45 protein-coding genes, 1 tRNA gene, 1 rRNA gene and 2 pseudogenes (1 of these 49 running past the window's edge) are annotated in these 57671 nt (G+C 61.1%); 27 read left to right on the top strand and 22 right to left on the bottom strand.

Annotation, left to right across the window (positions count from 1 at the left end):
• Nucleotides 1-210: 210 nt before the first annotated feature.
• The 4 genes from rrf (at nt 211) to AC07W7_RS16105 (ending at nt 4055) form a co-directional block, all read left to right on the top strand.
• Nucleotides 211-326, top strand: a 5S ribosomal RNA gene (gene rrf, locus AC07W7_RS16090).
• Nucleotides 327-489: 163 nt separating this feature from the next.
• Entirely contained in the window at nt 490-1149 is a 660-nt protein-coding gene (locus tag AC07W7_RS16095) for a paraquat-inducible protein A (protein WP_076964057.1), read from the top strand.
• Nucleotides 1136-1759 carry a paraquat-inducible protein A gene (locus AC07W7_RS16100; protein WP_076964058.1) on the top strand — a complete coding sequence of 208 codons (624 nt, stop codon included), beginning with the start codon at nt 1136-1138 and terminating at the stop codon, nt 1757-1759. Before AC07W7_RS16095 ends, AC07W7_RS16100 begins: the two co-directional genes overlap by 14 nt.
• Nucleotides 1752-4055, top strand: a complete 2304-nt coding sequence (locus AC07W7_RS16105; protein ID WP_076964059.1) for a PqiB family protein — start codon at nt 1752-1754, stop codon at nt 4053-4055. Before AC07W7_RS16100 ends, AC07W7_RS16105 begins: the two co-directional genes overlap by 8 nt.
• Nucleotides 4056-4141: 86 nt before the next feature.
• Here the strand turns inward: AC07W7_RS16105 and mksF are convergent, their stop codons facing one another.
• Genes mksF through mksB form a run of 3 tightly spaced genes read right to left on the bottom strand, consistent with a single transcriptional unit; the run spans nt 4142 to nt 8953 of the window.
• Nucleotides 4142-6982 (bottom strand): Mks condensin complex protein MksF, encoded by a 2841-nt coding sequence (gene mksF, locus AC07W7_RS16110; protein WP_076964060.1) that lies wholly within the window; start codon nt 6980-6982, stop codon nt 4142-4144.
• Nucleotides 6979-7686 (bottom strand): Mks condensin complex protein MksE, encoded by a 708-nt coding sequence (mksE, locus tag AC07W7_RS16115; protein ID WP_076964061.1) that lies wholly within the window; start codon nt 7684-7686, stop codon nt 6979-6981. Before mksE ends, mksF begins: the two co-directional genes overlap by 4 nt.
• Nucleotides 7676-8953, bottom strand: a complete 1278-nt coding sequence (mksB, locus tag AC07W7_RS16120; RefSeq protein WP_076964062.1) for an Mks condensin complex protein MksB — start codon at nt 8951-8953, stop codon at nt 7676-7678. Before mksB ends, mksE begins: the two co-directional genes overlap by 11 nt.
• Before the next feature lie 229 nt (nt 8954-9182).
• On the opposite strand from mksB, the gene AC07W7_RS16125 reads away from it, so the two are divergent.
• From AC07W7_RS16125 to can, 3 genes are all read left to right on the top strand, one after another.
• Entirely contained in the window at nt 9183-9935 is a 753-nt protein-coding gene (locus AC07W7_RS16125; protein ID WP_099170700.1) for a flagellar biosynthesis protein FlhF, read from the top strand.
• On the top strand, nt 9928-10380 hold the full coding sequence (rimI, locus tag AC07W7_RS16130) for a ribosomal protein S18-alanine N-acetyltransferase (protein WP_003188286.1): 453 nt from the start codon (nt 9928-9930) through the stop codon (nt 10378-10380). The genes AC07W7_RS16125 and rimI overlap by 8 nt, the downstream gene beginning before the upstream one ends.
• Before the next feature lie 165 nt (nt 10381-10545).
• Nucleotides 10546-11190, top strand: a complete 645-nt coding sequence (can, locus tag AC07W7_RS16135) for a carbonate dehydratase (RefSeq protein ID WP_029295821.1) — start codon at nt 10546-10548, stop codon at nt 11188-11190.
• Here can and AC07W7_RS16140 read toward each other — a convergent pair.
• The 3 genes from AC07W7_RS16140 to AC07W7_RS16150 all read right to left on the bottom strand — a co-directional run bounded on the left by AC07W7_RS16140 (nt 11187) and on the right by AC07W7_RS16150 (nt 14661).
• On the bottom strand, nt 11187-11711 hold the full coding sequence (locus tag AC07W7_RS16140) for an SET domain-containing protein (RefSeq protein ID WP_495039687.1): 525 nt from the start codon (nt 11709-11711) through the stop codon (nt 11187-11189). The genes can and AC07W7_RS16140 overlap by 4 nt on opposite strands.
• Before the next feature lie 169 nt (nt 11712-11880).
• Nucleotides 11881-13050: a hypothetical protein gene (locus AC07W7_RS16145; RefSeq protein WP_495039688.1), complete on the bottom strand. Its 1170-nt coding sequence runs from the start codon at nt 13048-13050 to the stop codon at nt 11881-11883.
• Nucleotides 13051-13242: 192 nt separating this feature from the next.
• On the bottom strand, nt 13243-14661 hold the full coding sequence (locus AC07W7_RS16150; protein ID WP_495039689.1) for a short-chain fatty acid transporter: 1419 nt from the start codon (nt 14659-14661) through the stop codon (nt 13243-13245).
• A 198-nt stretch (nt 14662-14859) separates the two neighbouring features.
• Between AC07W7_RS16150 and AC07W7_RS16155 the strand changes: the two genes are divergently transcribed.
• Nucleotides 14860-16143: an MFS transporter gene (locus tag AC07W7_RS16155; protein WP_495039690.1), complete on the top strand. Its 1284-nt coding sequence runs from the start codon at nt 14860-14862 to the stop codon at nt 16141-16143.
• Between the two features lie 142 nt (nt 16144-16285).
• Nucleotides 16286-17182 (top strand): cation diffusion facilitator family transporter, encoded by an 897-nt coding sequence (locus AC07W7_RS16160; protein ID WP_076964069.1) that lies wholly within the window; start codon nt 16286-16288, stop codon nt 17180-17182.
• Between the two features lie 3 nt (nt 17183-17185).
• Here AC07W7_RS16160 and AC07W7_RS16165 read toward each other — a convergent pair whose 3' ends face one another.
• The gene (locus AC07W7_RS16165; RefSeq protein WP_495039691.1) at nt 17186-17860 is read right to left on the bottom strand and encodes a heavy metal response regulator transcription factor; all 675 of its coding nucleotides are present in this window, start codon (nt 17858-17860) and stop codon (nt 17186-17188) included.
• 183 nt (nt 17861-18043) lie between these two features.
• Between AC07W7_RS16165 and AC07W7_RS16170 the strand changes: the two genes are divergently transcribed.
• Genes AC07W7_RS16170 through AC07W7_RS16180 form a run of 3 tightly spaced genes read left to right on the top strand, consistent with a single transcriptional unit; the run spans nt 18044 to nt 23619 of the window.
• Nucleotides 18044-19267, top strand: coding sequence for a TolC family protein (locus AC07W7_RS16170; protein WP_495039692.1), 1224 nt, complete (start codon nt 18044-18046; stop codon nt 19265-19267).
• 17 nt (nt 19268-19284) lie between these two features.
• Complete coding sequence (locus AC07W7_RS16175; protein WP_495039693.1) at nt 19285-20454, top strand: efflux RND transporter periplasmic adaptor subunit; 1170 nt, start codon at nt 19285-19287, stop codon at nt 20452-20454.
• A gap of 18 nt (nt 20455-20472) precedes the next feature.
• Complete coding sequence (locus tag AC07W7_RS16180) at nt 20473-23619, top strand: CusA/CzcA family heavy metal efflux RND transporter (protein WP_495039694.1); 3147 nt, start codon at nt 20473-20475, stop codon at nt 23617-23619.
• Nucleotides 23620-23664: 45 nt separating this feature from the next.
• On the opposite strand, the gene AC07W7_RS16185 is transcribed toward AC07W7_RS16180, so the two are convergent.
• The 4 genes from AC07W7_RS16185 to AC07W7_RS16200 form a co-directional block, all read right to left on the bottom strand.
• Nucleotides 23665-25080 carry a heavy metal sensor histidine kinase gene (locus tag AC07W7_RS16185; RefSeq protein WP_169866678.1) on the bottom strand — a complete coding sequence of 472 codons (1416 nt, stop codon included), beginning with the start codon at nt 25078-25080 and terminating at the stop codon, nt 23665-23667.
• Nucleotides 25077-25751 carry a heavy metal response regulator transcription factor gene (locus AC07W7_RS16190; RefSeq protein WP_076964075.1) on the bottom strand — a complete coding sequence of 225 codons (675 nt, stop codon included), beginning with the start codon at nt 25749-25751 and terminating at the stop codon, nt 25077-25079. Before AC07W7_RS16190 ends, AC07W7_RS16185 begins: the two co-directional genes overlap by 4 nt.
• A gap of 291 nt (nt 25752-26042) precedes the next feature.
• On the bottom strand, nt 26043-26237 hold the full coding sequence (locus tag AC07W7_RS16195; protein WP_076964076.1) for a hypothetical protein: 195 nt from the start codon (nt 26235-26237) through the stop codon (nt 26043-26045).
• Between the two features lie 185 nt (nt 26238-26422).
• Nucleotides 26423-27751 (bottom strand): OprD family porin, encoded by a 1329-nt coding sequence (locus AC07W7_RS16200; RefSeq protein WP_076964077.1) that lies wholly within the window; start codon nt 27749-27751, stop codon nt 26423-26425.
• 256 nt (nt 27752-28007) lie between these two features.
• Between AC07W7_RS16200 and AC07W7_RS16205 the strand changes: the two genes are divergently transcribed.
• The 3 genes and pseudogenes from AC07W7_RS16205 to AC07W7_RS16215 all read left to right on the top strand — a co-directional run.
• Nucleotides 28008-28340, top strand: a complete 333-nt coding sequence (locus AC07W7_RS16205) for a DUF2790 domain-containing protein (protein WP_076964078.1) — start codon at nt 28008-28010, stop codon at nt 28338-28340.
• Nucleotides 28341-28538: 198 nt separating this feature from the next.
• Nucleotides 28539-29225, top strand: a pseudogene (locus tag AC07W7_RS16210) (PAS domain-containing protein); the annotation flags it as partial.
• Nucleotides 29226-29336: 111 nt separating this feature from the next.
• Nucleotides 29337-29765 (top strand): annotated as a pseudogene (locus AC07W7_RS16215) (methyl-accepting chemotaxis protein); the annotation flags it as partial.
• Nucleotides 29766-29768: 3 nt separating this feature from the next.
• On the opposite strand, the gene AC07W7_RS16220 reads toward AC07W7_RS16215, so the two are convergent.
• Together AC07W7_RS16220 and AC07W7_RS16225 are read right to left on the bottom strand one after the other, a co-directional pair.
• On the bottom strand, nt 29769-30284 hold the full coding sequence (locus AC07W7_RS16220; RefSeq protein WP_495039695.1) for a GNAT family N-acetyltransferase: 516 nt from the start codon (nt 30282-30284) through the stop codon (nt 29769-29771).
• Nucleotides 30285-30310: 26 nt separating this feature from the next.
• Nucleotides 30311-31120: an AraC family transcriptional regulator gene (locus AC07W7_RS16225; RefSeq protein ID WP_076964081.1), complete on the bottom strand. Its 810-nt coding sequence runs from the start codon at nt 31118-31120 to the stop codon at nt 30311-30313.
• 154 nt (nt 31121-31274) lie between these two features.
• On the opposite strand from AC07W7_RS16225, the gene ddlA reads away from it, so the two are divergent.
• Nucleotides 31275-32369: a D-alanine--D-alanine ligase gene (ddlA, locus tag AC07W7_RS16230; RefSeq protein WP_099167943.1), complete on the top strand. Its 1095-nt coding sequence runs from the start codon at nt 31275-31277 to the stop codon at nt 32367-32369.
• A gap of 61 nt (nt 32370-32430) precedes the next feature.
• Here the strand turns inward: ddlA and ggt are convergent, their stop codons facing one another.
• Entirely contained in the window at nt 32431-34275 is a 1845-nt protein-coding gene (gene ggt, locus AC07W7_RS16235; protein ID WP_495039696.1) for a gamma-glutamyltransferase, read from the bottom strand.
• A 302-nt stretch (nt 34276-34577) separates the two neighbouring features.
• Between ggt and AC07W7_RS16240 the strand changes: the two genes are divergently transcribed.
• Nucleotides 34578-36632 (top strand): TonB-dependent receptor domain-containing protein, encoded by a 2055-nt coding sequence (locus AC07W7_RS16240; RefSeq protein WP_495039697.1) that lies wholly within the window; start codon nt 34578-34580, stop codon nt 36630-36632.
• 114 nt (nt 36633-36746) lie between these two features.
• Here the strand turns inward: AC07W7_RS16240 and AC07W7_RS16245 are convergent, their stop codons facing one another.
• From AC07W7_RS16245 to AC07W7_RS16265, 5 genes are all read right to left on the bottom strand, one after another.
• Nucleotides 36747-39893: an efflux RND transporter permease subunit gene (locus AC07W7_RS16245; protein ID WP_495039698.1), complete on the bottom strand. Its 3147-nt coding sequence runs from the start codon at nt 39891-39893 to the stop codon at nt 36747-36749.
• Complete coding sequence (locus tag AC07W7_RS16250) at nt 39890-41347, bottom strand: efflux RND transporter periplasmic adaptor subunit (RefSeq protein ID WP_495039699.1); 1458 nt, start codon at nt 41345-41347, stop codon at nt 39890-39892. The genes AC07W7_RS16245 and AC07W7_RS16250 overlap by 4 nt, the downstream gene beginning before the upstream one ends.
• A complete protein-coding gene (locus AC07W7_RS16255; RefSeq protein ID WP_169898630.1) occupies nt 41344-42600 on the bottom strand; it encodes a TolC family protein in 1257 nt (418 codons plus the stop codon). Before AC07W7_RS16255 ends, AC07W7_RS16250 begins: the two co-directional genes overlap by 4 nt.
• 99 nt (nt 42601-42699) lie before the next feature.
• Nucleotides 42700-43041 carry a hypothetical protein gene (locus AC07W7_RS16260; protein ID WP_076964088.1) on the bottom strand — a complete coding sequence of 114 codons (342 nt, stop codon included), beginning with the start codon at nt 43039-43041 and terminating at the stop codon, nt 42700-42702.
• Between the two features lie 169 nt (nt 43042-43210).
• The gene (locus tag AC07W7_RS16265) at nt 43211-44158 is read right to left on the bottom strand and encodes a LysR family transcriptional regulator (protein ID WP_076964089.1); all 948 of its coding nucleotides are present in this window, start codon (nt 44156-44158) and stop codon (nt 43211-43213) included.
• Nucleotides 44159-44238: 80 nt separating this feature from the next.
• Here AC07W7_RS16265 and AC07W7_RS16270 point away from each other — a divergent pair, with 80 nt between their 5' ends.
• Both AC07W7_RS16270 and AC07W7_RS16275 read left to right on the top strand, forming a co-directional pair.
• The gene (locus AC07W7_RS16270) at nt 44239-45564 is read left to right on the top strand and encodes an MFS transporter (RefSeq protein ID WP_495039700.1); all 1326 of its coding nucleotides are present in this window, start codon (nt 44239-44241) and stop codon (nt 45562-45564) included.
• 33 nt (nt 45565-45597) lie between these two features.
• Nucleotides 45598-46530 carry a carbon-nitrogen hydrolase family protein gene (locus tag AC07W7_RS16275; protein ID WP_076964091.1) on the top strand — a complete coding sequence of 311 codons (933 nt, stop codon included), beginning with the start codon at nt 45598-45600 and terminating at the stop codon, nt 46528-46530.
• A 95-nt stretch (nt 46531-46625) separates the two neighbouring features.
• Here AC07W7_RS16275 and AC07W7_RS16280 read toward each other — a convergent pair whose 3' ends face one another.
• The gene (locus tag AC07W7_RS16280) at nt 46626-47780 is read right to left on the bottom strand and encodes a Fic family protein (protein WP_495039701.1); all 1155 of its coding nucleotides are present in this window, start codon (nt 47778-47780) and stop codon (nt 46626-46628) included.
• 405 nt (nt 47781-48185) lie between these two features.
• A tRNA-Met gene (locus AC07W7_RS16285) sits at nt 48186-48262 on the bottom strand.
• A 533-nt stretch (nt 48263-48795) separates the two neighbouring features.
• On the opposite strand from AC07W7_RS16285, the gene AC07W7_RS16290 reads away from it, so the two are divergent.
• Entirely contained in the window at nt 48796-50013 is a 1218-nt protein-coding gene (locus AC07W7_RS16290) for an MFS transporter (protein WP_076965156.1), read from the top strand.
• Between the two features lie 38 nt (nt 50014-50051).
• Here the strand turns inward: AC07W7_RS16290 and AC07W7_RS16295 are convergent, their stop codons facing one another.
• Nucleotides 50052-50603: an RNA polymerase sigma factor gene (locus AC07W7_RS16295; protein WP_076965157.1), complete on the bottom strand. Its 552-nt coding sequence runs from the start codon at nt 50601-50603 to the stop codon at nt 50052-50054.
• A gap of 261 nt (nt 50604-50864) precedes the next feature.
• Between AC07W7_RS16295 and sctW the strand changes: the two genes are divergently transcribed.
• The 7 genes in view from sctW to AC07W7_RS16330 are tightly spaced (at most 45 nt apart) and all read left to right on the top strand, a layout consistent with a single transcriptional unit that may run on beyond the window.
• Nucleotides 50865-51956 (top strand): type III secretion system gatekeeper subunit SctW, encoded by a 1092-nt coding sequence (gene sctW / locus AC07W7_RS16300; protein WP_169899017.1) that lies wholly within the window; start codon nt 50865-50867, stop codon nt 51954-51956.
• Entirely contained in the window at nt 51953-54049 is a 2097-nt protein-coding gene (sctV, locus tag AC07W7_RS16305) for a type III secretion system export apparatus subunit SctV (protein WP_076965159.1), read from the top strand. The genes sctW and sctV overlap by 4 nt, the downstream gene beginning before the upstream one ends.
• Nucleotides 54050-54094: 45 nt before the next feature.
• The gene (locus AC07W7_RS16310; protein ID WP_495039702.1) at nt 54095-55000 is read left to right on the top strand and encodes an FHA domain-containing protein; all 906 of its coding nucleotides are present in this window, start codon (nt 54095-54097) and stop codon (nt 54998-55000) included.
• Nucleotides 54997-56355, top strand: coding sequence for a FliI/YscN family ATPase (locus AC07W7_RS16315; protein WP_169899013.1), 1359 nt, complete (start codon nt 54997-54999; stop codon nt 56353-56355). The genes AC07W7_RS16310 and AC07W7_RS16315 overlap by 4 nt, the downstream gene beginning before the upstream one ends.
• Nucleotides 56342-56767, top strand: coding sequence for a type III secretion system stalk subunit SctO (gene sctO, locus AC07W7_RS16320; RefSeq protein WP_169899011.1), 426 nt, complete (start codon nt 56342-56344; stop codon nt 56765-56767). The genes AC07W7_RS16315 and sctO overlap by 14 nt, the downstream gene beginning before the upstream one ends.
• The gene (locus AC07W7_RS16325; RefSeq protein WP_090412805.1) at nt 56764-57222 is read left to right on the top strand and encodes a type III secretion system HrpP C-terminal domain-containing protein; all 459 of its coding nucleotides are present in this window, start codon (nt 56764-56766) and stop codon (nt 57220-57222) included. The genes sctO and AC07W7_RS16325 overlap by 4 nt, the downstream gene beginning before the upstream one ends.
• Nucleotides 57219-57671 carry the 5' portion of a FliM/FliN family flagellar motor switch protein gene (locus tag AC07W7_RS16330; protein ID WP_076965164.1) on the top strand. The gene runs 570 nt beyond the window's last position, so only the first 453 of its 1023 coding nucleotides appear in the window; its start codon is at nt 57219-57221; its stop codon lies off the right edge, out of view. The genes AC07W7_RS16325 and AC07W7_RS16330 overlap by 4 nt, the downstream gene beginning before the upstream one ends.

A 57671-nucleotide genomic window follows, 5' to 3' on the forward strand; every position in this document is an offset into this window, starting at 1 on the left:
TGTAAGCGCTGTGAGGCGTTGAGCTAACCAATACTAATTGCCCGTGAGGCTTGACCATATAACACCCAAGCAATTTGCTTCTCGAAAGAGCATCAGATTGCGGTGTGTGAAGACAATGAACCGAAAGTTCGATACTCACAAAACACCGAAAGCTGTCACATACCCAATTTGCTGAAGCGAGGCATTTGCCGCGACTCAGTACCCGAATTTCTTGACGACCATAGAGCATTGGAACCACCTGATCCCATCCCGAACTCAGCAGTGAAACGATGCATCGCCGATGGTAGTGTGGGGTTTCCCCATGTGAGAGTAGGTCATCGTCAAGATTAAATTCCGAAACCCCAATTGCGAAAGCAGTTGGGGTTTTGTTTTGGGCGGTTGAAAAGGTTTTGGCAGATCGCCATCGGTTGATGCCGACAAATTTGCACAGTTATTTCTGAACCAGAACACTAGAATAGACACCTGATCCTTTTAGACTTAGAGCCCTATATGTCCGACCCGGTTGATACCACCCAGGTGTCCGACCTACCGCTGGAGGACCTGGTTGCCTGCCATGAGTGCGACTTGCTGATGCGCAGGCCAGAGCTTGCCCACGGTGAAAAGGCCCTGTGCCCACGCTGTGGTTATGAGATGTACGCCCACCGCTACAATGTCGTCGAACGCAGCCTGGCCTTGGTGATCGCCGCGTTATTGTTGTACGTCCCGGCGAACTTTCTACCCATCATGCAGCTCAATCTACTCGGGCAGTCTTCTGAAGACACGGTCTGGAGCGGTGTAGTCGCCCTGTTCAATACCGGCATGCAAGGTGTCGCAGCGGTGGTGTTCCTGTGCAGCATGGGCATCCCGTTGCTCAAGCTGTTGTGCCAGCTGGCGGTGCTGCTCAGTATTCGCTGGAACATAGGCCGCAGCTACGGCCTGTTGCTATACCGCATTTATCACCATCTGCGCGATTGGGGGATGCTTGAGGTCTACCTGATGGGCGTGCTGGTGGCGATCGTCAAGTTGGCCGACATGGCCGCCCTCAGCGTAGGCCTGGGACTGGCCTGTTTTGTCAGCCTGCTAATGGTCCAGGTGCTGCTGGAGGTGGTCATGTCACCCCATCAGATCTGGCAAGCCTTGTCCGGGGAGGACGAACATGCGGGCGATTGATGCTGGCATTCTGATTTGTACCGAATGCCACGAATTGAACAGGCAGGCTCCGGACACCGACGAGCAAACCTGCACCCGTTGCGGTGCACTGGTCCACGCCCGCCGTCCGAACAGCCTGATGCGCACCTGGGCTTTGTTGATCACTGCGGCGATTTTGTATATCCCAGCTAACCTGTTGCCTATCATGACGGTCAACTCCCTGGGGCAGGGCGCTCCCAGCACCATCATGGCCGGCGTGATTGAACTGGTGCAGCACGGCATGTTCCCGATTGCCGCCGTGGTATTTGTCGCCAGTATCCTGGTGCCGACCTTCAAGCTGGTGGGCATCGCCCTGTTGCTATTCTCGGTGCAACGTCACCAGCCGCTTTCTGCCCGACAACGCATTATCATGTACCGCTTTATCGAGTTCATCGGTCGCTGGTCCATGCTGGATATCTTCGTGATCGCCATTCTAGTGGCGGTCGTAAACTTTGGGCGACTTGCCAGTATCGAGGCCAATCTCGGTGCCGTGGCGTTCGCCAGTGTGGTGATCTTGACGATGCTTGCTGCAGTAACTTTCGATCCCCGACTGATTTGGGATAACACGGAGTCGGACGACGACCATGACTGATTTGCCAAAGGCTAAAACCCGCCCTGCTTCAAACTGGTCGGCCATTTGGGTACTGCCGTTGATCGCCCTGGTGATCGGCGGCTGGCTCGGATGGCGCGCCTACACCCAGACGGGCATCGAGATCCAGGTTCGCTTTGAAAGTGGGGAAGGCATCCAGGTCAACAAGACTGAAGTGGTCTACAAAGGCATGCCGGTGGGCAAGGTCAAGACTCTGGCCCTGGATGACGAGGGCAGTAATCGCGGGGTGATTGCCACCATCGAGATGAACAAGGATGTCGAGCAGTACCTCAAGGCCAATACACGCTTCTGGCTGGTCAAGCCAAGCGTCAGCCTGGCCGGGATTACCGGCCTGGAAACCCTGGTCTCGGGCAACTACATCGCAGCCAGCCCCGGCGACGGCGAGCCCACGCGCAAATTCAAGGCACTCTCCGAAGAACCGCCATTATCCGATATCAAGCCCGGCCTGCACCTGACCGTCAAGGCCGAGCGCCTCGGCTCGCTCGACCGTGGCAGCCCGGTGTTCTACAAGCAGATCCAGGTTGGCCAGGTCAAAAGCTACCTGCTGTCCGCCGATCAGAACACGGTCGAAATAAAAGTCTACATCGAGCCGACCTACGCCAACCTGGTGCGCAAACATACGCGTTTTTGGAATGCCAGTGGCATCAGCATCGATGCCAACCTGTCCGGGGTCAAAGTGCGCAGCGAATCCCTGGCCAGCATCGTCTCCGGTGGTATCGCCTTCGCCACGCCGGAGAATCGCAAGGACAGCCCGCCCACCGACCCAAGCCTGCCGTTTCGCCTATACGAAGACTTCGATGCCGCCGCCGCGGGTATCCGCATCAAGGTCAAGCTCAGTGACTTCGAGGGCCTGCAGGCCGGTCGTACGCCCGTGATGTACAAAGGCATCCAGGTCGGCAGCCTCAAGGCCCTCAAGGTGGACTCTGATCTGTCCAGCGCCAGCGCCGACTTGACCCTCGACCCATTGGCCGAAGATTACCTGGTGGAAGGCACGCAGTTCTGGGTGGTCAAGCCGTCCATTTCCCTGGCCGGCATCACCGGCCTGGAAGCCCTGGTCAAGGGCAACTACATTGCCATCCGCCCCGGCGACAAAGGCACCAGCCCCCAGCGTGAGTTTGTCGCCCGGCCCAAGGCGCCACCGCTGGACCTGCGCTCCCCGGGCCTGCACCTGGTCCTGCTCACAGAAAACCTCGGTTCCCTGGAAGTTGGCAGCCCGATCCTCTACAAACAGGTCAAGGTCGGCTCGGTGCAGAGCTACCAGTTCTCGCGCAAGCGCAAACAACTGGTGATTGGCGTGCATATCGAGAAGGAGTACGAAGGTCTGGTCAACGGTTCGACGCGTTTCTGGAATGCCAGTGGCATTACCCTGACCGGTGGGCTCACCGGCGGTATCCAGGTCAAAAGCGAATCCCTGCAAAGCCTGATGGCCGGGGGGATCGCCTTTGAAACCCCAGAGCCAAACGTGCCGCTGCGCAACCGCATCCCGCGTTTCCGCCTGTTTGCCGATCACGAAGCCTCCACCCAGCGCGGCACCGTGGTGACCATCAAGGTCGATCGTGCCGACGGCCTGAGTACCGGCACGCCGATTCGTTTCAAGGGCCTGGAGGTGGGCAAGATCGAAAGTGTCGACCTGAGCGCCGACATGCAATCGGTGATGCTCAGTGCGCGCATCACCGAAGTCCCTGAGCGGATCGCCCGGACCGGCAGCCAGTTCTGGGTGGTCAAGCCAGAGCTGGGCTTGATGAAAACCGCCAACCTGGAAACCCTGGTCACCGGCCAGTACATCGAAGTCCTGCCGGCGGTGAAAAGCACCGGTGCGCAAAAGAACTTCGTGGCCCTGGCCCAACCGCCCGAGGCGAATGTGCAGGAGGCCGGCTTGAGCCTGGTACTCAGCGCCGCCCGCCGCGGTTCGTTGAAAGTCGGCGTGCCGGTCACCTACCGTGAAGTCACGGTCGGCAAAGTCACCGGTTACGAGTTGGGCAAGACGGCCGACCGCGTGCTGATCCATGTGCTGATCGAGCCCAAGTACGCGCCGCTGGTTCGTGGTGGCAGCCGCTTCTGGAACAGCAGCGGCTTTGGCCTGGACTTTGGCCTGTTCAAGGGCGCGACAGTGCGCACCGAGTCCCTGGAGACCCTGGTCCAGGGCGGCATCGCCTTTGCGACGCCGGAGGGCGAGCGCATGGGCAACCCGGCACTGCCCGAGCAGACCTTCCCGTTGTTCGACAAGTTTGAAGACGAATGGCTGATCTGGGCGCCTAAGATCCCACTGGGTAAATAGGCCCCGACCAACACGGCATAACCCCAGCCCACAAAAAAGGCCGCGATCCATAGGATCGCGGCCTTTTTGTATTTCAACAGCGCAGGTCAGACCTCATCCAACTCCGGTTCATCCGCCTGCACATTGACCGTCGCCTTCACCGCATCATGCCGGCGAATGTACTTCCAGTCCGCCTCATCGATGTAGATCCCGTTCGGCCCGCTGCCGCCTTCCAGGTCGATCGCCACCTGGGCCGAGACCTGCGGCTTCACACTGGCCAGGATCGGCACAAAGCCCAGTTGCAGGCTGGTTTCCAGCAAGGCGGCCTGGTTCTTCTCATCGATGTCCGCCGCCTCGTCGAGGTAGTACGGCAGGCGCACGCGACCGGCCTGGTCGCGGTCCATCAAGTGCAGCAACAAGTACATGTTGGTCAGCGCCTTGATCGTCATGGTGGTGCCGTTGGACGCGGCGCCATCGATGTCGGTGTGAATGATTGGCTGGCCATTGACCTTGGTGATCTCGAACGCCAGTTCAAACAGGTCCTTGAGCCCCAACTGGTTATGGTTGGCGGCGACCAGGCGCGCCAGGTACTCCTTGGCCTCTTCGTTCTTGTTGTCCTGCTCGGCGCTCTGGCTGAGGTCGAACACCGAGAGGGTTTCGCCTTCCTCATACTGGCCGGCACTGTGAATGATCTGGTCGATATGCTTGAGCGCTTCCTTGTTCGGCGCCAACACGATACGAAAGCTCTGCAGGTTGGATACCTGGCGCTTGTTGATCTCGCGGTTGAACAGGGCCAACTGGTGCTCAAGGCTGTCGTAGTCGCTGCGGATATTGCGCAGGGTCCGCGCGATATCCGTCACCGCCGCACGGCGCGCCTTGCCCAGGGTCAGGGCTTCGTCGGTGCGGTGCGCATACGCGTTGATCAATAGGTGCAGGCGGCGCTCCATATCGTCTTCACTGTCGAACTTGGCCACGCCCTTGAGGCGCACCTGGGCGTACAGCGCGTCGATCTGCCCATCAGCGCGCTGCAAGCCCTGCCAGCTGTCCTGATAGTCATTGAGCAGCGGCAGCAGGTTGTCCATGGAATCGTCGACCGGGTCCATGAACGGCGTACCGAACGGCAAGTCGGCCGGCAACAGCTGGCGACGGCGCAGGGCGTCATCCAGGGTGCGCTGCTTGGCTTCCATATCGCCGATCTGCCGGCCGACCAGCTGCAGCTTGGCCGACAGTTGCTGCACGCGTTCGGTAAACGCATCGCTGGAGCGCTTCAACTCGTCCTGGGCCGCTTCCATCTGCGCCAGGTTTTCCAGCTTCTCGCCTTCCTCGGCACTCAGGGTCTGGGCGCGGCGGTAATCTTCCAGGGCTTTCTGTGCGTCCAGCACCTGCTGGTACAGCGCTTCGGTCTGGGTCTTGCTCGCCGCGCGGTCCGAGGCCACGGCCTGCTGGGTCTTGAGTTGCTTGAGTTCTTTTTCCAGGCGCTCCTTCTGGTCACGCAATGCCGCGCGGTCCGCCAGGGCCTGCAAGGCCGGCGGCTCGATGTGCGAGATGTCGATGGACAGCCCCGGCACTTCAAAGCGCTCGCCGGTGAAACCATCGAGGATCAGCTCCAGGGATTTGACCCACTGGCCGTCTTCATCCAGGGTGATGCCGTGCTCGCCCAGCGGCAGGCTGAACAGCGAACTGTTGAACAGACGCATCAGACGCTCGACGTCCTGCTGTGAGAATTCTTCCCGCAGTTTGGCGTAACTGTTGTTGTCGGCGTGATCGAGTTGCTGCTTGACCGACTTCAGGCGTTTTTCCAGGTCGCGCAAGCGCTCATCCAGGTCCTCGGCGCTGAACTGCCGCGACTGCGCCAGGGCGCCGGCCAGTTCATCGTGGGCATCCTTGGCCGCCAGCAGTTGCTGCTCCAGAACCTTGACGTCATCGACCAGGGCAAAGCGATGCTTGAGCACCGACAGCTCGCCCAGCCAGCGCTGGATGCCGCTGATTTCCCGCTCCAGGCGCATCAGCTCCTGGGTGCCGCCGCGCTGATCGTTCTGCAGCGCATCCTGCTCGTTGCGGTAGTGTTCGGCCTGGATGGTCAGCTCTTCCTTGCGCGCACTGGCGTAGTCCGACCAGGTGCCCAGCAGCGAATCGAGCAAGGGCGACAGGCGATGCAGCTTGCCGCGCAGGATTTCCCGCTGTTTCACACCATTGGACAGCGCTTCCACCAGGGGGCCGGCGGCTACCAGGGAGTTGTAGTCCTGCTCCATGCGTCGCACATCGCGGAACGCTTCTTCGCACGCTGCAATGTAATCCACACTGCCGGAACGCAGGCTGTGCTCGAACGCATCGAGGAACAGCTGCTTGAGCTTGGCCGCAGTGATCTCGCGCATGTGCAGCAGGTTGATAAACAGGGCGCGGAAGGTCTTCAGGCTCTGCTCGCTGGTGGAGCGCAGCGGAATCAGGGTCAGGTCCAGCGGGATCGAGGTATGGCCACCCACCAGCAAGCGTCTCAGCTCATCGGGCTTGAGTTCATAGGCTTTGAGGCCCTCGCGCTCAAGGTTGGTGAACAGCTCTTTCTGGCGCAGGCAGGTGTCGTTTTTCTGGTAGTGGGCCAGGTCCAGCTTGCCGGCGTAGGCAAAGAACTGGTGGCCGAAACCACCGCCCGGGCCGCGGCCGACCACGCCAATCACATGGGGGCCGTGGGGCAGCGAGACTTCGACGAGGATGTAGCTGGTGTCGGTGGCAAAGTAGAAACGCCGCGACTGTTCCAGGGTGTACTTGCCGAAACTCATGTCTGACATGCGCGCCAGGATCGGGAACTGCAAGGCGTTGATCGAAGCCGACTTACCGAGGTTGTTCGCGCCATACACCGACAGCGGTTCTTCCAGCGGGAACAGGCCCAGGCTGTAGCCCGCAGTGTTCAAAAGGGCGAAGCGGCGAATGCCGTAGCGTTCCTTGCTCATGCATCGGTCTCCTGTTCTTCGGCAATGGCACGGGCCAGAGCGTCTTCTTCGCTTTCGTCGGCAAAGTCACTAAGGTCCAGCGGGTCATCGGTCTGCAGCAGTTTTTCATCGCTGTCTTCGTCGATGATCACCGGCGCCGGCAACGGCAGCACACTGTGCACGCTGGCCGCCAGGTCGCGGTCGGCCTGGACCGACAGGCACACGTCGAGGAAACGGTGCATCGGCGGCAGGAAGCGGTAAATACCGTTGTCTTCACCGGCAAAGCCAAGCTGGGTCATGCGGCGCATGATTTTCTCTTCCAGCTCCTCGACGGTCTGCACTTCGGCCTGGATAAACAGGTCACGGTACTTCTCCAGCAGGGAGGGCAGCTCATCGCGGCCCAGGCTGCCACCGTCGAGCACGGCAATCGGGTCGCGGCCCTGGTCGGCCAGGTGCTCGACGATGATGAAGGTGAACAGTGCCAGGCGCTGCGCGGTCTTGTTGACCTGCGCGGCGGCCACGGCGGTGTCCGGCACGAAGTAGTAGAACCCCCGGGTATCGCACACCAGCTCAAAGCCCAGGGCCTTGAACAGCGTGCGGTACTGGTCCTGGAAGTTCGACAATTGCGCGTACAGCTCCGGGTCGCGGCGGCTGACGTGGTAGCCCTTGAACAGCTCGCGAAAGATCGGCGCCAGCTGGGACAGTTCGGATAGATCAAGATGCATAAGGGGTGCTCGCAGAATTCTCGGCTACGTCGGTGCTGGCCGGGAGCAGGGCGAATGAGCGCAGGCTGACCTGGTGCTCGTGAGTGTGGTAATCCCGGCGTTCCAGGCGCTCGCGCTTGAAACGCTTCTCCCGTGACAGGCGCGAGAACCAGTACAGCAACTCGTCGGTGGCCCCGTCCGGTTCCTGTTCCAGCAGCCAGGTCATCAGGTCGGGCATCGGCAGTGCGTCTGCGCAGCGCTCCAGCATCTCCTTGACCGTGCGCGGCGCACGCTGGGCTTGGCCCTTGTGGGATTTGTGGGCCTTGGGGAACCGCGCCGGCTTGGGCTCGAAGTTGGCCAGGGCATACACATAGGCTTCCACCTGGCTGGCACTGCCCAGGAAGGTACTTTGTGGCCGGGTGAACATCGGCATCGCCGCTTGCGGCACCGCGTCCAGGCCCTTGCGGCGGATCGCCGACAGGGCCAGCGCCGCGCCACGGGTCACGGCATTGTGCCGGCGCGCTTCTTCGCGCAGCGGCAGCAGCAATTCCCGGGCATGGCGCAAGGTCAGTTGGGCGCTGGTCTGCATTTCGAGGATGCGCGCGTGGGTGCGCAGCAACATATCGTCGTCCACCAGGTGGCCCAGGCGCTGCTGCTCGGTGAGCATGCGCAACAGCACGTTCTCTACCTTGCGCACGCCTTGCTCGAAGGCGCCGTCGGCGTTCACCAGTTGGATCATCGGCTCGACATACTCGTCCCAGGTCGCCAGGACCTCGGCATAACGCTGGCGCAACGGGATCTGCCGGTCGCTGGTCTTGGCGCGGTCGGCCACGGCGGCGAGGGCTTGTTCATCATTGGCGAGTTTTTTCAGCACGTCGCGCACGCGCATGTCCAACAGCCGCAGTTGACGGGCCAGGTCATGGCCGTCGCGGATGTCGAAGGCGTCCTGGATATAACCGGCCAGGCGCTCGAGGTGGCGCAGGTAGGCTTCGATTTCCAGGCACAGGCCTAGCCGGTGCTCCTTGCGAAGATAGGCCAGGAAGTCATGGATCTGCGCATTGAGCTCGAAACGGTTCGGGCTCTTGGCCACAGGCACCAGGATATCCAGGCGAATCCACACGTCCAGCAGGCTGGTGATGTCCTGTGGTGTGCTGTCCAGTTGTTGGGCGGCCAGTTGCGCGCGCAACTCGCCAAGGCTCAGGGTGCCTTGGTCGAAGTGTTCGCACAGTGGCTCAAGCAGGGCCCAGTGTTCGGCGAGGGCGCGCAAGACGCGCTTGGGTTCGATCATCGGAATGGCCGGCTGGTTGGCGAATTAAAAGCAGCGATTGTACTGCATCAGGCGCGGGATTTATCCACAGCCGGTCAGGGCGCGTTCGCGATGGGCGGTCAGCAATGCAGAGAAAATCATCAACGGTGGGCGATCATCGTCGAAGGGCGGTAGAATCTGCGCTCTTTAGTTATCCACAAGTGGCCGAGCCTTGCTTATCGAGTCCCGACGTCGCGCTTACTTGACCGCCATGCAGGTGGTCAACTGGCTGCCGCGCACCGAATTGCCCTTTGCCGCCCCGTCGCGGCCCGAACTGCTGCAAGCGCTGGAGCCGTTCGAGCCGTTCGACGCCTCGGGCGAGGAAGCGGCGGCGCCGGTGGCGCTGGTCAAGCCCGTGGCCGAGGTGCCTGTGCGGCCGTCGGAGCGGGTCAAGATCGAAGTGCCACGCCCGTCGAGCACGCCCAAGCCCGTTGCCGTGGCCGACGATGCCCCGGCCCCGGTGGCCAAGGCCCCGGTCGTGCCGCCACCGCGTTTTGCCCTGCAGTTGCTGCGGGCCGGGCGTTGCCTGTTGCTGGTGGAGTTGCCCACCGGCGAGCGTTTCCAGGCGCGTGACCCGGCCTACCTGCTGCTCAAGGACATGCTGCGCGCCGCCGGCCTGCCCGACAGCCCGCAGATCGTCGGCGAGCCTGTGCGCTGGCCGCTGCTGGTGCGCGGCAATATGGACCAGGGCCCGGACGCCGCGCGTGACTTCGTGCAGGGCTTTGTCGCGGCCCGCCTGGAAGACGAGCCCTGCGTGTGCCTGTGGCTGATCGGCCTGCCGGCCGTGCGGTTTGCCGGCGAAGCCGACGCCCAGGCCTGGTACCGCGAACTGCAGGTCGAAGGCCTGGGCTCGGTCTGGGCCTTGCCGGGCCTGGAATTATTAATGGAAGAGCCACAGCGTAAGGCTGATGTCTGGCAAGCCATGCGCCGGCTGATGGCGCGCTGGAAAACAACCGATGAGTGAGGCTTTATCCTTCCGCCCGATGACCGAGGCTGACCTCGACGCCGTGCTGAAAATCGAATACGCGGCGTTCAGCCACCCCTGGACCCGTGGCATCTTTCTCGACGGGCTGGGCAAGTACCAGATCTGGTTGATGTTCGAGGGCGAGCAGCAGGTGGGCCACGGGGTGGTGCAGATCATCCTCGATGAAGCGCATTTGCTGAATATCACCGTCAAACCGGAAAACCAGGGGCGTGGCCTGGGCCTGGCCCTGCTGGAGCATCTGATGTCCCGGGCCTATGCCGCCAATGCGCGGGAATGTTTCCTGGAAGTGCGCGACAGCAATACCGGGGCATTTCGCCTGTATGAGCGCTACGGCTTCAATGAAATCGGCCGTCGCCGCGATTACTACCCTGCTGTCGGAGGTCGCGAAGATGCAGTGGTCATGGCCTGCACCCTGGTCGACTGAAACGGTATTCCCTGTAGAAAGGGCTTGTGTGGGAGCGGGCTGTTAGCCTCTTTGGCGTCGTAATTGCTCATGCTGTCGGGGTTATAGTGTGTCTATCTACCCCCGAGCGTGACCTCGATGGGTGGTCGTCTGTCATACCTGCGCATGATTCCTGAGGCTGACCTGATGAACGAACTACAAGACCTGCTTGATAACAACGAACGCTGGGCGGATGCGATCAAACAGGAAGATCCCGAATTCTTCGCCAAGCTCGCCCGCCAGCAGACCCCGGAATACCTGTGGATCGGCTGTTCGGACGCCCGGGTGCCGGCCAACGAGATCGTCGGCATGTTGCCCGGCGACCTGTTTGTGCACCGCAATGTGGCCAATGTGGTGCTGCACACCGACCTCAACTGCCTGTCGGTGATCCAGTACGCGGTGGATGTGCTCAAGGTCAAGCATATCCTGGTCACCGGCCACTATGGCTGCGGCGGCGTGCGTGCCTCGATGCAGGACCGCCAGTTCGGCCTGATCGACGGTTGGCTGCGTTCGATCCGCGACCTGTACTACGAGAACCGCGAAGTGCTGGCCCAGTTGCCCACCGAAGAAGAACGCGTTGATCGCCTGTGTGAACTCAATGTCATCCAGCAAGTGGCCAATGTTGGTCACACCAGCATTGTGCAGAACGCCTGGCACCGCGGGCAGAGCCTGTCGATCCATGGTTGCATCTACGGGATCAAGGACGGTCGCTGGAAAAGCCTCAACGCCACCATCACCGGGTTCGAGCAGTTGCCGCCGCAATACCGCCTGCGCCCGATAGAGGCCATTTAACAGCGTTTGCGCTGGCGCCACTGTTCCATAAACTGTTGGCCCTCGGCGTTCAACGGCTCTTTCATACCGGTGATCCAGCCCCGGCAGTTCCCGGCCCCGCAGCGACACGGGAACTGCCTGAACAGCACATCCTCGGTGGTGGCGTAATCCATGGTCAGCAGTGTGCCGGGGCGGATAGCCTGGATTGACCACAGCTCCAGCTCGCTGATGTCGAGGAACACGTTCGGGTCGCACGAATGCAGGAGCAGACCGCTGAACCAGGGGTCGTACAAGTGGATGCGCGACGACATCTGCAGCGTGTGCAGGCGTCGCTCGCCCAGGGCGTACCCGGAAATCTTGGCGATGCGTATCCGGCTGTCGAAGGCGACCTTGGCCTTGATCCCGGTTCCGCGCCCGTTGCGGGTGCGCACCACCTCGAAGTGTCGGGACGAGGGGTAACCCTTTTTGGCCAGCAGTGCTGCGAAGGGATAAAGGCCGTTACTCGCAGCAGCAGGCACCTCTTCCATGAGCTGGGTTTTCATAGCGCTCCTTGTCGGGCTGCATCGACCTCCTGGTGTCGAGAGAACTGCCAGTCTTGCAGCAAATGGACAGGATCCAAGATTTACGCAAAAAAACGCCGATAGCTACTGTCAAATCTGACAGTCGCTATCGGCGTTTTTTGGCGTAAGCCAATGCTGATAAGTGAGCGGGCTACAGCACGGGCGCTGCGACAGAGGCCTCTGGGGCGGGGCTTTTCAGGCGTTTGAGCTGGGCCTTGATCGGGGCGGTGGTGCATTTTTCCTTGGCCTGTTCGGCCGACAGCTCGCGCACCGAGGTGTAGAACAGTTCGCAGGTCTGCTCCTTGCGCGTTACCTGCCAGGTATTCATGCAGCCCTTGAGCAACACATTGGGGTCGCTGGCGGGCTTCTGGCCCATTCCCGCCTGCCAGCAGGCGGCGCTCAAGTCCTGGCCCATGACTTTCAAGCCGGCCTCGTCGGCCTTCTGTTCGTCGCCGTTGTAGCTGGCCGGGTCGGCGGCGTACCAGATGTAACTGGGGTGATTGGCCCCCAGTACCGCGACATGGCGGCCTTCGGCCGGGCTGATCTGCGCCAGGCCCAGTACCCCGAGGGTTTGCCCGTACTGTTGCTGGATCCAACTGCGCACGGGCGCGCCGAAGGCGACCATGGGCAATGAGCCCGTGGGGTGCCGGCTCAGTTCCCGGACAATCCGGGTCTGGTATTCGCTGAAGTAGCCGTAGACCCCTTCCAGGTCCTTGCCGGCCGAGGAGGGCGCGGCAATCGGTGCAATATCGATGATGGTCTGGTATTCCGGGGTCTGGGTTGCCGGTATCCCGTTGGCGGTCAATAGCGTGGCCCAACGGTCGGTGGTGGCCGACTCCAGGTAGTCCTGGTAATGGGTCAGGGAGTAATCCGGTGGGAAATGCATCAACTCGATGCTCTTGCGGTTTTCCAGGGCCATGCCCAGCGGCAGGAACAGGTACCAGCTAAATTGCCACTTGCCATCGCGGTTGAGCCGGCTGGCGCCCTCGTAGGCCAGGTCGGCGGTGTCCAGCAACGCGGCCAGGGGCTGGCCATAACCGTCGGGCACGCCGGTAAAGTGGGCGCGGACCCGATCCTGCTGGGTCTTCACACTGACCCGGGCGCGGCTGTAGCCATCGCGCTGCAGGCTCTGGGTCAGATAATGCTCGACGGTTTGCTCCAGGGTCAGCGGCCGAAAGCAGATCACACTGCAATTGTTGGGGTAGGCGAACAGTTGCGTGACCCGTTGCGGGGTGCCCAGGTCGAGCTCGACGTCGGCGTGTACGACCGCGCTCAAAGTGAGTGCGACAAAGGTGAAGGACAGCCTGGTCAGTTTAAACATGTGTGTTTCCTTGTCAGCTAAAGCCCGTCTGCGCGGGATGAATGCCCACCTTCACACAGTAGCGGCTGACCGGGAAAATGCGTCGGGAAATGCGGTTTTTTCTCAGGAACGGTAACTGCCTACAGCGTAAAGGGTTGCACCAGCGGCAAGCTGCAATCCTTGCAGCTTGCCGATCAACGCCTACAACTGCGTTTAAGGCATCACCGGCGGCATGTACTTCAGCGTCGTTCCCAATGCCCACAGCAAAAACAGCACCAGCGGGGTGTGCACCAGCAGTTGCACAAACGAGAAGCCAATCAAGTCCCGCGCCTTGAGCCCCAGCACGCCGAGTAACGGCAGCATGTAAAACGGGTTGATCAGGTTCGGCAGGGCCTCGGCGGCGTTGTAGATCTGCACGGCCCAGCCCAGGTGATATTGCAGGTCATTGGCCACCTGCATCACATAGGGTGCCTCGATGATCCACTTGCCACCGCCCGACGGGATAAAGAACCCCAGTACCGCCGAGTACACGCCCATCAGCAGTGCGTAGGTATCGTGGGAGGCGATGGAGGTGAAGAAGGTCGAGATATGGTGGGCCAGGGTCTGGCCGTCGCCGCCCTTGACCACGGTGATCAGCGCTGCGATGGAGCCGTACAGCGGGAACTGGATCAACACCCCGGTGGTGGTGGGCACCGCGCGCGCCACGGCGTCGAGGAAACTGCGCGGGCGCCAGTGCAGCAGGGCGCCGACCATCAGGAACAAAAAGTTATAGGTGTTGAGCCCCGAGATCGCACTGATCGCCGGCTTGGTCGAAAACTCGTGGAACAGCCAACCGGCGGCCAGCAGCGCGAGCAAGAGGGTCAGCAACGGGCTGTGCTCCAGCCATTCCCCCGGACGGCTGGGCGGTTGCAGCTTGGGCAGGTTGAACGCCGGGTCTACGCCACAGGCCTTGGCGTCACGGGCCGAGTTGGGGCCTGGCGCGGTGACGTAGGCGATGAGCAGCGACACCACGATCAACGCCAGCAACAGCACGCCTGATTGCCACAGAAAGATCGTGTCGGTGAAGGGAATGGTCCCGGTGATCGCCAGGATCGACGGCGGCAAGCTGGCCGGGTTGGCCTGCAATTGCGCGGCCGATGACGACAACCCCAGCGCCCACACGGCGCCCAGGCCCAGATAGGCCGCCGCGCCGGCGGCGCGATAATCCATGCGCAAATCCGTGCGCCGTGCCAGCGCCCGCACCAGCAACCCGCCGAACACCAGGGACAGGCCCCAGTTGAGCAGCGACGCGACCATCGAGATCAGCGCCACCCACGCCACGGCGGAGCGGCCGTTTTTTGGGATGCGCGCCAGGCGATCAATCAACTTCACGGCGGGCGGCGAACTGGCCACCACATAGCCGCCAATCACCACGAAGGCCATCTGCATGGTGAACGGGATCAGGCTCCAGAAGCCATCGCCAAAGGCCTTGGCCGCATCGGTGGGGGCGGCGCCCATACTCAGGGTCGCCACGCTGACAATGATCACGGCCAGGGCGGCAAACACCCAGGAGTCGGGAAACCAGCGCTCGGCAAAGTTCGAGCAACGCAGGGCAAAGCGGGCATAGCGGCTGTCTTCGATAGGATCGGCCACGTGGGAGTACCTCTTGTCGTTATTATGTAAGCGCCAGGGGCTGTGCAAGGTATCGCCGCATCTTGGCCCAAGGTTATTTATTTGGGAAGGTTGTTATTTTCATGGATCAATGAGTAAAACGAATATATCCACGGCATTGCCAGGATCCGGCCCAGCTCATAACCTGCACGCCATTTTGTCTGTCTGCCGAGCTTCTCCATGACTGCCACCGCTTATCCACAGGCGCAGCGTTTTTCCCGCTCCGACTACAAGACCCTGGGCCTGGCCGCCCTGGGCGGTGCCCTGGAAATCTACGATTTCATCATCTTTGTATTTTTTGCCCTGACCCTGAGCCAGCTGTTCTTCCCCCCGCAAATGCCCGAATGGCTGCGCCTGCTGCAAAGTTTCGGGATTTTCGTCACCGGCTACCTGGCGCGGCCACTGGGCGGGATCCTGATGGCGCACTTTGCCGATCACCTGGGGCGCAAGCGCGTGTTCAGCCTGAGTATCCTGATGATGGCCTTGCCCTGCCTGCTGATCGGGATCATGCCGACCTACGCGCAAATCGGCTATTTCGCACCCCTGATCCTGCTGGCGCTGCGCATTCTGCAGGGCGCCGCGGTGGGTGGTGAAGTGCCCAGCGCCTGGGTCTTTGTCGCCGAGCACGCGCCGGCCAACCATCGCGGTTATGCCCTGGGGTTCCTGCAGGCCGGGCTGACCTTCGGTTACCTGCTGGGGGCCTTGACCGCGACCTTGCTGGCGCAGCTGTTCACCGCTGAACAAATCCTTGATTACGCCTGGCGCTTCCCGTTTCTGTTGGGCGGTGTATTTGGCGTGATTGGCGTGTGGCTGCGCCGTTGGCTGAGCGAAACCCCGGTGTTCCTGGCCATGCAGGCGCGCCGCCAGACTGATGCCGAACTGCCGCTGCGCACGGTGTTGCGCGACCACCGCCAAGCGTTGCTGCCGGCCATGTTGCTGACCTGTGTGCTCACCTCGGCAGTGGTGGTGCTGGTGGTGATCACGCCGACCATGATGCAGAAAACCTTTGGCATGAGCCCCAGCCACACCTTTGCCCTGAGCGCATTGGGCATCGTGTTCCTGAATATCGGTTGCGTACTCGCCGGCCTGTTGGTGGACCGCATCGGCGCCTGGCGCGCGGTGCTGGTCTACAGCCTGCTGTTACCCGTCGGCATCGCCGTGCTCTACGCCAGCCTGATCGCGGGTGGCGTGTGGCTGGGCGCGGCCTATGCTGTGGCGGGGTTGAGTTGCGGGGTGGTGGGCGCGGTGCCGTCGGTGATGGTCAGCCTGTTCCCGGCGCCGGTGCGCGTGTCGGGGATTTCTTTTACCTACAATATTGCCTACGCGCTGTGGGCCAGTACTACGCCGTTGATGCTGATCGCGCTGATGCCCACCAGCCCATGGATCTGCGTGATGTATTGCGGGGTGATGGGGGCGGTGGGTGTGGCCAGTGCGTTGCGGTTTGGTCGGCGCCCTGTTTTTTGACGCCGCCGCATTCTCCTACAGGGGATGTGGTCGCCTTCTGCCATACGGCTTAATGGCAGTCACATGACAATTATGTAATTCATACCAAAAGTTTCCCTTTATCGCTCTATGATCAGCGCACATTCCCCCACGAGGACACTCTATGAGCGCAGGACACAGCCACGCCACCGTACGCGCCGGCCACGAGCGTAAATTATGGTTAGCCTTGGGGCTGACCGGCAGTTTCATGATTGCCGAAGTGATCGGCGCCTTTGTCACCGGCAGCCTGGCATTGCTGTCCGACGCCGCCCATATGATGACCGATACCCTGGCGCTGGCCATTTCCCTGGTGGCGATCCAGGTCGCCAAGCGCGCCGCCGACCGTAAACGCACATTTGGCTACGCCCGTTTTGAAATCCTCGCGGCCGCGTTCAATGCGTTGCTGCTGTTCGTGGTGGCGTTCTACATCCTCTATGAGGCTTACCAGCGTTTGCGGGCACCGGCCGAAATCCAGTCCACCGGCATGCTGGTGATTGCCGTACTGGGCCTGATCGTCAACCTGATTTCCATGCGCCTGCTCAGCGCGGCCAGTGGCGAGAGCCTGAACGTCAAGGGCGCCTACCTGGAGGTCTGGAGCGACATGCTCGGTTCCGTCGGCGTGATCATTGCCGCAGTGGTGATCATGTTCACCGGCTGGGGCTGGGTCGACTCGGTGGTGGCGGCGGCGATTGGGTTTTGGGTGGTGCCAAGAACCTGGACACTGCTCAAGGCCAGCATGAACGTGCTGCTGCAAGGCGTGCCGGATGGCCTCGATATCGACGCGATAGAGCAGGGCATTTGCGCGGTGCCTGGGGTCAAGGAGGTGCATGACCTGCATATCTGGGCCCTGACCAGCGGCAAGAATGTGCTGAGCAGCCATCTGGTGGTGGACCTGGCGCTGGGTACCGAACAACAGATCCTCGCCCAGGTGACCGAATTACTGCATGAACAATTCGATATTTCCCACGTCACTATCCAGATCGAGGGCGAGGGTTTTCATCAGGAGCCGATTGCGCACTGACCGCTATTCGCGGTCTTCCAACACGTAGCCCACCCCGCGCAAGGTGTGGATCAACTTGCGCTCGAACGGGTCGTCGATCTTCGCGCGCAGGCGGCGGATCGAGACCTCGACCACATTGGTGTCGCAATCGAAGTTCATGTCCCACACAAACGAGATGATTTGTGTGCGCGACAGCACCACACCGCTCTGGCGCATCAGCAGGTGCAGCAGGGCGAACTCCTTGGTGGTCAGGTCAATCCGCTGGTTGCCGCGAAAGGCCCGGTGGCGGCCCTGGTCCAGTTCCAGGTCGGCCACCCGCAACACATCCGGCACGGCGGTCTCGACGCTGCGCCGCATCAGGGTGCGGACCCTGGCCAGCAGTTCGGGAAACTCGAAAGGCTTGACCAGGTAGTCGTCGGCGCCCAGCTCCAGGCCTTTGATTTTATCGGCCAGGCGCCCCTGGGCGGTCAGCATCATGATGCGGGTGTTACTGGTCTGGCGGATCCTTTGCAGCACATCCCAACCGTCCATGATCGGCAGGTTCACATCCAGCAGCACCAGGTCGTAGGCGTGTTGCCGCGCCAGGTGTACACCGTCGGCGCCGCTGGCCGCGCAATCGACCACATAGCCGCTTTCGCTCAGGCCCTGCTGCAAGTAATCGGCCGTTTTCAGTTCATCTTCGATAACCAGGATTCGCATGTCGAGCGTGCCTCGGTGCCAGGGAAATTATCTGCATGTCGCCGCGAAGGTTAAAGCAAAACCCCGGACCAGAGCCTTTGCTAACGGATTTGTAATGTTCTGGCCACCCCTCTGATAAGTCGCGAAAGTTACATTGCCCCTGCTTGGATCTATCCGCCAACTCATGGGTGTGGAACGCTTGTTATGCCAACGTTTTTAAGAACAATTGTGTGCTCCGTTGTGGGGGTATTGGCGATAGCCCAAATGGCGAGCGCCCAGACCCTGACCCTCGAATCAGCCCTGCAAAGTGCGTTTGCCGGCAACCCGGACCTGGCCGCGGCGCAATGGGAAATCGACATCGCCCAGGGCGGTCGGCAGCAGGCCGGGCTGATTCCCAACCCGGTGGCGTCCTGGGATGCCGAAGACACCCGCCGCCGCACCCGCACCACCACCGTCAAGCTGACCCAGACCCTGGAGCTGGGCGGCAAGCGCGGGGCGCGGATCGATCTGGCCTCACGGGCACAGGATGCGGCAGCCCAGGAACTGGAGCAGCGCCGCAACCTGCTGCGCGCCGAGGTCATCGATGGCTTTTATGGTGCACTGCGGGCCCAGGAACGCCTGGAACTGGCCCAACGCTCGATGGCATTGGCCGAACGCGGCCTGGTGGTTGCCGATGGCCGGGTCAGGGCGGGTAAGTCGTCGCCGGTCGAAGCCACCCGCGCCCAGGTGCAGGTTTCGGAAATCCGCCTGGAGCGCAGCCGCGCCGAGATCGGCGTGACCGAGGCCTACCGCCGGCTGGCGGCGATCACCGGTAACGCCAATATCAATTTCCAGCGCGTCGAGGCCGGTGCCGCCAGCATTCCGGCGTTGCCGTCCACCAACCAATTGCTGGCGCGCCTGGGAAATACTGCCGAACTGCGTCTGGCTGAACTGCAAATCCGGCAACGGGAAGCCGGCCTGGGCCTGGAAAAAGCCCAGCGCATTCCCGACCTCGACGTGTCCATCGGCAGCCAGTACGACGCCAGTGTCCGCGAACGGGTGAACCTGGTCGGTGTGTCGATGCCGATCCCGCTGTTCAACCGCAACCAGGGCAATGTCCTGGCCGCCAGCCGCCGCGCCGATCAGGCCCGGGACCTGCGCAACGCCACTGAACTGCGCCTGCGCACCGAAACCCGCCAGGCCCTGGACCTGTGGGCAACGGCCAACAGTGAAGTAAGCGCCTTCAACCAAGTGATCCTGCCTGCCGCCCAAAGTGCGGTGGACAGTGCCACCCGTGGCTTCGAGATGGGCAAGTTCAACTTCCTCGACGTACTCGACGCCCAGCGCACCTTGATCGCCGCCCGCACCCAATACCTCGCCGCACTCGCCCAGGCCACCGACGCCTGGGTGCGCATCGAACGGATTTACGGCGACCTCGCCCGCATTTGATCTATCAGGAGTGACCCATGAACAAAAAACAAGGCATGGCTCTGGCCGTTGCGGTAGCCGTGGCCCTCGGGGTGGTGGCGTTTTGGCCGGCCACCAGCGTCGCGCCCCAGCCCACCGTGGCCGCCGCCGAGGCGCCCAAAGAGGAAGGCGAAGAGGAAGAGGGCGCGCTGGTGCTTAACGACCAACAGATCCAGGCCGCCGGCATTCAACTGGCCCTGGCCCAACCCCGGCAAATCAGCACGTTGCTGTCACTGCCGGGCGAAGTGCGATTCGACGAAGACCGCACCTCCCATATCGTGCCCCGTGCTGCGGGCGTGGTGGAGTCGGTGAAGGTCAACCTGGGGCAGAAAGTGAAGCAGGGCGAGTTGCTGGCGGTGATCGCCAGCCAGCAGATCTCTGACCAGCGCAGCGAGTTGGCGGCCAGCGAACGCCGGGTCGAACTGGCGCGCACTACCTTCCAGCGCGAGCGTCAGTTATGGCAGGACAAGATCTCCGCCGAACAGGATTACCTGCTGGCTCGCCAGACCCTGCAAGAAGCCGAGATTGCCCTGAACAACGCGCGGCAAAAAATGAACGCCCTGAGTGGCAGCGCCGTGTTGGCTGGCGGCAATCGTTATGAGCTGCGTGCGCCGTTTGCCGGGGTGGTGGTGGAAAAACACCTGGGTGTCGGCGAGGTGGTGAGTGAGACCAGCGCCGCGTTCACCCTGTCGGACCTGTCCCAGGTGTGGGTCACCTTCGGCGTGTTCCCCAAGGATTTGAACAAGGTCCAGGTCGGCAAGCCGGTGAAGGTCAGCTCCACGGAAATGGGCACCGACGTGATGGGCACCGTGGCCTATGTCGGCAACTTGCTGGGTGAGCAGACGCGCACGGCCACGGTGCGCGTCACCGTGCCCAACCCTGACGATTCATGGCGCCCCGGCTTGTTCGTGGCGGTCCAGGTCTCGACGGACACCTATGCGGCGGCGGTCACCGTACCGGCGACGGCGATCCAGACCGTGGAAGACAAGCCGTCGGTCTTTGTGCGCACCGCCGAAGGTTTCATGACCCGCCATGTGGAGCTTGGGGTGAGTGAAAACGGCTTTGTTGAAGTGCGCCAGGGCCTGGAGGCCGGGGCACAGGTGGCGACCGTCGGCAGTTTCGTCCTCAAGTCCGAGCTGGGCAAGGCTTCGGCCGAGCACGCCCATTGATCCTGCGAGTGATTTCCCATGTTTGAGCGTCTAATTCAATTTGCCATCGAGCAGCGCATCATCGTGCTGCTGGCGGTGCTGTTGATGGCCGGTGTCGGCATCGCCAGCTATCAGAAACTGCCCATCGACGCAGTGCCGGACATCACCAACGTCCAGGTGCAGATCAACTCGGCGGCGCCGGGTTTTTCCCCGCTGGAAACCGAGCAGCGCATCACCTTTCCCATCGAAACCGCGATGGCCGGCCTGCCGGGTCTCCAGCAGACCCGCTCGTTGTCGCGTTCGGGATTGTCCCAGGTCACGGTGATCTTCAAGGACGGCACCGATCTATTCTTCGCCCGGCAGTTGGTCAACGAACGCTTGCAGGTCGCCCGCGAGCAATTGCCTGACGGGATCGAGACGATGATGGGGCCGGTTTCCACCGGGCTGGGGGAAATTTTCCTGTGGACCGTGGAGGCCGAAGACGGTGCGCGCAAGGAGGACGGCTCGGCCTATACCCCCACCGACCTGCGGGTGATTCAGGACTGGATCATCAAGCCGCAACTGCGCAACGTGCCCGGCGTGGCCGAGATCAATACCATTGGCGGCTTTGCCAAGGAATACCAGATTGCCCCAGACCCCAAGCGCCTGGCCGCCTATAACCTGACGTTAACCGATCTGGTCACCGCGCTGGAGCGTAACAACGCCAACGTCGGCGCCGGTTATATCGAGCGCAGCGGCGAGCAGTTGCTGATCCGCGCGCCGGGGCAGGTGGCGTCCATCGACGACATCGCCAATATCGTGATCAACACGGTAGATGGCACGCCGATCCGCGTGCGCAATGTGGCCCAGGTCGATATCGGCCGCGAGTTGCGCACGGGCGCGGCCACCGAAAATGGTCGCGAAGTGGTACTCGGCACGGTCTTTATGTTGATCGGCGAAAACAGCCGCACCGTGTCCCAGGCGGTGGCGAAAAAACTCGAAGAGATCAACCGCTCACTGCCCGAAGGCGTGGTGGCGGTGACGGTCTACGACCGCACCAACCTGGTGGAAAAAGCCATTGCCACCGTGAAGAAAAACCTCTTTGAAGGTGCGCTGCTGGTTATCGTGATTCTGTTCCTGTTCCTGGGCAATATCCGCGCTGCGTTGATCACCGCGATGGTGATTCCGCTGGCCATGCTGTTCACCTTTACCGGGATGTTCACCAACAAAGTCAGTGCCAACCTGATGAGCCTGGGCGCGCTGGACTTCGGGATCATCGTCGATGGCGCGGTGGTGATCGTGGAGAACTCCATCCGCCGCCTGGCCCATGCGCAGCACCGCCACGGCCGCCTGCTGACCCGCAGCGAACGCCTGCACGAAGTGTTTGCCGCCGCCAAGGAGGCGCGCCGCGCGCTGATCTTCGGGCAGTTGATCATCATGGTGGTGTACCTGCCGATCTTCGCCCTTACCGGGGTGGCCGGGAAAATGTTCCACCCCATGGCCTTCACCGTGGTGGTGGCGTTGCTGGGCGCGATGATTCTGTCGGTGACCTTTGTGCCGGCGGCCATTGCGCTGTTTGTCACCGGCAAGGTCAAGGAAGAAGAAAACTGGGTGATGCGCACCGCACGCCGGGGCTATGCGCCGGTGCTGGATTGGGTGATGGCTCACCGTTCGTTGGCCTTTGGCATGGCGCTGTTGACCATCGTGGTGTCTGGCGCAGTGGCCAGCCGCATGGGCAGTGAATTTATCCCCAGCCTCAGCGAAGGTGACTTTGCCCAGCAAGCCATGCGAGTGCCGGGCACCAGCCTGACGCAGTCGGTGCAGATGCAGGAGCAGTTGGAAAAAACCTTGCTGGCCCAGGTGCCGGAAATCCAGCGCGTATTTGCCCGTACCGGTACGGCGGAAATCGCCTCCGACCCGATGCCGCCGAATATTTCCGACAGCTACCTGATGCTCAAGCCCAAGGACCAGTGGCCGGATCCGAAGAAATCCCGCGAACAATTGATCGCCGAGATCCAGCGGGCCAGTGCGATTGTGCCGGGGAGCCAGTACGAGTTGTCGCAGCCGATCCAACTGCGTTTCAACGAGTTGATTTCCGGGGTGCGCAGTGACGTGGCGGTGAAGGTGTTTGGCGATGATATGGCGGTGCTGAACAAGACCGCCGGGGAGATTGCCGAGACCTTGAAGAAGCTCAACGGCGCCTCTGAAGTGAAGGTGGAACAGACCTCCGGCCTGCCGGTGCTGACCATCAATATCGACCGTGACAAAGCCGCGCGCTTTGGCCTGAATGTTGGTGATGTCCAAGACACCATTGCCGTGGCCGTGGGTGGGCGCCAGGCGGGCACGATGTACGAAGGTGACCGGCGCTTTGACATGGTGGTGCGTTTGTCCGACACGCTGCGTACCGATATCGAGGGTTTGTCGCGGCTATTGGTGCCGATCCCGGCGCTGGCCAACAACACCACGGGGCAACTGGGCTTTATTGCCTTGTCGGAAGTCGCAAGCCTAGACCTGGTGCTTGGGCCGAACCAGATCAGCCGCGAAAACGGCAAGCGCCTGGTGATTGTCAGCGCCAACGTGCGTGGGCGTGATATCGGCTCCTTTGTCGAGGAGGCGCAAACCGCGATCACCGCACAAGTGAAAGTGCCTGCCGGCTACTGGACCACCTGGGGCGGGCAGTTCGAGCAACTCAAGGAAGCGTCCGAGCGCTTGCGGGTGGTGGTGCCGGTGGCGTTGCTGCTGGTATTCGGCCTGCTGTTTATGATGTTCAACAACCTCAAGGACGGGTTGCTGGTGTTCACCGGGATTCCCTTCGCCCTGACCGGTGGGATCATGGCGCTGTGGCTGCGGGATATTCCGCTGTCGATTTCCGCTGGGGTGGGGTTTATTGCGCTGTCGGGGGTGGCCGTGCTCAACGGCCTGGTGATGATCGCGTTTATCCGCAACCTGCGTGAGGAAGGGCGTTCGTTGTCGGTGGCGATCAATGAAGGGGCGCTGACCCGCTTGCGTCCGGTGTTGATGACCGCGCTGGTGGCATCCCTCGGGTTTATCCCCATGGCCCTGGCCACCGGCACCGGTGCCGAAGTGCAACGGCCGCTGGCGACAGTGGTGATTGGCGGGATTATCTCTTCGACGTTGCTGACGCTGCTGGTACTGCCTGCGCTTTACCAGTGGGCCCATCGGCGCGATGAGGAGCCGGTAGCGTAGCCGCTGCCGAACTCCAGCGAGGCTGCGCCGCCGGGCGGCGCCTCGCTAACGTTCGGCAGTGACTACGGGGTTTGTGGGCAGGACGGGAAATACCAAGCGGAACACGGTAATGCCGTCCGGCACGCTACTGACCTCGGCCAGGCCCTGGTGCAGGCTCATGATCGAACGTACGATCGCCAGCCCCAGCCCGGTGCCGCCTTCGGTGCGGGCGCGGCTGTTGTCGGCGCGGTAGAAACGCTCGAACAGGTGGGGCAGGTGTTGCGCTTCAATCCCCGGGCCCGGGTTGTTCACGGTCAGCGAGACGCGCTGGTCGTGGCTCTGGACTTGTAAGGAAATGCCGGAACCCTGGGGGCTGTGGCGGATCGCGTTGGACAGCAGGTTGGAAATGGCCCGTTGAATCATCAGCCGATCCCCCTTGACCCAGGCGTCGCCGGTCAGGTTCAGGCTCAACCCTTTGTCTTCGGCGCTCAAGGCAAACAGCTCCATGACCCGCAGCGCTTCATCCCGCAGGTTCACGGTGGTAAACGAAGCCCGCGCCGCCGGATGGCTGACCTGGGCGAGAAACAGCATGTCGGCGACGATCCGCGCCAGGCGGTCCAGTTCTTCGGTACTGGATTCCAGTGCCAGTTTGTACTCGTGCGGCGCACGGGCGCGGGACAGGGTTACCTGGGCCTTGCCCATCAGGTTGGTCAGGGGCGCGCGCAGTTCGTGGGCCAGGTCATCGGAAAATTGCGACAACTGCTGCACGCCGGCATCCAGCCGGTCCAGCATCACGTTGATGCCCTGGGCCAGTTCGCTGAGTTCCCGAGGCAGGTTATCGACCTTCAGGCGATGGGTCAGGTCCTGGGTGGTGACTTTGCCGGCAACGCGGCTAAATTGCTGCAACGGGGCCAGCCCGCGCTGCACCAGCCACCAGGCGCCCATGCCAATAAGGATCAGCAGCAGCGGCAGGGCGATCACGGTGGAGCGCAGGTAGGCACTGAGCAGCGCCTGATCATCGGAGCGATTCAGGGACAACAACACCTGCACGTTTTCCCCGGTGCGCAGGCGCATCAGGCTCGACGCGCTGAGGATCTGGTTGCCGCGCCCATCGGTCCAGTTGAGAAAACCCAGGGTTTGCTTGGCGGCAAAGTCGAGCAGCAAGGGCTCCTGGGGCTTGGCGCCGACACTCAGCAGCACGGTGTTGGCGGGGGCGGCACTGATGATGGTCAGGTAAAAGTTATCGTGGCCCATCACCAGGTCCAGCAGCGAATGGGGCCGGGCGCTGATGTCGCGGGTGTTGAGGTCCTGCTGCAGGCTGTGCTCGATTTGTTCCATCTTGCTCTCCAGGCCTTTGCGCGCGAGGTTTTCCAGCTCATGGGTGAGGGCCAGGTACGCCAGGGTCGCCAGCAACAGCACCAGGCCTGCGCCCATCAGGCTGACGGTGAGCCCCAGGCGCATGGATAAACTGCCAGACCTCATTGGCGTGCTTCCAGTACATACCCCACGCCACGAATGGTATGGATCAACTTGACCTCGCTCTGGTCATCGACCTTGGCCCGCAGCCGGCTGATCGAGACTTCCACCACATTGGTGTCGCAGTCGAAGTTCATGTCCCAGACCAGGGAAATGATCTGCGTGCGCGTCAACACTTCACCACTCTGGCGCATCAGCACCTGCAACAGCGCGAACTCCTTGGTGGTCAGGTCAATGCGCCGTGTGCCCCGGTACGCACGATGGCGGCGCGGGTCCAGCTCCAGGTCCGAAACCCGGAATATCTCCGGCAACGCGATCGGTTCGCTGCGCCGCATCAACGTGCGCACCCTGGCCAGCAGCTCGGGAAACTCGAAAGGTTTGACCAGGTAATCATCGGCGCCCATGTCCAGGCCCTTGATCTTGTCGGCCAGGCGGCCGCGGGCGGTGAGCATCATCACCCGCAAGGTGCTGTCCCGGCGCAGTTGCTCCAGCACTTGCCAGCCGTCCTTGCCCGGCAGGTTGACATCAAGGATCACCAATTCGTAATGGTGTTGCCCGGCCAGGTGCAGGCCATCAATGCCACTGGCGGCACGATCGACGACATAACCACTCTCACTCAAGCCTTGGTGTAAGTAGTCGGCAGTTTTTGGCTCGTCCTCAACCACAAGAATACGCATGCAGATAGACCTCTTACTGATAAGCGGATGGGTAACTGGAGCTACGCGGAATAAGGGCTGTAGTCCGGGATGTAGGAAAATTCTGAGCCTTGAAGCTACTTCAGGGTCAAGGTGCATCCCCGCACAATCGAGTTATCTGGGCACGGGTGCGACGATTGGTCGCGGGGGAGGGGGCGATTCCATCGAGCGGGCAAAAAAAAGCGCCCGTCAGGGGCGCTAAAAATTCATCTCTTTCCAAAGGAGCTCAACAAAAAAAGCTTCAAGAGATGAATGTTGCTCGGGGTGCGCCGCTCAGATGGCTTTTGGAGCCGGAGTGTCCGAGGGGGCTGGGGTTTGCTGGGCCACGGCCTCGGTGCTGTGGATCTGTTGCTGTTGCTGGCGGAATTCAGCCAGCCACTGACGGGAGCGCTCGCCGCCGTCGTCAGCCAGTGCAACGCTGGATGCTCCACTGAGCAGGCCGATCAATAAAATGTGCATGGGCTTCATGAACTTTCTCCAGAAAAGACCTGTGCCGTTAGTTGGGGAAATCTCTTCGGCCAGTCAATGCAGGCAGTATATGAAGTGCAACTTAACGAGAACGTGAGGGGTATATTACAGTTCTGACAGGTTGCCAATTGTGAAGAAGTGCTGGTTAACGGCAAGTGAATGTAATCACTTGCCGTTGTGGTTTATCAGAGAATGGCCAATGGATATTCCATGATCAGCCGGAACTCTTCAAGGTCCGACTCAAAGGCACTTGAGCGCACCGTTGCCTGGCGAATCCGCAGGGACAGGTCTTTCAAGGTGCCGCCCTGAAACACATATTTGGCCTCGATATCGCGCTCCCAGCGCCGCTGGTCAGTGAGTGGGTCGCCAGCGGCATCACGGCGCATATACACCGCGTTCGCGTTGCTGTAGTCGGCATTGGTGCCTTTGCCGTAACGGGTCATGAACGACAGGCCGGGAATGCCGAAGGGTTGCATGTCCAGGTCATAGCGCAGTGCCCACGAGCGCTCCTTCGGCGAGTTGAAGTCGCTGTACTGGATCGAGTTGTCGAGGAAGATCGAGTCCGACTGGCGCAGGTAGTCGAAGTCATTGTCGCCGTTGTTGCGCTGGTGCGACAGGGCCAGGCGGTGGGCGCCGACCTTCACCCCGAGTTTGGCGCTCCAGATGTTGTTATTGAGCTCACCCAGCAGCTTTTTGCCCTCGTCCTGGGCGTTGTAGTAATTGAAGCCGCCAAACACCGACACCTCTTCGGTCAGCGGATAATTGACGGCCGTACCGAAGTAATACTGGTCCCAGGCGTCCTTCAAGCGGCTGCTGTAGAGGCTGAGGCTTACGTGCGGGTTGAGTTGATAGTCGCCGCCGAAGTAACCGATCCAGGGCGAGTTCACATTACCGGCATAAAATGTCGCGAAGCCCTCACGCATGCCGCTTTCGGTCGGCTGGCTCATGGAATGCAAGCGTCCGCCTTGCAGGCTCAGTCCTTGCACGCTGGTGTTTTCCACGGTAACGCCACGGAAACTTTCCGGCAGCAGGCGTGAGTCACCGTAGTACACCACCGGGGTTTGCGGGAAGACATCGCCGACCCTGACGACGGTATCCATCAGGCGCATTTTCACCGCGCCGCCGAGTTTGCTGTAGTTGTCTTCGGGGCGATTGTCGCTGTCCACCGGCAACATGCCGAACGAGCCCTTGCCGCCGCTGCGCCCGGTGCCGGAGTCGAGCTTGAGGCCGTACATCGCAAAGGCATCCAGGCCAAACCCCACCGTGCCCTGGGTGAAACCAGACTCGAACTTGCCGATCAGGCCCTGGGCCCACGCCTCTGAGTAGCCATTGCCGGTCGGGCTGGACTGGCCTTTGCGGTCATCGCGGTTGAAGTAAAAATTGCGCGCCAGTACGTTCAACGTACTGCCTTCGATAAAACCTTCAGGCTTATCTTCAGCGGCCGTGCTGGCCAGCGGTGTTGCGCCGATCAGTGCCGCCATGATGGAAAGGGAAAGTGTACGGTTAGTGCGCATGTATCGCTCCTCGGTGTTGGCAGCTATGAGCTTTTTAGTCGCCTGTGGCGTTCTTATTGGAGGGCTGCCCCCGGATGCCGGGCGCCCGCGTCATAGTTGCAAACGCAAGATAACGAAGAGGTGTCGAAAACATTACAATTTTGCCAGTTAGATGGAATATTACGGATACGTAATTTGTACGTGAACCTTCTGACAGGGTGCGTTAGTTACTCTCGCTCTGAACTTCCAGCGATTTGAAATCAGACGAGGAGACTTTATGAAACGTTTAGCACTGGCCTTGGGCGCGGTGGTTTTTTCTCTTTCCCTGGGGGCGATGGCTGAAGCCGGAGGGGATCGCGAGATTGCTCAATTGATGCAACAGAACCAGCAAGCCATGAGCCGCTACGCCGCCAAGCAGGGCAAACCGGCACCGCAAGTGCAGGCCTACCGGTATGGCATGAAACTGGATATCGCCAAGGTGGTCAGCGTCACGCCGCCGATCCGGGCCTGTAAGGTGGTGCCTTCGCGCATGACCTATGAAGATTCCAGTGGCCTGATCAAGACCCTTGAGTACCAGGTTATGGGGCTGTGCCGTAACAACGGGAGCTGAGGCGGGGGCAAAATATAGTTGAGTTGTGGGCTCAAGCACTCTTTAGAAAACGCTAAGGGCGCCGATGGCTACACTAACACTCACTATTCTCTGCCCTCTGGTGTTCCTATGTTCAATACCCGCATGAAGCAGGAGCTGGCCGCTCTCCGTGAAGAACTGTCGAGCATGCAGCAGGTCAGAGAGAGCCTGGAACGGGAGATGCTGGCCTTGAGCCTGGATCCCGAGGGCCGGGTTGAGTGGGTCAACCAGCCCTTCCTGGATGAAATGGTCTACAAATCCAGTGACTTAGTGGGGCATATCATTCATGGTTTTGTACCGGAGCATGTCAAGCGCGACACGTTCCAGCTCCGTTTTAACAATGCCCTGAGCCGTGGCGAGCATTTTGCTGGCACTGTGCGTCTGCTGCGTGGCAACGGCAAGGAGGCGTGGTTGCGCTCCATCGTGCAGCCCGTGCGTGGCTCGGATGGGCGTATCAAGCGGTTTTCGGTGTACTCCAGCGACCTGACCCGCACCATCGAGGCTTCCCGCGAGCACGAAAACCTGATTGCGGCCCTGGTGCGCTCTACGGCGGTGATCGAGTTTGACCTCAATGGCAACGTCCTGGCGGCCAACGACCGCTTCCTGCAAAGCATGGGCTACAGCCTGGCGCAGATCCAGGGCAAGCACCACCGTATCTTCTGCGATCCGCACGAATCCAACAGCCCCGAGTACCAGGACTTCTGGAAACGCTTGAACAGTGGTGAATATGTGGCCGGGCGCTTCAAGCGCATCGACGCCCATGGGCATGAGGTCTGGCTGGAGGCGTCCTATAACCCGGTGATGGACGCCAACGAGCGGCTGTACAAAGTGGTCAAGTTCGCCACGGTGATCACCGACCAGGTCAACCGGGAGCGCGCCGTGGCCGATGCCGCCAATATTGCCTACAGCACCTCATTGCACACTGACAACAGCGCCCAGCGCGGTACCGCCGTGGTGACCCAGGCGGTGGAGGTCATGCGCGAGCTGGCCAGGCACATGGAGCAGGCCGGCGATGGCATCGAGGCCCTTAATGCCCAGTCCCAGGTGATTGGCAGTATCGTCAAGACCATCAGCGGGATTGCCGAACAGACCAACCTGCTGGCGCTTAACGCCGCCATTGAAGCGGCCCGTGCCGGTGAACAAGGCCGGGGGTTTGCCGTCGTGGCCGATGAAGTGCGGCAGTTGGCGTCGCGTACCAGCAAAGCCACTGAAGAAATCGTTGGCGTGGTGCGCCAGAACCAGGACATGGCCCGCGATGCCGTGGCGCTGATGAGCGACGGCCGGCTGCAGGCCGAGCAGGGTTTGTCCCTGGCGGCAGAGGCGGGCACGGTGATCGTCGAGATCCAGGACGGCGCGCAAAAAGTGGTCAGCGCGGTCGGGCAGTTTGCCAACCAACTGTCGACGTAAGCCTCAGGGGGCATGCACCTCGAACAGCAACAGGTCGAACCACTGCCCATCCAGCAGGAATGCCTTGCGTGAATGCCCATACTGGGTGAACCCGCTGCGCTGCAAGACCCGCAGCGAGCCCGGGTTTTCCGGGCGTACGGTGGCCTCGATGCGCTTGAGGGCGTGTTCGCCAAAGGCTTTCTCCAGCCCCAGTGCCACCGCTTTTCGGGCCAGGCCGCGCCCGGTGAACTGGGCCCCCATGCGATAGCCCAGGGATGCCGAGTGATAGTAGCGGCGGCGCACCTGGGTAAAGTTGATGCGCCCCACCAACACACCGTTTTCGCGAATCAGGTACTGATAGGCGCGGTCTGCACTGGCGTCCAGCAGTGCGCTGTCGATGGCGCGCTGTACCCCGGCGACGCTGTAGTACGCCTCGGGCCGGGCATTGACCCAGCGTTCAAAAAAGGCCCGATTGGCCAGCTCGAATGCCAGCAGCTCGTTCACGTCATCCCACTGGGGAGGCGTCAATGTCAGGTTCATCCCTGGAAATCTCCAGTTTTTATTGGCTATCGGCCGAGCATCTTCACCCATCGCGACGGCGGGATGCCGAAGGTGCTGCGAAACTGCCGGGTCATGTGGCTCTGGTCGGTAAAGCCGGCGATCAGCGCCGCGTCCACCAGTGACTGGCCCTGGCCCAGCAGGTTGCGCACCAGGTCCAGGCGGCGCATGGTCAGGTAGCGATAGGGGCTGGTGCCGAACAACAGGCGAAAGTCCCGGGACAAGGCCCAGCGATCCCGCCCACAGTGCGCGGCCATTTCGTCCAGGGTGATGCTGCGCCCCAAGGCGCTGTGGATAAATTCCCGGGCGCGCTCGGCGGCCTGGTAATCGAAGGTCTTGCGGCTGACGCTGATGCCCGACGCATTGTTCAGGGCATGGGCCAGGTCGAACAACGCATCCTGTTCCTGCATTGGGTCCAGCGGGCAATCGAGCTGCTGCACAAAGGCCTGGCAGGCCCGGTGCAGCCACGGGTCGTTGGACAGCCCGTTGTGGATAAAAGGCAAGGGCTTGCCGCCGAGAATCTGCTGGATCAGCGCCGGCTCCACATAAATCATCCGGTACTTGAAACCCTCGTCGCTACCGGCCCAGCCATCGTGCACTTCGTCGGGGTGGATCACCATGGTGGTGCCCGGCAGGCTGTGGGTCTGGCTGCCGCGATAATGAAAACTCTGCACGCCGAGCAGGGTGTGGCCGATGGCGTAGGTATCGTGGCGATGAGGGTCGAAGCCGAACCCGGAAAAATACGCCTCGATCCGCTCCAGGCCACTGGCATGGGGTGCCCGGTGCAGCCAGTCGATGTTTGCGGTGGGTTTGCCCATGGGATGTTTTTCAAAAAAGGTCGGATGGCGTTACGTTAACTGAGTCTGGGGCGGCTGTCTGCCAGGGTCTTGTACGATTGTGCGCGGCTGCAACGGTGGCAAATTGCTGAGCGCTCGTGGTAATAAGCCCTACATTTCCAATGTGAGGCAGGTTATGAGCAAGTTGCGGGTAGGTATTATTTTTGGTGGGCGTTCGGCCGAGCATGAAGTGTCTTTGCAGTCGGCGCGCAACATCGTCGACGCCCTCGACCGCACGCGCTTCGAGCCGGTGCTGATCGGCATCGACAAGGCCGGCCACTGGCACCTCAATGACACCTCCAACTTCCTGCTCAACCAGGAAAACCCGGCGCTGATCGCCCTCAACCAATCCAACCGCGAGCTGGCGGTGGTGCCGGGCAAGGCCAGCCAGCAACTGGTGGAAACTTCGGGCCAGGGCCTGCTGGAACACGTTGATGTGATCTTCCCCATTGTCCACGGCACCCTGGGTGAAGACGGTTGCCTGCAAGGGTTGCTGCGCATGGCCGATCTGCCGTTTGTGGGGGCCGACGTGCTGGGTTCGGCGGTGTGCATGGACAAGGACATCAGCAAGCGCCTGCTGCGCGATGCCGGTATCGCCGTGGCGCCCTTTATCACCCTTAATCGCGGCAACGCGGCACGCACAACCTTCGACCAGGCCCGGCAAAAGCTCGGTTTGCCACTGTTCGTCAAGCCGGCCAACCAAGGCTCCTCAGTGGGCGTGAGCAAGGTGGCTGACGCAGCCGAGTACCTGGCCGCCATTGAACTGGCCCTGGGTTTCGATGAAAAAGTGCTGGTGGAATCGGCCGTCAAAGGCCGCGAAATCGAATGTGCGGTGCTGGGCAACGAACGTCCCATCGCCAGCGGTTGTGGCGAGATCGTGGTACGTGACGGCTTCTATTCCTACGACAGCAAGTACATCGACGACCAGGCCGCGCAAGTGCTGGTGCCGGCCGATATCAGCGTCGAGGCCAGCGAACGCATCCGTGCCCTGGCCGTGCAGGCCTTTGAAGTGCTGGGCTGCGCCGGGTTGGCACGGGTCGATGTGTTTCTGTGCGAGGACGGTGAAGTGCTGATCAACGAGGTCAACTCACTGCCCGGTTTCACCCGCATCAGCATGTACCCCAAGTTGTGGCAGGCGGCGGGGATGAGCTACAGCGAACTGGTCAGCCGCCTGATCGAACTGGCGCTGGAGCGCCATACGGCGCGCAAGGGTTTGAAGATCAGCCGCTAACCTTCAACCGCCATCGCCGGCTGGCCGGCGATGAGGCCTGTAAAGGCGATACAACCCTGGGTCAATCCCCCAACGCTTCCCCCTCACGCCGTGGATCCGCGCCGCCACTCCATGTCGCCTTGCCCTGGGCATCGCGCACTCGCACGATGGCCTGGGTGCCACTGGTCATGTCGATCTCGCTCAAGGTATGCCCTCGCGCCTTGAGCGCCGCCTTCAACGGCTCGCTGAACAGCCCTTGCTCCAGCTCGGTCGCGCCATTGCGGCTGCCGAAGTTGGGCAGGCTGATGGCGGCCTGCGGGTCGAGGTTCCAGTCGAGCATGCCCACCAGGGATTTGCTCACGTATTCGATGATCTGCGAGCCGCCGGGAGAGCCGACCGTGGCCAGTAGCTCGCCACTTTGGCGGTCGAAGACCAGGGTCGGCGCCATGGACGAGCGCGGGCGTTTGCCCGGCTCGATGCGGTTGGCCACCGGCTGGCCGTTTTCCTCGGGGATAAAGGAAAAGTCAGTCATCTGATTGTTCAGCAGGAAACCCTGGACCATCACGTGGGAACCGAATGCAGCTTCGATGGTGGTGGTCATCGACACCGCGCCGCCCTGGTCATCCACGGCCACCACTTGCGAGGTGGAAATACGCAGTGGCGAGCGATCCGGCGCGTAGGCCACCTGAACGCCCGCCGGTTGGCCGGGCCTGGCCACGCCCATGCTGCGTTCGCCAATCAATGCTGCACGGCTGGCCAGGTAGCCAGGGGCGACCAGGCCCGCGAGCGGCACTGGTACGAAGTCCGTATCAGCGAGGTATTGCGCACGGTCGGCGTAGGCCAGGCGGTCGGCCTCGGCAATCATATGCACCGCTTCGGGGGCTGGTTCCAGGCCGGCGGCTGTTGTCGTCTTCACGGGCTTGAGCGGCGCCAGGGCCCAGCGTGGGTCACGGGCTTCGAGGGCCTGCAAGGTGCCGAGGATCTGCGCAATGGCCACCCCGCCCGAAGAGGGGGGCGGCATGCCGCACACTTGCCAGCGCTTGTAGTCGGTACACAGCGGCGTGCGTTCCTTGGCGCGGTAGCCCTTGAGATCGTTCAGCGCAAGGCGGCCCGTGTTGTGATGGCCCTGGACCTTGCGGGCAATCTCCTCGGCGATCGGGCCGTGGTACAGCGCATCGGGCCCTTCTTTGGCGATACGTTTGAACACCGTGGCCAGCGCCGGGTTTTTCAACAGGGTGCCGGTGGCTTTCGGGCTGCCGTCGACGTTGAGGAAGTACGCTGCCATGTCCGGTGACTGGCTGATGTAGCGGTCGGCGGCGATCAGGCTGTGCAGGCGTGCCGAAATCGCAAAGCCTTGCTCGGACAGCTGGATCGCCGGTGCAAACAATTGTGCCCAGGGCAGGCGCCCGCTGTGTTCGTGGGCCATCTTCAGCGCGCGCAATACACCGGGGGTGGCGACCGACCGACCACCAATCTGCGCCTGGGCAAACGCCATCGGCGTGCCGTCGGCATTGAGCAGCATATCGGCCGTGGCGCCGGCCGGTGCGGTTTCACGGCCATCATAGGCCCGTACCTGCTTGCCATCCCACAGCATGATAAAGGCACCACCGCCGATCCCCGAGGATTGCGGCTCCACCAGCGTCAGCACCGCTTGCATGGCGATGGCCGCATCGATCGCCGAGCCGCCCTGGCGCAATATCTCCCTCCCGGCGGCGGCCGCCAGCGGGTTGGCCGCTGCCGCCATATGGCGTTCGGCGTGGCGTACTCTCATGTCCGTGCGATAGCCCGAACCCAGCTCCGGGGCGGGCGGCAAGTCGGGGGTGTTGGTGCTGTGGCAGGCGCCGAGGCCGAGGGCGGCGACGATCAGCGAAAGGCTGGTAAGGCGCTGGAGGCGGGGGATTAAAAGCACGCGCTGAACTCCGTTCATTTTGAGAATGATCTGTTGTCCCTGGGGGTATTGTTTTGCGGGTAGGTCGCACCTGGCAGATAGCTGCGGGGGAGAGGGCGGACACTAACAGCGGGGAGGCCGGAGCGTCAAAATCCCTCTCCCGACCTTGGCCATCGTGACCGATGCCCAACCGTGTGGGCAGAAATAAATCTATGTCAGACGTGTAGGTTTGTTGCGAGGTTTTTCATAAGCCTCTTTCTAAATGATAAGGATTCGTATTACAGTTTGTAACCTTTAGTGCTCCATCATGGTGCGCATTGGCTCGACAAGGACTGTTTGCAATGAATAACCCCCCCTACCTTTTCAGCTCTCTTTTCCTGGCCGTTGGCATGCTGATCGCCGCCCCGGCGTTGCAGGCAGAAGAGATTGGCGAGGTCGATAAACATGCCGTTACCGAACTCGATACCTCGTTTGTCACCGCCACCGGTGGCGGCACGGACCTGCGTGATGCGCCGGCCAGTGTCAGCGTGATTACCCGCGAAGAAATCGAGCGCCAGCCGGTGTATGACCTCAATACCCTGCTGCGGCGTGTGCCCGGGGTCACCGGTGGCTTCGGCCCGGTGGGCGAGCAATCGAAAATCAAGCTGCGTGGCCTGGACGACAAGTACACCTTGATCCTGGTGGACGGCAAACGCCTCGGCGGTTCGGGAGACTTGAGCTATCGCCGCGACCTGGCGCGCCAGGACCTGAACTGGATCACCCCGAACATGATCGAGCGCATCGAGATCGTGCGCGGCCCCATGTCTTCGTTGTATGGCTCGGATGCCATGGGCGGGGTGATCAACATCATCACGCGCAAGGTGTCGAGCACCTGGAGCGGTTCGGCCAACGTCAACACCACGATTCCCGAAGATTCCGACCGTGGCCAGACCACCCAGACCAGCCTCAACCTGTCCGGGCCATTGACCGAATCCGTCGGCCTGCGCCTAGGCGCCAACCTGACCCGACGGGCTGCCGATGAGGTCACGGCTCGCCTGGATAAGGAGGGCGAGTTCATGTACGGCGACGGCGCGGGCGGCGCCAAGGACCACAGCGTCAACGCGTTGCTCGACTGGAAAATCAATGATGAACAGAGCCTGTCGTTCGAGGCCGTGCATGGCGTCGAGCGCTCCTGGTCGAGCAAAAAGACCTTTGGCGACTGGGGCGAAACCGTCGGTGCCGGCTTCGGGCCCGGCCGTTTGATTCGTGACAGCTACTCGGTGTCCCACAGCGGGGACTGGGGTTTCGGCACCTCGAAAGTCGACCTGTACCTCAACAAGTTCAAGAACGACATCGACTGGGGCAAGTCCAGCGCCGAAGAAAAAATCGCCGAAGGCAGCCTGAACATTCCGTTTGAGTTCCTGCTCAGCCAGCGCATGACCGTGGGCGGGCAGTGGAAGCGTGAAGAACTGACCAACAGTGACACCCTGGGCACGGTGCCCGTGGACTACCAAGGCGCCGCGGTTTCCGGTGCGTCGCTCAAGGGGGACTACTCGGCCGCGTTTATCGAAGATGAGGTGTACCTGCTCGACAATCTGACCCTGACCCTGGGCAACCGTTTCGACCACAGTGCGGACTATGGCAACCACAACAGCCCACGGGCGTACCTGGTCTACCATCCGCACCCGGACTGGACCGTGCGCGGTGGTGTGTCCAAGGGCTTCCGTGCACCGAGCCTGAAAGAGGGGAGCGCCGGTGCCGCCACCGAGTCCGCTGGTCGCGGTTGTGGCTCGTTGAAACCCCTGGGGTATGTCAGTGGCAGTTGCTGGATGGCCGGCAACCCGAACCTATCGCCAGAGACCAGCGTCAACAAGGAAATGGGCGTGTCCTTCGACCGTGATGGTTGGGAGGCCAGCCTGACCTACTTCCACACCGACTTTGAAGACAAGATCGAATACGCCCCCCTGGGCCAATTCCAGGGCCGTTGGTGGACCATGCTGGAAAACGTCGAAAAAGCGCGGACCCGCGGCTGGGAAGGCTCGGTTCGCGTACCGCTGACTGACTCCCTGGACTGGCGCACCAACGCCACCTATATGCTGGAGAGCAAAAACCTGTCCACCGGCGAAGACCTGATCAGCGCGCCCAAGTTGTCTGCTTTCAGTGCGATCAACTGGCAAGCCACCGACACGCTCAACACCGAGCTTTCGGCGCAGCATGTCGGTAAACAGCGTGGGGTGGGCAATGACTTCGTCAAGTCATACACCACCTACGACCTGACGGCGAACCTGGCCGTAACCAAGTGGTTGACCTTGAATGGCGGCGTGCAGAATTTGCTGGATGAAGATGCGCGGGATGGTTCGACGACGTTCTATGTGCCGGGGCGTGCGTTTTTTGCCGGGGCTACGACTTACTTTTGAGGTGTCGTCATGCCCTGCGCGCACCGGCCTCCCACTGACTGAGCAGTCGCCAGGTACAAGAAAGCCCGCGCGAGGCGGGCTTTTTGAGGTGATTGCGGGTGCTCGCCGGAAACCTCAAGGGTGGATGGAGGGCCCGCGCCGCAGATGCCGGCGCCGCAGCAGGCGATAGGCCGCCGGGATCACAAACAACGACAGTAACGGTGCGGTGATCATGCCGCCGACCATGGGGGCGGCAATGCGGCTCATCACTTCGCTGCCCGTACCGCTGCCCAACAGGATGGGTAACAGGCTGGCAATGATGACGGCAACGGTCATGGCCTTGGGGCGGACGCGCTGCACGGCGCCTTCACGAATCGCCGCAACCAGCCCGTGCTCAGTGCTGTCGCCGAGGCCTTCACGTTCGGCCCAGGCGTTTTTCAGGTACAGCAGCATAATCACGCCAAACTCAGCAGACACCCCGGCCAGGGCAATAAAACCGACGCCGGTGGCGACCGACAGGTTGAACCCCAACAGATAGAGGAACCAGGCACCGCCCGTCAGGGCAAATGGCAGGGTGGCCATGATCAACAAGGCCTCATCGAATCGGGAGAACGTCAGGTAGAGCAACACGAAGATGATCAGCAGCGTGGCCGGCACCAGCAGTTTGAGTCGGGCGTTGGCCCGTTCGAGAAATTCAAACTGCCCCGAGTAACTGAGGCTCATGCCCGGTTGCAACTTGACCTGCTCATTGACGGTGCGGCGTAGATCGGCGACCACCGAAGCAATGTCCCGGTCACGCACATCGATATACACCCAGCCTGAAAGCCTCGCGTTTTCACTTTTGAGCATGGACGGGCCGTCGCTGACCTTGATCGTTGCCACGGTCCCCAGGGTGATCTGGCTGCCTGATGGGGTGTAGATCGGTAATTGCTCCAGGGCACCGAGCGAGTCGCGCCACTCCCGTGGGTAACGCACGTTGATCGGGAAACGTGCGAGACCTTCAATCGTCTCTCCGATATTTTCACCGCCAATCGCCCCGGCCACGATGGACTGCACATCGGCGATATTAAGCCCGTAGCGGGCGGCGGCCGGGCGGTCGATGTCCACGTCGATATAACGGCCACCCGTCAGCCGCTCGGCCAACGCGGAACTGACCCCCGGCACCTCTTTGGCCACCCGTTCCACAGCCTGGGTCACAGCATCAATCTGTGCCAGGTTGCTGCCGGCCACTTTCACGCCGATTGGGCTTTTGATCCCGGTGGCAAGCATATCGATGCGATTGCGGATCGGCGGTATCCAGATATTGGTCAGCCCGGGGACGCGCACCACTCGATCCAGTTCTTGAACCAGTTTTTCCGGGGTCATACCCGCACGCCATTGTTCGTGCGGCTTGAACTGGATCGTGGTCTCGAACATCTCCAGCGGCGCCGGGTCAGTGGCGGTTTCCGCGCGACCGGCTTTACCAAAGACATGTTCGACCTCTGGCACCGTTTTGATCAGGCGGTCGGTCTGTTGCAGGAGCTGCGCCGCTTTCTGCGCCGATAACCCTGGCAGGGCCGATGGCATATAGAGGAGGTCGCCCTCATCCAGCGGCGGAAGAAACTCGCCCCCCAAGCGCGATATCGGCCATAGCGCACTGACAAAAACCAAGAGCGCCACGAGTAGGGTGGCTTTTGGACGGCGCAGTACCGCATCCAGGGCCGGTTGGTAGAGCCTGATCAGCCAGCGGTTCAGCGGGTTCTGCTGTTCCGTGGGGATGGCGCCTCGAATCCAGTAGCCCATCAGCACCGGCACCAGGGTCACCGAAAGTCCGGCCGCCGCGGCCATGGCGTATGTCTTGGTGAAGGCCAGTGGGCCGAACAACCGACCTTCCTGCGCCTGCAGGGTGAAAACCGGAATGAATGACAGGGTGATGATCATCAGGCTGAAGAACAGGGCTGGGCCTACCTCGGCGGCGGCCTGTGTCATTACCTGCCAATGGCGTTCGCCCTTCAGTTCCTCTCCCGGGTTGGCGGCGTGCCAGGCCTCCATTTTCTTGTGGGCGTTCTCGATCATCACCACGGCGGCATCGACCATGGCACCGATGGCAATGGCAAGCCCGCCCAAGGACATGATGTTGGCGTTGATCCCTTGGTGACGCATGATGATGAAGGCAATCAACACACCGACGGGAAGCGAGACGATCGCCACCAGGGATGAGCGCAAGTGCCAGAGGAAGAGCCCGCAAACCAGGGCAATGACGATGAACTCTTCGAGCAGTTTGTAGCTGAGGTTTTCCACCGCACGATCGATCAGCTTACTGCGGTCGTAGGTAGTGACGATTTCTACCCCCGCAGGCAGGCTGTTTTTCAGTTCGGCAAGCTTGGTCTTGACGGCCTCAATGGTCTGGCGAGCGTTCTTGCCGCTGCGCAGAATCACCACGCCGCCGACGGTCTCGCCTTCGCCGTCGAGTTCAGTGATGCCACGCCGCATTTCCGGCCCCAACTGGATCGTGGCGACATCGCCCAGGGTGACCGGCACGCCACCGGTTCCCAGCTTGAGTGGGATTGCACGGAAGTCATTCAGGGTTTTCAGGTAGCCGGAAGCGCGCACCATGAACTCGGTCTCGGCCATCTCCAGTACCGCCCCGCCGGTTTCCTGGTTGGCCTTGCCGATCGCTGCGCTTACCTGCGCCTGGGTGATACCGAAGCTGGCCAGTTTCAACGGATCAAGCTGCACCTGGTACTGCTTGACCATGCCTCCCACCGTGGCCACTTCCGCAACGTTCGCCAGGGTTTTGAGCTCAAACTTCAGGAACCAGTCCTGCAAGGCGCGCAATTGCGCCAGGTCATGCTTACCACTGCGGTCGACCAGGGCGTATTGGTAAATCCAGCCGACGCCGGTGGCATCCGGCCCCAACGCGGGCCTGGCATTGGCCGGCAAGCGGCTTTGAATCTGGCTCAGGTATTCCAGCACCCGCGAGCGGGCCCAGTACAGGTCAGTGCCGTCTTCAAACAGCACATAGACGAAACTGTCGCCGAAGAAGGAATAACCGCGCACGGTCTTGGCGCCCGGCACGGAGAGCATGGTGGTGGCCAGTGGGTAGGTCACCTGGTTTTCGACGATCTGCGGCGCTTGCCCTGGATAAGGGGTGCGGATGATTACCTGCACATCCGACAGGTCCGGCAAGGCATCGATCGGCGTGTTTTGCACCGACCAGATCCCCCAGGCCGTGACAAAGAGTGTCGCAAGCAAGACCAGAAAACGGTGGGCGACGGACCAGCGAATCAGGGCGGCAATCATGGCTGGCTCCCCGCTTTATCCAGGCGCTCGACCCGTAGACCGTCATCGCTCTGGCCCAGCGTAATGCGCACCGGATCACCGGCTTTCAGGCCCTGCATCAGGGCCGGGCTGGCCAGTGGGAATGTCATGGTCATGCCGGGCATGCCCAGGGTCTTGAAGGGGCCGTGGGCGAGGGTGACTTCTGTGTCGTTGAAGCCAACGATCTGCCCATCCGCTTCATGCACGCTGGGGGATGAGTCTGCCTCCATGCGGGCCACAATGCCCTTGAGACTGGCTTCCGAGTCGAGCAGGAACTGGCCAGACGTCACCACTTTCTGGCCCTCTTCCAGGCCTTTCAAGATCACGGTCTTGCCATCGCTTTCCTGCCCCAGTTGCACCACCACAGGACGGTAGCGCCCTGCGTCTTCGGCGAGCATCACCAGGGCGCGTTGGCCCGTGCGAATGACGGCCTCGCTCGGCACCCACAACACACTGCGCCCGGTCGAGTGGTTCAGGCGCACCTGTGCCGTCAAGCCCGGCCTGAGGCGCCCGTGCGCATTGGGCAGTTCCACCCGGACATTCAGGGTGCGGCTGTCGGCATTGGTCTCGGGCAAAATCGCGCTGACCTTGCCATTGAGCGTGGTTCCAGGGAAGGCCGGCAGACGCGCCTGCACCGCCTGCCCGACGCTGATGGACCCGGCTTGGGCTTCTGGAACCGCCACCGCCAACCAGACACTGTCCAAACCATTGACGCGTGCCAGGGTCTCGCCGGTCGCCAGGGTCATACCCGCACGGACATTCAGCGTTTGCAGCACACCCCCCATCGGGCTGGTGACCGTCAGGTAGGGCTGAACCTTGCCGCCACGCTCTACCTGCGCAATCAGTGCTGCCGGCATCCCGGTGAGTTGCAGGCGCTGACGGGCCGCCGCCAACAGGTCGGCATCCCCATTACGCTTCAGTGCCAGGAACTCTGTCTGGGCCGCTGCCCACTCGGGCACCAGGATATCCGCCAAGGGGGCGTTGGCTTTGAGCACATCGCCTGGAGCATGGGCGTAGACCCGTTCCACAAAGCCGGCGGTGCGCGCCTGAATCACCGCGACATCGCGTTCGTTGAACGCCAAGACACCGGTTACATCGAGGCTGGAGTCAAAGGCCCCACGGGTGACGGTTGCAAAACGCAGGCCCAGGTTCTGGGTCAGGCTCGGGTCGATACTGATGCTCGCGCGATCCGCCGCGCCGCTGGCGTACTGAGGGACCAGTTGCATGTCCATGAAGGGGGACTTGCCCGGCTTATCGAATTTTTGCTGCGGGTACATAGGGTCGTACCAATACAGGGCCTGGCGTTCATCCGGTGAAGTGAGGCGCTGTGCTGGCGCTGTGTCCATGCGTTGCTGAGCGAACCAGTAGCCCCCCGCAACCCCGAATGCCATCGAGATACCGACCAGCCAGGCTGCGTGCGATTTTTTAAGGTTCATTGGCTGGGCTCCCCATAAGCAAAATACAGACGGGCACTGGTTAGTGCGCGCTGCTCTTCCACGTCGATCTGTTTCAGGCGGGCGGTGATGAGTTCACGCCGGGCGGCCACCACGGCGTTTAAATCGCCGGTGCCGGCGCGATAACTGGCCATGCTCAGTTCGACCTTTTCCTGGGCCAGCGGCAACAGGCTTTCCTGGTTTCGGCGCACGGCACGACTCAGGCGCTCATAGTCAGCCAGTTCGTTCTCCAGTTGCTGGATATGCTCGCGTGACTGGGCTTCGCGCTCGGCCTCAAGCTGGTTGAGTTCAGCCTGTTTGGCCGCGATTTTGGGGTTTTGGCGCGAGTCTGGAAACAGCGGCAGGTCCCATGAAAACTGCACATTGACCATGTCGCCGAACTGCCGGTCACGATGTTGATAATCCAGTTCCCAGCTCCAGTCCGATTGCTTTTGCGCCTGGGCCTCGCTGATCTTGGCCTGCGCTTCACGGGTCATCGGTGCAAACGCGGCCAGCCGGGGGTGGTGTTGCAGCTTATGGGGGTAGCCGGAGGTATCGATGGGCCATTCAGGCAAGCGGCCCACCGGCGTGTCGTTGGCGGCGGCACCAATCCAGCGTTTGAGGGCCGCTCGGGCCTGCGCTCTCTGGAGCAGCAGATCGTCCTGCTGCTCTGCCAACAGAGCCGCTTCCTGTTTGGGGGTTACCGCGTCGGCGGGCTGGGCGCGGCCACCGGCAATCTGGGCGCGGACGGCCTCGCTCAGCAGGCGGTTTTCTGTGTAGAAGTCTTGGAAGAGCGCATTTTTACGTTCAACCGAGTAGCTGCTGATCCAGGCCAATGCCGTGGATTGCCGAACGTTCAGGCGCTCGATTTGCCGCTCGGCCGCGGCTCTTTCAACGGCGGCATCGGCGACCTCGATGCGGGCTTTGCGCTTGGCAAGGTTGGGCATTTCTTGCCTGATCCCGACCATTTGCGAGGTCATGAAGTCCTGGTTAAGGCTCCAGCGATTCGGCCCGCCAATGGGGTAGTTCTGTACACCCAGCAGGAGCTTGGGGTCAGGCAGTTCACCTGCCGGGATAGCTGCGCTAGTGGCAGCCTGGATTCTGGCGTCTTGTGCGGTCAGTGACGGCGCAGTGTTTTCAGCCAGGCGCAGCGCTTCATCGAGTGTCAATTGGGCAGCGAGGCTTGGCCAAGACAGTACGCTTGCGACCAGGCCAGCCACGAGCGACCAACCTATGCAATAGCACTTGGAGTTCATGTCTATGATTCCTGTGATCATCCACTGCGCGCGTCAAAAGACATGCACGCAGCTAGTCCACCCCGCTAATGCGGGATGAGGCTCAAGGTGGGGCAGGAATCAAGCGCGAGGCGGTCGCCATACCCCGGATGGGGTCTGCATGGGGAGGGAATCGCTGAAAAAGGACAATACTACGGGGTTGAACAGGGGCACAGGAGGCGTGAAGAGCAAGACTTGCAGCATGCTCCCCGCCTTGCATTCCTGGCCGGGCTTACAAGGTTTGCCGTGCTCGATGAAGCTTTTTGCATCGTTGCAGCAGTCTAGCCCCATGTCGTTCATCATCGTCATGCCCATGGTTTTCATGGGGCACGGTTCTGTTGATGCCGCAACGCCCGCCATCCCGCTGAGAGGAAGCGTCAAGCTGAGCATGAAGATGAGGCACAACCGCAGATAGCGTTTCATGGGCTGGAGTGTAGTCGCTGAAAAGGGTGCTACGGGATGCATATTCTCGACAGCCTGCCGAGCGTCCTGATGCAGACGATATCACCGCATCTGAATTAAGCCAGCATTATCACGGCAGCGGGCAGGCTTTTCGACGCGCAGGGTTTTGCCTTAAACGGGCTGCCCTTTGCTAGACCGAGGTCAACGTTCCTCGCTGTAACTCCTGGGTCGTCTCCAGGATGAAATTGCGCAACCAGCGATTGTGCAGGTCGTCGTTGCGCTCTACGTCCCAGATCATGAACACGCGAAAAGCCGGTACGAAGATCGGCACCGGGCTGACGGTCAGGCGCGCGATCCTGGCGTAGGACAGCGCCGCAAACGTTGGCAGGGTGGCGATTACGTCGCTGTGAACCAGGGTGGCCAGCGCTCCTGAAAAGTGGGTAAAGGACGCCGAAACCCGGCGTGAGATCCCTTCGCTTTCCAGCAGATCATCCACAAAACCGCGCCGGCCATCAAAGGACACCCGTACATGCTCGTGCTTCAAGTATTCCTCACGGGTGAGCGGGCTTTGAATGTTCAGGCGCGGGCCGTCGTACAGGCATGAATAGGACGATGAGAACAAGACCTGGGAGGAGTAGTGAGAGGTGAACTCCTTGGGTTCGGAGCACAGCACCATATCGATATCCGGGTCGGCCAGGGCGGTTTTCCAGAGGGAGCTGTTGGTCTGGTGGAAGGCAAAGTTCACAGAAAGCCCCTTGGCGCGAGCTTCGTTGACCAGCCTGGGCGAGAGGTAGCTTTCAATGTCATCCGACAACGCAATGTTGAAGGTTCGGCTTGATGACTCGGCGGCAAACAGGGGTTGCCGGTCGATGATGGCGCTGACCGCCGTCAGCGCTTGCACGACCTTCGGCGCGATCTCCAAGGCGCGGCGCGTCGGGACCATGCCCGCGCCGGTACGGATAAACAAATCATCATGAAACTGCTCGCGCAACCGTTTGAGCGACGAGCTGACGGCACCCTGCGTCACGTGCAGCACCGCCGCCGTCCGGGTCACACTCCGCTCACTCATCAGGCACTGAAAGATGACCAGGAGGTTAAGGTCGATCCGGCTAATATTAGTAACTCTAATCATGGGCATCTTTCGTATTCGTTTGATTAATTTGCCTTGGGATTCTTAAGCTCAACTCAAGCCAATACAACAAAAATAGGATGCTCTGTATGGAAAAGATGATAGTGCAGCCACAAAGCGCTGATCAGACCGTTGCCCCTGACGAGGGTGCTGAACTGCGCAAACGGGCGATTGCCGTGGGTATCGGTAATTTCATGGAGTGGTTCGACTTTGCCATTTATGGCTATTTCGCGGCCGTGATCGGACAAATTTTTTTCCCCTCCACAGCGCCAGGCGTTTCGCTGTTGTCGTCGCTGGCGGTGTTTGCCGTGGGGTTTCTTTCTCGGCCACTGGGGGCCGTCGTACTGGGGCCGATCGGTGACAAACTTGGCCGGCGTGCGGTATTGATCATCACGGTGTTCGGGATGGGGCTGACGACCACCTTGATAGGCTTGTTGCCAGGCTACGCCTCTATCGGTATCGCCGCTCCGGTCCTGCTCGTGGCGCTGCGCTTCTTGCAAGGGATGATGGTGGGGGGCGAGTGGTCAAGCGCGGGCATCTACATCGTCGAAAGTGCGCCGGCCAATCGTCGGGCCTCGGCGGCCAGCGTGATTACCGCGACCGCGGGCGCGGCATTTCTCTTTGGCACCGCGATTGCGGCCGTCATCAACAGTTCGTTATCTAGCGAAGAAGTGATGCAGTGGGGTTGGCGCATTCCTTTCGTCGCTTCCATCCTGATGGCCGGCGTGGCCATGTATATCCGCCGCAAGCTAGGCGATACGCCGGTCTACGCCGAACTCGAACGCAAGCGTGCCAATAACACCCTGGAAACGGTATCTGCCCAGGTGAAGTGGCGGGCCTTTGTGATTTCGTTTGCCTTCGCCGCCCTGTTCGGGGTTTCGCTGTACTACTTCATCACCTACGCCAATACCCACCTGACACAAACCGTTGGCCTTGGCAAACCGACGGCCCTGTGGCTGTGTAGCGCGGCGCTGGTGGTCTACACGCTGATCAACCCGATTGTTGGGCGCCTAAGCGATCGTTTCGGTCGCCGTCCCTTTGTGCTGACGGCGGCACTGGGGCTGACCGTGCTGGCTTATCCGGTGTTTTTGTTGATGAACACCGGCAATTACATCGCGATTCTGGCGGGGTTGTTGATCATGGCGGTGCTGGTGGCAATTACTGCCGTGATGGATGTGGTGTTGCTGGTCGAGGTGTTTCCTGCGTCCATCCGCTCCACCGGCGCGGCGGTTGGGCACAACGTGGCATTGGCGTTGCTGGCAGGCCCCGGTCCGTTTATTGCGGTGGCGTTGATCCAGGCCACCCACAACCCAAATATTCCGGCGATGTACCTGGCGGGTGTCTCGCTGGTCTGCTTCATCGTTCTGTGGTTCCTGCTGCCTGAGACCAAAGATCGGGACATCACTCGTGGCTAACCCCGCCACGTTCTATTGATACGAGGGAAACTCATGTTCAAAGCAGCCGTTGTTCAAGCATCGTCTATTCCGTTTGAGCCCTATTTGAGCGCCGAGAAAGCCGCCGGGCTCATTCGAGAGGCCGCCGAAAAGGGCGCCGCGTTGGTGGTGTTTCCCGAGGCGTTCTTGGGGGGATACCCTAAGGGCGCTGCCTTCGGCACCGTCGTCGGCAGTCGCAACGACACTGGTCGTGCGCACTTTCAGCGCTACATGGACGGCTCGATCACCCAGGACGGCCCGGAGTTGGCGCGCCTTGGCGAGGTGGTGAATGAAACCGGGGTGCATGTGGTGATGGGCATTATTGAGCGTGTAGGGCGAACGCTGTATTGCTCATCCGTGACATTGGCGCCCGGCAAAGGTATTGCCGGCTATCACCGCAAGCTCATGCCGACCGGGCAGGAACGGATCATCTGGGGGTTTGGCGATGGCTCCAGCATTGCCCCGGTGGACACGCCGCTCGGTCGAATCGGGACTGTGATTTGTTGGGAAAACTACATGCCCGCCTTGCGCCAGGCCATGTATGCACAAGGCACCGAGATCTACTGCACGCCCACTGCCGATGACCGCCCGACCTGGGCCTCCTCCATGGTACATATTGCCGTGGAAGGGCGGGTGCATGTGCTCTCGGCCTGCCAGGCAATCACCCTGGCCGAGTACCCGGCACACTACCGTGACGACTTTGCCCTGGAGGCTCAAGACAGCGACTACATCATGCACGGCGGCAGCATGATCGTAAGCCCGGCGGGTCAAGTGCTGGCGGGGCCGGTATTTGACCAGGAAACCATTCTCTACGCCGATATCGACCTGTCCGCGGGACTGGCCAGTAACCTCGACTTCGACGTCTGCGGCCACTATTCCCGCCCCGAAGTGTTTCAGCTCAAGGTCAACACTGCACCGATGCAGCCTGTGGTGTTTGACGCAAGCTAAGACGCAAGGCTGCGTATAGGGAGACAAGAAAGCCCGCACTAAGCGGGCTTCTTGAGGTGATTCATAGACGGCTGTGGGCCTCTTTAAACCGATGCTTATGGATTTTCCAGCGGCCCAGGTATGAACCCTTCGCCCCTGAGGGACTTAATGACACCTCGAATCAGATAGTTATTAGAAAAACCGATTGTGTACTGCCTCGCGCCTGCGTTTAGCGGTAAAAGCATCCCTTGGTCTACCAGTTTTTTGATCAGGTAAGTCCGTTGATTGCTCGACTGCCGAGGGAGTACGGAGGCTATATCTGCAGATTTTACGACCTTCAATTTTATTGCGGCCGACAGCACTGCCTCTTCCGTCCCCGTGATCCATTCTCTTTCCCTTGCGAAGGCCACAGCAGGGACAAGTATGCATTGGGTCAGATATGCGTAGTCGGTGAGGCGATCGACTTTCTCCAGCTCATCACGAATGCCTTCCAGCACGTATGTACACCACTCCTCTAGCCCTTCCTTTGTGCCTTTGTCGGCGGTGGCAAGCATTGCGTAATAGCGCTCACGGTCATTGCAGAATACGGCTGTAGGATTGAGGACGCGGCCGCCTGCGTTGACGTTGAAACCATACTTTATCAGGAGAGCATAGGTCAGCAGTCTTACCACGCGGCCATTGCCATTGCCGAATGGATGTATCCATCCAAACCTATGGTGAGCGAGCGCAACCTTCATGAGGCCGTATTTCGGAGAGTCTTCGTGATTCACGAATTCGACAAGTTCCTGCATGTAGGCTTGAACCTGGATGAAATCGGGAGGCAGATGATCAGACTGGGATATTCTGACACTCCCGCTGCGATAGGCTCCGGGCGTTTTTTCGCCTTCACGAACCAGATCGTTTACGGTCATCGCGTGAAGCTCTCGAATCATCTGCTCTGTCAGCGCAGCGCCGGGCGTCATGATCTGCTCGATGTAATCCATTGCCTTTTCAATATTGGCAACCTCGCGCAGTTGGTCCGTGTCCTGAGCCTTACCTTCCACCTTGCTATCGATGTAGTCCGCCAAAGTAGTGTGATTGCCTTCTATACGTGCAGAACCGAGGCTTTCCAGCGCATGGAAAAGCGATTTGAGCTGGTAGAACACCGGTAGTGGCGTATCGCCTTCAAGCCTTAGGCGACGTAGGTGCTCCAGTTCACTCAGTACATCGACTAGGTCCGAGTCAAAGGAAGGATTGAGAAGCTCAAGATCGTGATGGGTAAACGTAGGCATATAGAAAAGTATCTCAAGCCAGCCAAAAGATTATCTTGAAAAAAGCCAGGGAAGCCACCGTAATTAAAGGTGTTTGCTTAGCAAGCGCTAAAAATTATCTTGAATTCAGTCTTGAGGCAACTCAAAAGTGAGTAATGAATAAGTGACAAATCTCGGTAGTTAGCGGGGGTTCCATGGCGAGGACGCGCTATCGGCAGGCCCGCCAATGCGGTATTGGAAAGGGGGCGGCGTTTTATCTCGGATCGCTTCATTTGGGCTTGTGTCCCCTCGGTTCAATTATTTTTCGAGGAGACACAGAGGGGAATAGGGGATACAAGCAGAGACAGCCAGAAACAAGAAAGCCCGCACTAGGCGGGCTTCTTGAGGTGATTCATAGACTGCTGTAGACGTCTATGGATCGGTACTTGGTGGCTACACAGGGACTTGAACCCCGGACCCCAGCATTATGAATGCTATGCTCTAACCAACTGAGCTATGTAGCCAAGTGGCGCGCATTATTCGCGTAGAACGGGAATGCGTCAAGCGCTTTTTTGAAAATTTATCTACGCTATCAACTGTTTAAGGAAAACGCCGGGTGAAGCGACCCGTGGCAGGGGGGTTACGCTGGTCTTAAGCCTAAGCCGATCAAAGGGTAGGAGCGGGCTTATGTGGGAGTGGGCTTGCCCGCGATGGCTGAGTATCAGTCGATACATTAGTTGGCTGATCCACCGTGATCGTGAGCAAGCCCACATTTGATTTGGGGTGTTCTAGCGTCCGCGTACGGGGGCAGGCAGGTGTTGTAGAACAGGGCGTCTTCAACGCTGCCACCGCCCCCCACCAGGCACAAGGCGAAGGATGCTCTAGGAAAGGTCCCTCAAGTTAAAGGGATTCATCTTGCTGGCCCTTTACAAACCGTGACCGCTGCATCGATTCACCTACTCGTTAGCCTGCTAACGGGATAGCCTTCCTGCCCACAAAAATGGCACATTGTCGCACCTGCACCTGTGCATCCATCTGCTGTACGGAAACGTTCCTCATGGCTCTTACCAATTCCCAGCCTTCAGTGGCTACGACGCCGGCCGCGGCGCAATCCAGCCCGTTGGTCATGCGTATCATCGGCGCCGTGGCACTGGCGCACTTGATCAATGACTTGATCCAGGCGGTATTGCCGTCGATCTATCCCATGCTCAAGCAAAGTTATGGCCTGACCTTTACCCAGGTCGGCCTGATTACCCTGACGTTCCAGCTCACGGCCTCGTTGCTCCAGCCGTGGGTGGGGTATTACACCGATCGCCATCCCAAGCCGTTCCTGTTGCCCTGTGGGATGATCTGTACGCTGGTGGGGATTTTGATGATGTCCCAGGTCGGCAGTTTCCCGCTGATCCTGCTGGCGGCGGCGTTGATCGGCATTGGCTCCTCGACCTTCCACCCGGAAGCCTCCCGCGTGGCGCGCCTGGCCTCGGGTGGGCGCTATGGCCTGGCGCAATCGACGTTCCAGGTGGGCGGTAACGTTGGTTCCGCGTTTGGCCCGTTGCTGGCGGCGGCGATCATTATTCCGTTTGGCCAGGGCAATGTGGCCTGGTTTGGCCTGTTCGCGGTGTTTGCCCTGGGGGTGCTGTATGCGATCAGCCGTTGGTACCGCAACCATCTGAACCTGTTCAAGCTCAAGCAGGGCCAGGCCGCCACCCATGGCCTGTCGAAAAACCGCGTGCTCGGCGCGCTGGTGGTGCTGGGGCTGTTGGTGTTTTCCAAATACTTCTACATGGCCAGCTTCACCAGTTACTTCACCTTTTACCTGATCGAGAAGTTCGACCTGTCGGTGGCCAGTTCCCAGTTGCACCTGTTCCTGTTCCTCGGTGCGGTGGCGGCGGGCACGTTCTTTGGTGGGCCGATTGGCGACAAGATCGGCCGCAAGGCGGTGATCTGGTTTTCGATCCTCGGTGTGGCGCCGTTCACCTTGCTGTTGCCCCATGTGGACCTGTTCTGGACCAGCGTACTCAGTGTGGTGATCGGTTTTATCCTGGCCTCGGCGTTCTCGGCGATTGTGGTGTACGCGCAGGAGCTGGTGCCGGGCAACGTAGGAATGATCGCCGGAGTGTTCTTTGGCCTGATGTTCGGGTTTGGCGGGATTGGCGCGGCGTTACTGGGCTACCTGGCAGATATCCACGGCATCGAGTACGTGTACACGCTGTGCTCGTTCCTGCCGCTGCTCGGGGTGCTGGCGATTCTGTTGCCGCGTTCGAAAAAAGCCTGAAGCCGGGAGGTGCGCCCTATCCCTGGGCGATCCCTCTCCTACTGGAACGGGTGAGATTTTGTCGCACGTTTCAACTGCTCCCGTGCCCGCGACAGGCGGGAGCGGACGGTGCCAATCGGGATCTCCAGGGCATTGGCGGTGTCCTGGTAGCTGCCGTCGGTTTCCAGTGAGGCATACAAGGTGTTGCGCATTTCCAGGGGCAGGTGCTGGATTGCATTGAGGGTGTTTTCCAGCCGGCGATTGATCTCGAATTGGCGGGCCAGGTCCTGCTCTTCGTTCTGCCCGTGGGACAGCGATTCATCGAACTCGCAATGCACCGGCTTGGCATAGATGCGGCGAAAGTGATTGCGGATCAAATTCAGCGCGATCCCGCACATCCAGGTGCTCAGTGACGCCTGTGCGCTGAAGTGATGCCGGTTGCGCCAGGCCTCCAGGTACGTCAGTTGCACGATATCGTCCGCATCCTCCGGGTTCAGTACGCGCTTATGAATGAACCTGCGCAGGCGTTTGTGGTGGTCGTCGGACAGATCCTGGATGGATTGGCCAGGGTCTCGGGGAAGATTTACTAAAACACTGATAGGGATATCCATGATTTTTCCTCAGGGTATAAGCAGTCGAAATGGTTTCGACGAGAACCCTGTTAGCACCGCTTGTGCCAAGCGCGGAAAGTCTCTATCTAGTTGATAAATTTAAGGAAATATCTTGTTTTAGGTGTTTTTTTTGCAATGCCTTGCACAAAGCACCGTGGGTTTGTGCCGGTATTTTCATCACGCGTGCCAAGCGGATGAAGATGGAACTGTATCGAGCGTTCCAGCCACACAAGGATACGAATCTCTTGTCCTGGCACTCCCATGAAAGTCGATCCCAACCTCGATGTGCAAAATCACCCACCGCTGAGTCAATCCGCACCTGTACGGATAGAGGGTGGGCAACCTCCACAGGTCAATACGCCGGCCGTTGACGATCTCAGTACGCTGTTCGCGCAAGAGGTCGAGTTCCACGGCAAGGCGTTGGGGCAGCGCCAATTGGGCTTGCGCCCCATGCCCGCCGAGCAGTTGACCCAGCTCTATGAGCAACTGGGGCATCCGGCCCAGGCGAAAATGGCGACCGTCGCCCGTAATATCCGCACCCAGTTGCTGCTTGGCGCCAGCGTCGGCAAGGTGATGGATATCTCCGGCAACGATCCGGCGCGGGCCTATGTGGTGCTCAAGCACGTGGCGCTTCAGGCGGATACCGAGGGGCGTACCACAGAGGCTAATCTGGCACGCCGCTCCCTGGCTGACCTGGAGGCTGACTACAAGCCGCAGATCCAGGCGGGCCTGAATACCGCGATGGCGTTGCAGGCGGGCAGTGATGACCCGCAGATGCGCCAGGCTGTGCGCAGCATGTATTACACCAGCGTGGTCGAGACTCAATCGCTGGCGAACCTGATGAGTTCGCTGTTGGGGCTGTACGGTGAAGACCGCTTCGAGTCCGGGTTGAGGCTGATCAGAGGGGCCTTGGCCGCTGATGCTGGCGCGGAGAACTCGTCGGTCGACCGGAGCAAGTTGCGATCCTTGCTGCGGAGCCTCGAAGACTGTAACCGATTGAGTGGCGTGCTCGCGAGCTGCAAGACGCTGATCGGGCAGGCCCTTCTGTTGCATCCCGAACTGCACCTGGATCCGGTGGGCTTGTTGCAGCGCATGCTGGGGTATGCAGCCAGCGGTCTGACGCCCCACGAAATCAGGCACCTGGCCCGGGACCTGGGGGGCAATGACCGGGCTCATCAGTTGAGTTTCCTCAGCACCTTTTTCCCGGAGATCAAGGCACTGCCCCTGGCCTGGTGGTGTGATGCAAGGCGTCGTGAAGAGGCCGTGAACAGCTACAAGCAGGTGCTGCATGAATACGCCATGCAGGAGCGAGGCTCGCGGCATACCCATACTTGGCCGGAATTCAAGGCATGAATGCTTTACGGGCAATCAATGCGATGTTGTTGAAGGTTGCACAACGCGCCGAGGTGCTGGGCGCGGTGGTGGTCATGGCCATTGTGTTTATCTTTATCGTGCCGTTGCCCACCTGGCTGGTGGATATCCTGATTGCGGTCAATATCTGTATTTCGTGCCTGCTGATCGTGTTGGCGTTGTACTTGCCGGGGCCGCTGGCCTTTTCCTCGTTCCCGTCGATTCTGCTGCTGACCACCATGTTTCGCCTGGCGTTGTCGATTGCCACCACGCGCCTGATCCTGCTGGAGCAGGACGCCGGTGACATTGTCGAGGCGTTCGGCAACTTTGTGGTAGGCGGCAACCTGGCGGTGGGGTTGGTGATCTTCATGATCCTGACCCTGGTCAACTTCCTGGTGATCACCAAGGGCTCGGAGCGGGTCGCGGAAGTGGCGGCGCGCTTTAGCCTGGATGCAATGCCCGGCAAGCAGATGTCCATTGACAGCGACCTGCGCGCCGGCCTGATCGATGGCAACCAGGCCCGGGACAAGCGTGAGCAACTGTCGCGCGAGAGCCAGTTGTTCGGGGCCATGGACGGGGCCATGAAGTTCGTCAAGGGGGATGCCATCGCCGGGCTGATCATTGTGGTGATCAACTTGCTGGGCGGTTTTGCCACCGGCATGTTCCAGCATGGCATGAGCGCCGCCGACTCCATGGCGTTGTACTCGGTCCTGACCATCGGTGACGGCCTGATCGCGCAGATCCCGGCCCTGCTGATCTCGCTGACAGCCGGCATGATCATCACCCGTGTGGCGCCGTCCGGGCGCAACAAAGGCAGCAACAACATGGGCGCCGAGATTGCCCGGCAGATGACCAGCGAACCCAAGAGCTGGATGATCGCCTCGGTGGGCATGCTCACCTTCGCCACGCTGCCGGGGATGCCCACGGTGGTGTTTATCCTTATTTCATTGATGACCGGCAGCCTCGGTTATTACCTGACGCGCCGGCGCCAGCGCGAGGAACAGTCGCAGGAACCGGTTACCGATAGCGTCCCGCCAGAGCAGAACGGGGTGGAGGACTTGCGTGGTTTTGATCCCTCACGGCCGTACCTGTTGCAGTTTCCGCTGGCCCTGCAGGAGAGCCCGCTGGTTGCGCAAGTGATCCACGGGGTGCGCCAGAGCCGCAATAGCCTGGTCACCCAGATCGGCTTGACGCTACCGCCGTTTGAGGTCGAGTACGCGCCTGCGTTGGCCGACGATGAGTTTCGTTTCTGTGTCCATGAGGTGCCCACGTTGAAGGCGACGCTGGGGCACTGGGTGGGCGTGGAGCTTGCGGCACTGGCCAGCGAGCCTGAAAGCGGGACCCGGGGCCTGGTCGAACGCGACGAGCAGGACTGGATGTGGTTTGCCCCCGATGACCCGGTGCTGGCGGACGAACACCTGGCGCGTTCGACGGCGTACAGCTTGCTCCAGGAGCGCATGACACGGGCGATGCTGCTCAGCGGCCCGCAGTTCCTCGGGATCCAGGAAAGCAAGGCGATTCTCAGTTGGCTGGAGTTCAACCAGCCGGAGTTGGTGCAGGAGCTGCAGCGGATCATGCCGCTGTCGCGTTTTTCGTCGGTATTGCAACGCCTGGCCGGTGAGGGCGTACCGCTACGGGCTGTGCGCCTGATTGTCGAGGCGTTGATCGAACACGGTCAGCATGAGCGTGAACCGGATGCCCTGGCCGACTATGCGCGCATAGCCCTCAAGTCGCAGATCCTGCACCAGTACAGCGAAGCCGACGGCCTGCATGCCTGGCTGCTGTCACCTCACACCGAAAACGTGTTGCGCGATGCCCTGCGCCAGACCCAGACGGGGGTGTTCTTTTCCCTGGATCACGAAAGCAGTGCAGCGTTGGTCAGCCTGCTCAAGCAAGCCTTTGCTGTGCGGCCCAAGAGCAAGAGCGTGCTGCTGGTGGCGCAGGATTTGCGCAGCCCCTTGCGCACCCTGTTGCTGGAGGAGTTCAACCATGTGCCGGTCCTGTCGTTTGCCGAGCTCAGTGCTTCGTCCAAGGTCAAGGTGCTGGGGCGCTTTGATCTGGCTCGGGACGATCTGATGCGCGAGGAGGTGGCATGAGGACGTCGAAGGCTGTTGTCATTCCTGCGGTCATGAGGCCTGGTGATGTTTGAGTTGCGCGTGCTTGATGGTTTGCACCTGGGGGCTGCGCTGCCGCTGTTTGGCGGGCAGTGGCTTATTGGGGCCCACCCGGATGCGGATCTTTCGCTGTATGACGAAGGTATTGCCGAGCGTCATGTGCTGTTGCGTTTTATTGAACAGCGCTGGTCGGTACAGGCCGAAGAAGGGCTGGTGCGGGCCAGCGACGGTCGGCTTCTGGCGCAGATTGCCGACCTGGCACTGGGGACGCCTTTTATGATTGGCAATGTTCGCCTGTGCGTCACCCTGGCCGACCAGCCCTGGCCGCAGGCACCGGTGTCCGCGGCCGTTGCGCCGGCGCCCAGGCCGGCCGGCCAGGCGGGGCCGGCGTTGATGTTGTCCTCGATCTCCGGGTCGCAGCAGAAACGCATGATCAGCCTGGTACTGGTGATTGCCGTGATCATCACGGCGGTGGGCCTGGCCACCACGGGCGACCATGAGGCCCAGGCGTCGTTGATGCCAGTGGAAAGTCAAAAAAACGCGCTGGACTCACCCTACGACGTCCGCCAACAACTGCTGAAAATGCTCAACGAGCGTGAGTTGGGCAATCGGGTCCGCCTGCAGGTGATCAATGGCCAGGTGACCCTTGATGGCGATGTGTCCCAGGACGACGTGGGGTTGGTGTCGCGCATGCTCAATCGTTTTGGCGAGCAGTTCGAGACGTCTGTGCCGGTGATCAGTCGCGTCAGGGAACGCAGCGCCGAGCTGCCGTTCAAGATCCTGCAGATCGTCGGCGGGCCCAATGGCCATGTGGTCCTGGACGAGGGCAGCCGGTTGTTTGTCGGCGATGAAGTGGATGGCTTGCGCCTGGTGTTGATCGATAACAGCAAGGTGGTGTTCGACGGCGTACAGCGTTATGAGGTGCGCTGGTGAGCGCCGAGTTGCAGGCACGCCTGCAAGCCTGGCAGCAAAACCGGGCACAGGCGCTGGCCAATTTCGCGCCGGTCTCGGTGCGTGGGCGGATCCAGCGGGTCAACGGCATGTTGCTGCAATGCCGCTTGCCCGACGCGCGGATCGGCGATTTGTGCCAGGTGGAAAAGTCCACGGGCGACTACATGCTGGCCGAAATTATCGGCTTCGATCAGCAGGATGCGGTGCTCAGTGCCCTGGGCAACCTTGAAGGCGTGCGCGTGGGGGCCAGTGTCGAGCAGTTGGGGGTTGCGCATCGGGTGCGGGTCAGCGATGACCTGCTGGGCCAGGTGCTGGACGGCTTTGGCCGCCCGATTACGGGGGAGGGGGCCAGCGCCTTTGTCGAGGCGCACGCGCAGGACACCAGCCTGGTGTTGTGCGAGGCGCCGCTGCCCACCGAACGTCCGCGGATCAACCGCGCATTGGCCACCGGGGTGCGCTCGATCGATGGCCTGCTGACCCTGGGCGAAGGCCAGCGCGTGGGCCTGTTTGCGGGCGCCGGTTGCGGCAAGACCACCTTGCTCGCGGAGATCGCCCGTAACGTTGACTGCGATGTGATTGTGTTCGGCCTGATTGGCGAACGGGGCCGTGAGTTACGCGAGTTTCTCGATCACGAGTTGGATGAGCAACTGCGGGCCAAGGCGGTGCTGGTGTGTTCGACATCCGACCGTTCGAGCATGGAGCGCGCTCGCGCGGCCTTCACCGCGACGGCATTGGCCGAAGGCTACCGACGCAAGGGCAAGCGGGTCTTGCTGCTGATCGACTCCCTGACCCGTTTTGCCCGGGCCCAGCGCGAGATCGGCCTGGCCGCCGGCGAACCGCTGGGGCGTGGCGGCCTGCCGCCGTCGGTGTACAGCTTGCTGCCGCGCCTGGTGGAGCGCGCAGGGCTGACCCGCGAGGGGGTGATCACGGCGATCTATACGGTGCTGATCGAACAGGACTCCATGAGCGATCCGGTGGCCGATGAAGTGCGCTCGCTGCTCGATGGCCATATCGTCTTGTCGCGCAAATTGGCCGAGCGCGGCCACTACCCGGCGGTGGATGTGCTGGCCAGCCTGTCACGGATTTTGAGCAACGTCGCCGAGCCCGCGCATATCCAGGCCGGGACGGCATTGCGCCGCTTGTTGTCGGCGTACCAGCAGATCGAGCTGATGCTCAAGCTGGGGGAATATCAGCCCGGCAACGATGCCCTGACTGACCTGGCCGTGGACAGCCGCCAGGCGGTGGATGGCTTCCTGCGCCAGGACTTGCGCGAGCCGGCATCGATGCCGATGACCCTCGATCAATTGATGAGCCTGACGACCCATGTCCCTTTCTGAACTCGACACCTTGCGGCGTTTGCGCAGGCATCGCGCCGACCGGGCCGAGCGCGCGTTGCGTGAGGCCAAGCGGCACCAGCAGGCCTTGTTGGCGCAAATCCAGCAGGCGCAGCAAGCGCTTGAGCAGACCCGCCTGGAGGAAATCCAGAAAACCGCAGAGCTGTTGGAGAAGCACCAGGGGCAGGTGCTCTCGCTGTCCCAGCTCAAGGCCTGGGGAACCCAGGAGCGCACCTTGTCCGCCGGGACCCGGCGTGAAGAAGGGCAGTTGCATGAGCTGCATGGTCGGCGTGAAGAGCAGGTGGTGCAGGTCGCCAGTGCGCAGAAGCAGGTGAGCCAATGCCTCAAGGAGGTCGAGAAACTTCAGGAGTTGTCCGTTTTGTTGGCTCAGGAAGACATACAGGAAGAAATATGACGCAAGTTCCAGCAAACAAACCCGAACGCCCGCGTCTGCGTGAGCCTCGGGACGACAGGGAGCCGGTGATGGTGGGCGGCATGGCCAGGGAGCTGGGGCAGCTGTTTACTCATCTGCTTGGCGATAACGAAGAGGGCGCCGGTTACGGCTCAGCGACCATGGGCGCTGCGGCGTCCGCCGATATCTTGATGATTGAAGCCATGACCGGCCAGTTGCTCCCCCAGATCCGTGGAGGGGTGCAATGGCCCTTGCAGGCGTTGCTGTATCTGCCACGCCTGGGGCGGATCAACGCCAGCGTGCGTCGTGAACAGGGGGCCTGGAGCATCGAGTTGGCGGCGGAGCAGGAGCTGACCGCCCGTTGGCTGGGGGGCGTGCGCCAGGGGTGTGAGGAGCGTTTGGCCGAAGGGTTGGGCCAGCCAGTCAATGTGCATCTGGTGCATGTGGGTACGGCATGATCCTGCCGACCTTGGTTATTCCATCGGTCAAAAGCGGCACGGTGGCGGCGAGGCTTCGTTTGGGGCGTGGCTTGCGCATGGCGTTTACGGTCCAGGACCAGCAGGGGGAGTTGCTGCTTGAACCCGGGCGCGCGCCCAGAAGCGCTGCCCCCCTTTACTTCGACAGTGCTTGCGGCCTGCTGGCCTTCAGCGAGCCGGGGCCGATGTTCAGCCTGCTGGGGGAATGCCCGGTGACGCTGGCAGAGGCGGGCAATGATCCGGATTCCTGGTTCTGGGAGCTGTTCCAGCACCACTTGAGCCCTCAGGTGAGTGCTCTTTTTGGTTACCTGCGGCTACGGCCATCTCCGGGAAAACTGAATTTTGGTTGTCGGCTCACGGTGACGTTGGGGCCCTCCAGGGTGGTGGGGTATCTGTTGCTGGCTCCCGAGAGTTTATTGGCGCTGTGTGAA

The sequence above is a fragment of the Pseudomonas sp. GW821-FHT01D09 genome (assembly GCF_059422465.1).

What these genes read in the sequence shown, in the direction of transcription:
- AC07W7_RS16280 (WP_495039701.1), bottom strand. Translation starts at nt 47,780, where the DNA reads ATGCCTACGTTTACCCATCACGATCTTGAGCTTCTCAATCCTTCCTTT.
- AC07W7_RS16260 (WP_076964088.1), bottom strand. Translation starts at nt 43,041, where the DNA reads ATGAAACGCTATCTGCGGTTGTGCCTCATCTTCATGCTCAGCTTGACG.
- AC07W7_RS16270 (WP_495039700.1), top strand. Translation starts at nt 44,239, where the DNA reads ATGGAAAAGATGATAGTGCAGCCACAAAGCGCTGATCAGACCGTTGCC.
- AC07W7_RS16140 (WP_495039687.1), bottom strand. Translation starts at nt 11,711, where the DNA reads ATGAAAACCCAGCTCATGGAAGAGGTGCCTGCTGCTGCGAGTAACGGC.
- AC07W7_RS16255 (WP_169898630.1), bottom strand. Translation starts at nt 42,600, where the DNA reads ATGAACTCCAAGTGCTATTGCATAGGTTGGTCGCTCGTGGCTGGCCTG.
- AC07W7_RS16195 (WP_076964076.1), bottom strand. Translation starts at nt 26,237, where the DNA reads ATGAAGCCCATGCACATTTTATTGATCGGCCTGCTCAGTGGAGCATCC.
- AC07W7_RS16165 (WP_495039691.1), bottom strand. Translation starts at nt 17,860, where the DNA reads ATGCGAATCCTGGTTATCGAAGATGAACTGAAAACGGCCGATTACTTG.
- AC07W7_RS16240 (WP_495039697.1), top strand. Translation starts at nt 34,578, where the DNA reads ATGAATAACCCCCCCTACCTTTTCAGCTCTCTTTTCCTGGCCGTTGGC.
- AC07W7_RS16250 (WP_495039699.1), bottom strand. Translation starts at nt 41,347, where the DNA reads ATGAACCTTAAAAAATCGCACGCAGCCTGGCTGGTCGGTATCTCGATG.
- rimI (WP_003188286.1), top strand. Translation starts at nt 9,928, where the DNA reads ATGAGTGAGGCTTTATCCTTCCGCCCGATGACCGAGGCTGACCTCGAC.
- AC07W7_RS16175 (WP_495039693.1), top strand. Translation starts at nt 19,285, where the DNA reads ATGAACAAAAAACAAGGCATGGCTCTGGCCGTTGCGGTAGCCGTGGCC.
- AC07W7_RS16185 (WP_169866678.1), bottom strand. Translation starts at nt 25,080, where the DNA reads ATGAGGTCTGGCAGTTTATCCATGCGCCTGGGGCTCACCGTCAGCCTG.
- AC07W7_RS16190 (WP_076964075.1), bottom strand. Translation starts at nt 25,751, where the DNA reads ATGCGTATTCTTGTGGTTGAGGACGAGCCAAAAACTGCCGACTACTTA.
- mksE (WP_076964061.1), bottom strand. Translation starts at nt 7,686, where the DNA reads ATGCATCTTGATCTATCCGAACTGTCCCAGCTGGCGCCGATCTTTCGC.
- AC07W7_RS16225 (WP_076964081.1), bottom strand. Translation starts at nt 31,120, where the DNA reads ATGGGCAAACCCACCGCAAACATCGACTGGCTGCACCGGGCACCCCAT.
- can (WP_029295821.1), top strand. Translation starts at nt 10,546, where the DNA reads ATGAACGAACTACAAGACCTGCTTGATAACAACGAACGCTGGGCGGAT.
- AC07W7_RS16100 (WP_076964058.1), top strand. Translation starts at nt 1,136, where the DNA reads ATGCGGGCGATTGATGCTGGCATTCTGATTTGTACCGAATGCCACGAA.
- AC07W7_RS16290 (WP_076965156.1), top strand. Translation starts at nt 48,796, where the DNA reads ATGGCTCTTACCAATTCCCAGCCTTCAGTGGCTACGACGCCGGCCGCG.
- AC07W7_RS16295 (WP_076965157.1), bottom strand. Translation starts at nt 50,603, where the DNA reads ATGGATATCCCTATCAGTGTTTTAGTAAATCTTCCCCGAGACCCTGGC.
- ggt (WP_495039696.1), bottom strand. Translation starts at nt 34,275, where the DNA reads ATGAACGGAGTTCAGCGCGTGCTTTTAATCCCCCGCCTCCAGCGCCTT.
- AC07W7_RS16245 (WP_495039698.1), bottom strand. Translation starts at nt 39,893, where the DNA reads ATGATTGCCGCCCTGATTCGCTGGTCCGTCGCCCACCGTTTTCTGGTC.
- mksB (WP_076964062.1), bottom strand. Translation starts at nt 8,953, where the DNA reads ATGATCGAACCCAAGCGCGTCTTGCGCGCCCTCGCCGAACACTGGGCC.
- sctW (WP_169899017.1), top strand. Translation starts at nt 50,865, where the DNA reads ATGAAAGTCGATCCCAACCTCGATGTGCAAAATCACCCACCGCTGAGT.
- AC07W7_RS16155 (WP_495039690.1), top strand. Translation starts at nt 14,860, where the DNA reads ATGACTGCCACCGCTTATCCACAGGCGCAGCGTTTTTCCCGCTCCGAC.
- AC07W7_RS16170 (WP_495039692.1), top strand. Translation starts at nt 18,044, where the DNA reads ATGCCAACGTTTTTAAGAACAATTGTGTGCTCCGTTGTGGGGGTATTG.
- AC07W7_RS16145 (WP_495039688.1), bottom strand. Translation starts at nt 13,050, where the DNA reads ATGTTTAAACTGACCAGGCTGTCCTTCACCTTTGTCGCACTCACTTTG.
- AC07W7_RS16200 (WP_076964077.1), bottom strand. Translation starts at nt 27,751, where the DNA reads ATGCGCACTAACCGTACACTTTCCCTTTCCATCATGGCGGCACTGATC.
- AC07W7_RS16160 (WP_076964069.1), top strand. Translation starts at nt 16,286, where the DNA reads ATGAGCGCAGGACACAGCCACGCCACCGTACGCGCCGGCCACGAGCGT.
- mksF (WP_076964060.1), bottom strand. Translation starts at nt 6,982, where the DNA reads ATGAGCAAGGAACGCTACGGCATTCGCCGCTTCGCCCTTTTGAACACT.
- AC07W7_RS16275 (WP_076964091.1), top strand. Translation starts at nt 45,598, where the DNA reads ATGTTCAAAGCAGCCGTTGTTCAAGCATCGTCTATTCCGTTTGAGCCC.
- sctO (WP_169899011.1), top strand. Translation starts at nt 56,342, where the DNA reads ATGTCCCTTTCTGAACTCGACACCTTGCGGCGTTTGCGCAGGCATCGC.
- AC07W7_RS16180 (WP_495039694.1), top strand. Translation starts at nt 20,473, where the DNA reads ATGTTTGAGCGTCTAATTCAATTTGCCATCGAGCAGCGCATCATCGTG.
- AC07W7_RS16220 (WP_495039695.1), bottom strand. Translation starts at nt 30,284, where the DNA reads ATGAACCTGACATTGACGCCTCCCCAGTGGGATGACGTGAACGAGCTG.
- ddlA (WP_099167943.1), top strand. Translation starts at nt 31,275, where the DNA reads ATGAGCAAGTTGCGGGTAGGTATTATTTTTGGTGGGCGTTCGGCCGAG.
- AC07W7_RS16325 (WP_090412805.1), top strand. Translation starts at nt 56,764, where the DNA reads ATGACGCAAGTTCCAGCAAACAAACCCGAACGCCCGCGTCTGCGTGAG.
- AC07W7_RS16105 (WP_076964059.1), top strand. Translation starts at nt 1,752, where the DNA reads ATGACTGATTTGCCAAAGGCTAAAACCCGCCCTGCTTCAAACTGGTCG.
- AC07W7_RS16205 (WP_076964078.1), top strand. Translation starts at nt 28,008, where the DNA reads ATGAAACGTTTAGCACTGGCCTTGGGCGCGGTGGTTTTTTCTCTTTCC.
- AC07W7_RS16125 (WP_099170700.1), top strand. Translation starts at nt 9,183, where the DNA reads ATGCAGGTGGTCAACTGGCTGCCGCGCACCGAATTGCCCTTTGCCGCC.
- AC07W7_RS16310 (WP_495039702.1), top strand. Translation starts at nt 54,095, where the DNA reads ATGTTTGAGTTGCGCGTGCTTGATGGTTTGCACCTGGGGGCTGCGCTG.
- sctV (WP_076965159.1), top strand. Translation starts at nt 51,953, where the DNA reads ATGAATGCTTTACGGGCAATCAATGCGATGTTGTTGAAGGTTGCACAA.
- AC07W7_RS16265 (WP_076964089.1), bottom strand. Translation starts at nt 44,158, where the DNA reads ATGCCCATGATTAGAGTTACTAATATTAGCCGGATCGACCTTAACCTC.
- AC07W7_RS16095 (WP_076964057.1), top strand. Translation starts at nt 490, where the DNA reads ATGTCCGACCCGGTTGATACCACCCAGGTGTCCGACCTACCGCTGGAG.